A 54,692-nucleotide genomic window follows, 5' to 3' on the forward strand; every position below is an offset into this window, starting at 1 on the left:
GTGACGACGCCCGCGAGCGGGTGAGCATCGCCGCCATCACGCGCGGCCCGATCGACCTCGGCGAGCACCTCATGAAGGAACGGTCCGATGACCTCAGCGTGCCGCCGGGTGTCGGCCGTTGAACGCTCAGCGAGGACACTGCCGTTGGCCGCCACGGCGGCGACGGCCGTGCCGGCAGAGGTGTCAATCGCGAGCAGCACGGACTCAGCCTAGGCAATGGCGCCGAGCAGCTCGGCGCCGCGGGAGCCGACCGCCCGGAACCGCACCGTGCGAGGTTCCGAAACGTCCGCATCCGGGTCCGCCGCCCCCGCTCCGCCCACGGGTCGCTCGATCACCAGCTCAAGCCAGTCATCACAGATCGCCTCGACGAGTCCGGCGCCCCACTCGATCACGGTGATCGACGCAGCCAGGTCGAGGTCGAGGTCGTCGAGTTCTGCCGCGTCAGCCAGTCGGTAGGCGTCGACATGCACGAGAGGCGGACCCGCCTCGCGGGGGTGGGTGCGAGCGAGCACAAACGTCGGGCTCGTGACGGCGCCGCGCACGCCCAGCGCCTCGCCCAAGCCGCGGGTGAACGTCGTCTTACCCGCACCGAGTTCGCCCGTGAGTACGAGCACATCACCCGCGCGTAACTGCGCGGCGACGCGCGCGCCGAAGGCGTGCATCGCCTCCGGATCGGCGATGGTGACGGTGCCCGCTGCGTTGGTCATGCTCGGGTTCTCGTAACGCGTCGGCCGAGGCGGGTGACGATTTCGTAGCCGATCGTGCCGGCGGCATCGGCCCAGTCGAGCGCCGACGGGGCCCCCGTCGCGCGCGGGTCACCGAAGAGGATCGCGCGGTCGCCGACCGCGACCGGGTGATCGCCGGCGTCGACCACGAACTGGTCCATGGCGACGCGGCCGACCACGGGCATCCGCTGATCACCGATAAGAACGGATGCGCCCTCCGTGTGCCGGGGAATGCCGTCGGCGTAGCCAAGCGGCACGAGCGCCAGCGTCGTGGGGCTGGTCGTGCGATAGCGGTAGCCGTACGAGACGCCGCTGGCCGCCGGCACGCGCTTGACGTTGACGACCTCGGCGCTTAACTCCATTGCGGGCACGAGCGGCAGATCGCGGTGGTGATCTTCGGGAGGCAGCCCGTAGATCGACATCCCCAGACGCACCATGTCGTAGCGGGCCGAGGGGTGGTCGAGGGCACCAGCCGAGGCGGCGAGGTGGCGCAGGCCCGGCTCGAGGTTCGCCGCGCGCACGGCATCAACGAACTCGTCGAAGGCGGCGATTTGCGCGCGGTCTTCGTCGGGCGAGGTGTTCGAGAGGTGACTGAAGACGCCGCTCAAGCGCACCGCACCACTGCCGACCGCCGCGGCGAGTTCATCAACGAACGGGGCCCACTCATCACGGGCTACACCGTTGCGCGACAGCCCCGTGTCGACCTTGACGTGAATCGCGCCGCGGTGCGCCGCGGCGACGGCGCGTCGCAACTGATCAATCGAGTTGATCCCCACCGTCACGCCGGCCTCCGCGGCGGCGGCGAGGTCGGCCCCCGTGGGGTGAATCCACGCGAGCAAGGGGGCGTCAATGCCCGCGGCTCGAAGCTCAAACGCCTCGTCGAGGTCGGCGACGCCCAGCATGTCGGCACCGGCCTCGAGGGCGGCCCGCGCCGCGGTGATCGCGCCGTGCCCGTACCCGTCAGCCTTGACGACCGCCATGACGTGCGGGGCGGGGGCGAGGCGACGCATGAGTTCGACGTTCTGCGCGATCGCGTCGCGCGAGATACGGGCCTCGCGGAACGGCCGACTCACGACGCCGCCTCGGCCACAACGAAGGCGATGGCTGCCCCGGCGTCGTGCGACAGTGACACGTGCAACCGGGCGATGCCGCGCGCTGCCGCGATGTCGGCCGCACGCCCGCTCAGGTCAATGTCGGGGTTACCGTCGTCATCGGACACGACGCACATGTCGTGCCAGCGAATGCCGTCGGTGGCCCCCAGCGCCTTCATCACCGCTTCCTTGGCGGCGAAGCGTCCGGCGAGCGAGCGCAGCGGACGATCGCGTTCCGACTCGGCAAAAAGTCGCTCGCGCAGTCCCGGAGTGCGGCTGAGGGCGCGCTCGAAGCGAGCGAGGTCGACGATGTCGACACCGATCCCGACGATCACCTGCCCACCCCTCGCGCCCGCAGTTCTGACCGCTCGCCTACTCGACCGTGACCGACTTGGCGAGGTTGCGCGGCTGATCGACGTCGAGCCCCTTCGCGGCGGCGAGCTCCATGCCGAAGAAGTGCAGCGGCACGACGGCGAGCAGGGGCTCGAAGAACGGCCCAGCCAGGGGAATGCGAATGACCTCGTCGGCGTGCGGCAGCACGGCGACGTCGCCGGACTCGGCGATGGCGATCACGCGGGCGCCGCGTGCCCGAATTTCTTGGATGTTCGACACGACCTTGGCGTGCAGGGATCGCTCGTCGCGCGGGCTCGGCACGATGACGAACACGATCTGGCCGGGCTCGATCAGCGCGATCGGTCCGTGCTTCAGCTCGCCGGCGGCGAAGCCTTCGGCGTGGATGTACGCCAGCTCTTTCAGCTTCAGTGCGCCTTCCAGCGCGACCGGGTACCCAACGTGTCGCCCGAGGAACAGCACCGAGCGGGTGTCGGCCATCCAGTGGGCAAGTTCGGCGATGCGCTCGCCGCTCGCGATGACCTCGCGAAGCTGATCGGGCACCTTCTGAAGGTCCGCGACGAGCGCGCGAACAGCATCCGCCGACAGCGTCTCGCGCACCTGCGCGAGCTGCAGCCCGAAGAGATAGCAGGCGGTGATCTGCGCGACGAAGGCCTTCGTCGAGGCGACCGCCACCTCGGGGCCGGCGTGGGTGTAGACCACCGCGTCGGACTCCCGGGGAATCGTCGCCCCCTGGGTGTTGCAGATCGACAGGGTGCGCGCGCCCTGCTCGCGGGCATACTTCACGGCCATGAGCGTGTCCATCGTCTCGCCCGACTGGCTGATCGACACGACAAGCGTCGACGGCGAGAGCACCGGCTCGCGGTAGCGGAACTCGTGGGCCAGTTCGACGTCGACCGGTACGCGCGCCCACTGCTCGATCGCGTACTTTCCGACCATGCCGGCGTACGCTGCCGTGCCACAGGCGATGATCACCACGCGATCGATCGAGCGCAGCACGTCATCGTCGAGCCCGTCGAGTTCCGGGATGTGCACGAGCCCGTCGACCACCCGCCCGCGGATCGTGTTTGCGACGGCCTCGGGCTCTTCGCTGATCTCTTTCGCCATGAAGCTTGACCAGCCGCCCTTGTCGGCAGCGGAGGCGTCCCAGTCGACCTCGAACCGGCGCGACTCGACGGGGTTGCCCGCGAAGTCGACGACCTCGACACTGCCGGGGCGGATCGTGACGAGCTGATCCTGGCCGATCTCCATGGCCTGCTTCGTGTAGGCGACGAACGCTGCGACGTCGGAGCCAAGGAAATTCTCGCCCTCACCGAGCCCGACCACGAGCGGAGAGTTGCGGCGAGCGCCGACCACGACGTCGGGTTCGTCGGCGTGCACGGCGAGCAGGGTGAAGGCGCCCTCAAGGCGGTTGACCACGGCGAGCATGGCGGCGGTGAGGTCGTGCGTCTCACGGTAGGCATCGCCGACGAGAAGCGCCGCGACCTCCGAGTCGGTCTCGCTGGCGAAGGTGTGGCCGCGCTCCGTCAACTCGGCCTTCAACTCGCTGAAGTTCTCGATGATGCCGTTGTGGATGAGCGCCAGCTTGCCGCCGTCACCGAGGTGCGGGTGCGCGTTGCCGTCGGTCGGGCCGCCGTGCGTTGCCCAGCGGGTGTGGCCGATGCCCGTGTGCCCATCCGTGATCGGATGCGCGGACAGTTCGTCGGTGAGGCGCGCGAGTTTTCCCGCCCGCTTGGCCGTGCCGAGGGCGCCGTCGCCGGCGAGGACAGCGACGCCCGCCGAGTCGTACCCCCGGTATTCGAGGCGCTTCAGCCCGCCGAGCAGCACCTCTAGGCTGCCGCGCTGGCCGACGTATCCCACGATTCCGCACATGCGCTCAAGTCTAGGGCGCGGGGCTGCGGCGCCTGCCCGCGCTACTGTGGTGGCGATGGTCGAGGCGCACTCCGCCCCTGGGCGCGACAACGGCGCCGGCGCACCGTCGCGCGATCAGAGCCCGTTCGTCGAGCTCGACCGCGACCGGTGGTCGGCGCTCGCTCCGGCGACCCCGCAGCCCCTGACGGAGACCGAGCTCATTGGCCTGCGCGGCCTCGGAGACCAGCTCGATTTGCGCGAAGTGGCGGAGGTCTACCAGCCCCTCAGTCGACTGCTCAATCTCTATGCCGCGGGCGCCCGCGACCTGCACACGGCGACGCGCGAGTTTCTCGGTGACCGTGGCCCGCGTACGCCGTTCGTCATCGGGGTTGCCGGGTCGGTCGCCGTCGGCAAGTCGACCATTGCGCGCCTCTTGCGCGAACTGCTGTCGCGCTGGGACGACACGCCTCGGGTAGAGCGCGTCACCACCGACGGCTTCCTGCTGCCGACCGCCGAGCTATCGCGGCGGGGCATCCTGCACCGCAAGGGCTTCCCCGAGAGTTACGACCGTCGGGCGCTCTTGCGCTTTGTGTCACGCATCAAGGCGGGCGCCGAAGAGGTGCGCGCACCGGTGTACTCGCACCTGTCGTACGACATTATCCCCGGCGCCGAGATCATCGTGCGGCGGCCCGACATCCTGATCGTCGAGGGATTGAACGTCCTGCAGCCTCCCGGACCCGGCGCATCCCTCGCCGTCAGCGACCTGTTCGACTTCACCGTCTACGTAGATGCGCGCACGAGCGACATTGCCGACTGGTACGAGCAGCGCTTCCTGAAGCTCCAGCGCGGGGCCTTCAGCGACCCGCGCAGCTACTTCCACCGCTACGCGAGCCTCAGCGAAGACGAGGCGCGCATCACGGCGCGGCGCATCTGGGGCGACATCAACGAGCCGAACCTGACGCAGAACATCCTGCCGACGCGCGCCCGCGCATCCCTGGTGCTGCGAAAGGAGCGCGACCACACCGTCTCGACCGTTCTGCTGAGGAAGATCTGATGAGCGAGCCGAACGCTTACACCCTGGGTCACCACGACAGCGTGTTGACAGTGCACCGCTGGCGCACGATCGCCAACTCGGCGGCGTACCTCGAGCCCGAGTTGACCCCCGGCCGAACCCTCCTCGACGTGGGCTGCGGCCCCGGCACGGTCACCGTCGAGTTTGGCCAACGGCTCGGCGACGAGAACGTCGTGGGCGTCGACATGGCCGACGCCGCCATCGCCGCGGCGCGCGCGTTCGCCGAGACTGCGGGCTCAACCGTGCGATTCGACCGGGCCGACGCCCTCGCCCTTCCCTTCGACCCGGACAGCTTCGACATCGTGCACACCCACCAGACGCTGCAGCACGTGCCCGACCCGGTCGCGATGCTGCGCTCGATGGCGCGCGTCGCGCGACCCGACGGCATCATCGCCGCGCGCGAAATCGACTACGGCGCGACGACGTGGTACCCCCTGCTGCCCGGGCTCGCTGACTGGCTGGAGCTGTATCGCCGAGTCCACCGCGCGACAAGCGGCGAGCCTGATGCCGCTCGCCACCTCGTCGCCTGGGCCCGGGCTGCGGGTCTGCAGAACCTGCGCGTCTCCGGCTCCAGCTGGGTGTTCGCGACGCCGGAGCAGCGCGCCTGGTGGGGAGGGGCGTGGGCCGTCCGCGCCGTCGAGTCCGACTTCGCGAAGCACGCCATCGACGGCGGGCACGCGACCACAAACGAACTCCAGCGCATCAGTGCCGCGTGGCGTGAATGGGCCGCGCACGACGATGCGTGGTTCAGCATGACGCACGGCGAGTTGCTCGCCGCACCGTCGCCCACCGCGACGCGCTAGACCGCGAGCTCAGCCTTCACGACCGCGGCGAGCCGGTCAGCCATCGCCCGCGCCGTCGCGTCGTCGGCGGCCTCCACCATGACGCGCACCATCGGCTCGGTGCCGCTGGCACGAAGCAGTACCCGTCCGCTGTCGCCGAGCTCCGCCTCGACCTCGGCGATGGCCGCGGCGATGCCGCGGTGACCCTCGAGCTTGGTGCGGTCGACGCCGCGCACGTTCTCGAGCACCTGCGGGAAGACCGTCATCACGGACGCGAGCTCCTCGAGCGTCTTGCCGGTGCGCGCCATCTCCGCGGCGAGCTGCAGGCCGGTCAGGATGCCGTCGCCCGTTGTTGCGTGGTCGCTCATGATGAGGTGGCCCGACTGCTCGCCGCCGAGCGACAGGCCGTGCTCGGCCAGCGCCTCCAGCACGTAGCGGTCGCCCACCTTCGTCTCGACCAGCTCGATGCCGTTCGCTCGCATCGCGCGCTTGAGCCCGAGGTTGCTCATGACGGTCACCGCGAGCGTGTTCTTCGCGAGCAGCCCGCGGCGCTTCATCGACAGCGCGAGGATCGCCATGATCTGGTCGCCGTCGACGACCTGGCCTCGCGCATCTACGGCGAGGCAGCGGTCGGCGTCGCCGTCGTGGGCGATGCCGAGATCGGCGCCCGCCTCCACGACCGCGCGCTGAAGCGGGTCGAGGTAGGTCGAGCCCACCCCGTCGTTGATGTTGAGGCCGTTGGGGTCGGCACCGATGACCGTCACCCGCGCGCCGGCGTCGGTGAACGCCTGCGGCGAAATACCCGACGCGGCTCCGTGCGCGCAGTCGAGTACGACGTGCAGACCCTGCAGTGACACGTCGATGGTCGACAGCAGGTGCAGCAGGTAGCGATCTTCGGCGTCGGCGAAGCGCCGGATGCGTCCGACTCCCGCGCCGACGGGGGCGAGCTTCTGCTCGTCGAGCGCCCGCTCGATGCGGTCTTCGACCTCGTCGGGTAGCTTCGTGCCGCCGAACGAGAAGAACTTGATGCCGTTGTCGGGCATCGGGTTGTGGGAGGCCGAGACCATCACACCGAAGTCGACGTTCGCGTCGCTGACGAGGAACGCGGCGGCCGGCGTCGGAATCACCCCGGCGTCGAGCACGTCGATGCCGCTCGACGCGAGCCCCGACGCGACGGCCGCGGTCAAGAACTCGCCAGAAACGCGCGGGTCGCGGGCGACGACCGCTGTGGGCCGCTTGCCCTGAGCGCGTAGTTCGTCGGCGTGCCGCCCGCGGGTGAGAACCCACGCGGCCGCCTGAGACAGGCCGAGGGCCAGCCCGGCGGTGAGATCGCCGTTGGCCAGCCCTCGGACCCCGTCGGTACCGAATAAACGGCCCATGATCGGGATGCTCGTCTCGCGTTAACGCTTCGAGTACTGAGGCGCCTTGCGGGCCTTCTTGAGACCGGCCTTCTTGCGCTCAATGACGCGGGCATCCCGGGTGAGGAAGCCGGCCTTCTTGAGTGCCGGGCGGTTGTTCTCGCGGTCAATCTCGTTGAGCGCGCGAGAAATGGCGAGGCGCAGGGCGCCCGCCTGGCCCGAGGGGCCGCCGCCGGTGATGCGAGCGGTCACGTCGTACGAGCCCTTCAGCTCGAGCAGCGTGAAGGGGTCGGTGATGAGCTGCTGGTGCAGCTTGTTCGGGAAGTAGTCCTCGAGGCTGCGGCCGTTGACCGTGAACGCGCCCGAGCCGGGCACGAGGCGCACGCGGGCGATCGCCTGCTTGCGTCGGCCGACGGCCTGGCCCGAAACGGACAGGACGGGGCGGGGTGCCGACTCGGCCGCGGGGGCCGCCGACTCGGTGGTGTAGCTCTCGGGAGCCACGTCAGTAGTGGTGTCGTTCGCCATGTGTGTAGTCCTTGGAAGCGGGGCCGCGTTACTGCGCGACCTGGTCGAGGGTGTAGGCCGTGGGCTGCTGGGCGGCGTGCGGGTGCTCGGCGCCGGCGTAAACCTTCAGCTTCTTGATCTGGGCGCGGCCGAGGGAGTTCTTCGGCAGCATGCCGCGGATCGCCTTCTCGACGGCGCGGACGGGGTTCTTCTCGAGCAGCTCGGCGTACCCGACGGCGCTGAGACCGCCCGGGTAACCGGAGTGGCGGTAGGCCTTCTTCTGCTCGAGCTTCGAACCGGTCAGGGCGACCTTGCCGGCGTTGACGATGATGACGAAGTCACCCATGTCCATGTGCGGGGCGAAGGTCGGCTTGTGCTTGCCGCGCAGGAGGGCGGCGGCGTGGCTGGCGAGTCGGCCGAGCACCACATCGGTGGCGTCGATGACGACCCAGTTCCGCTGGATGTCAGCGGGGGTGGGGCTGAATGTGCGCGTCACAGTGCGTACTTTCTTGTCGAGGTGTTCGTGAATCCCGCTCCGGTGGGGGTTCTCGTGCAGAGTGCTCGGGAACGCCCGCGGTGGAGGGCTCAACCGGATGCCCGTCGGCGACGGACACCAAGGGGTTAGCTTACGGCAGTCATGCGCTCTCGGCAATTTCGCGCTTAGCGCGGGTCTGCTCGGCCCGCGCGGCAAGTTCATCGTCGGGCGGATAGCCGACCTCGACGAGCGTGAGGCCGTGGGGGGCGACGACCGGGAACAGGCTCGTACGAGCGGCAGCGTCGCGGGCGGCGACGAGCGTGTCGATGTCGAGTGCGCCGCGACCCACGGCGATGGCGGCCCCGACGAGCGAGCGCACCATCGAGTGGCAGAAGGCATCGGCGCGCACGGTGGCGACAAGCACGCCGTCATGGGCCTCGCGCCACGCGTACTCCTGCAGCGTCCGCACGGTGGTGGCGCCCTCGCGGGGCTTGCAGAAGGCGCCGAAGTCGCGGAGGCCGAGAAGAGCATCCGCAGCCTGATTCATGGCGTCGACGTCGAGCGTGTCGCGCACCGCGAGGGTGTCGTGGCGGCGCCGCGGATCGCGCGGGGCGCGCCCGTCGGCAACCCGGTATTCGTACCGCCGCCAAACGGGCGAGAAACGCGCGTCGAATCCGGCGGGGGCAAGGGATGCGCCATGCACGACGATGTCGCCGGCGCGGCCCGCAATCCCTCCGAGCCGCCGCGCGAGCACCTCGACGGGGCTCAGTGCGGAGCGCTCCGTCGCGCCCCCGCGGCCGGGGCGGGCGAGGGCTGCAAGGCGGTCGGCGTCGAGGTCGACGTGCAGCACCTGGCCGGTGGCGTGCACGCCGGCGTCGGTGCGGCCGGCCACAACAACGCGTGGCGGGTCCTCGCCATCGCGGACGAACAGCGTGGCAAGCCCTGACTCGATTTCGCCCTGCACGGTGCGCAGGCCCGGTTGGGCGGCCCACCCCGAAAACGCCGAGCCGTCGTAGGCGAGGTCGATGCGCACGCGCACGGTCGTCGCGTGCTCGGCCGCCTGGGGGTTATCCACAGCTCGCGAGTCTACGGCGCGTCGGGTTTGACGGCCCATCTGAGCCCGCGCGACCCTGGACGCACAATGTCTTCCAGCGCCCCACCCCTCGCACTGCGCGGCCGCCTGCCCGGCCTGGACGGCTTGCGAGCACTGGCGGTCGTTCTCGTGCTCGGGTACCACCTCTTTCCCGGGCTCATTCCGGGCGGGTTTGTCGGTGTCGACGTGTTCTTCGTGGTCAGTGGCTATCTGATCACGGCGCTTCTGCTTCACGAGCGGCGCACACGCGGACGCATCACTCTGCATGCCTTCTGGGCGCGGCGCGCGCGCCGGCTGCTCCCCGCCCTCGCACTCGTGGTGATGTCGACCGCGACACTCGCCGCGCTGGTCGGCGGCGATGTACTCGTCGGCATGGGCGGGCAACTGCTCGGCGCCGCCACGTTCACGAGCAACTGGGTCGCCATCGGCGCGGGTTCCAGCTACCTCGATCAGACGAGCCCTGAACTGTTCCGCCACCTGTGGTCGCTCGCCGTCGAAGAGCAGTTCTACCTGCTGTGGCCGCTCGTCGTCATCGCGTTGCTCGCGCTTCCGCTTCGACGCTGGATGCTCGTCGCCCTCCCGCTCGCCCTCGCCGTCTGGTCGGCGCTCGCGATGGCCGCTGCCGCGGGTGACCCGGCGGCCGACGGCGGTCAGGCCGCGTCGGCTGCCTACCTGTCGACTCTGACGCACGGCTTTGGATTACTGGCCGGCGCGGCGCTGGCGCTCGCGCGTGACCCGCTTGCTCAGCCACGCGCCCTGCTGGGACGGGCGGCCACGCCGGTCGGCGTCGTCGCCGTGGCAGGCGTCGTCACGGTGGCGCTGTCGACCAGCATCGACGACCCCGGCGCGTACCGCGGAGGCATGGCCCTTGCCGTCGCACTGACCGTGGTGGCCATCCTGGCTCTCGAGCGCCGCGACTCCGTCGTCGCGCGGGTGGCCGAGTCGGCACCGATCGTGTGGGTGGGCGAGCGATCGTACGGGCTGTACCTCTGGCACTGGCCACTGTGGGTGATCGGGCTCGCGCTCGTGCCGGGGCTGGACCGCGCCGGGTCAGGTGCCTGGGGCCTGGGAGCGGCGGTTCTCGCGCTCTCTGTGCTGCTCGCGGCCCTCAGCTACCGCTTCGTTGAGTTGCCCATTCGCCGCCGCGAGTTGCTCGCGTCGGCGCGCGCTGCGGGAGCGCAGCGCGAGGGCGCCGTCGTCGTGTCGGTGGCCGTGGCGATCGCGCTCCTTGTCGCGGGAACGGGTGCTGCGCTCCAGCGCTCCCCCGCAAGCTCCGAGGCCGCCAACTTGATCGCGGCGGGCCAGCAGGCGGTGGAGGCCGCCGAGCAATCCCCGCCGCCCCGCTCGGAGCCGGTGCCTCCGGCACCCGAAGCAAAGCCAGACGCAGAGCCACGGCCAGACGCAGAGGCCGACGCAGACCCAGCCGCAGAACCGGCGGCGGAGCCCGATCCCCACGCCGAGTCGGCGCCCGACGACGCACCCGCACCCCTGCCGACCGGTGACCAGATCATCGCCTTCGGCGACTCCGTCATGCTGGCCGCTGCCCCCGCCCTGATCGATGAGTTCCCGGGCATCGCGGTGGATGCGACCGTCGGACGCCAGATGTGGTCGATGCCCGACGTCATCGAGAAAGCCGCCGCGGCCGGCGCCCTGCGCGACGTGGTCGTCATCGGGGTGGGGGCGAACGGCCTGATCAGTCAGGGCGACCTCGACCGCGTTATCAGCGCCGTCGGCGAGCGCGAACTGGTGATGGTCACGGCGTCCGCCCCCCGGGGCTGGATCGACGAATCAAACGCGCGCCTGCACGATGCCGCGCGCGCCCACCGCACGGTTGAGGTCGCCGATTGGGACGCGGCCATCTCGGGGCGGCTGGAGCTGCTGGCTGGTGACCAGGTGCATCCCGGACCCACGGGCAGCGAGCTCTACTCGGGCCAAGTGCGCGAAGCGTTGCAGCGCCTCGCCGACCTGCCCCCACCTCCCCCGCCGCCCGACCCGAATCGGTACGACGAGAACCCTGAGATGTGGCGGCCGGTATAGGCGCCGACCGGGCTCAGTACAGGCGACGGTAGGCCACGTCGCGCGCGACAGCGGCGAAACCGAGTCGCTCGTACACGCCCAGCGCGCCCGTCGGGTTTGCCGTGTCGACGTCGAGCACCGCGAGGTCGAAGCCCTGGGCGCGGTAGGCCCGCATGACGTCGACCAGTAGCGCACTGGCCAACCCCTTGCCGCGCCACTCGCGCACGGTGCCCACGAGTCCGATGTATCCGCTCGAGCGACCCATGCGCGTCCAGTCGTCTTCGTTCACATCGGTCGTGATGAAGCCGACGACCTCGTCTCCCGCGAGGGCGACGCGGCTGAGTTCGGGGCGGAACGTCGGCAGGCCCTGCCACGACTCCCAGCCCTCCTGCGTTGCGGGCTGCGAACCCCAGTGATCGGCAAAGGCCGCGTTCTTGGCAGCGCGCGCACCCTCGCTGTGCCGCGGCGACCACGGCTCGATTCGGATTCCCTCCGGCAGGGTTCGCGGCTCGAGCGCCGCCGTCGACAGCTCGGCGTGCAGGGTCGTGAAGTAACGCGACGGGCTGTAACCGGCGCGGTCGAGCAGTCGACCGTGCTCGGGTGAGCGATCAGCCGCGTACGCGAGCACCCAACCGGGAATCGTCAGCTCGAGCTCGGCGAGCAACTCTTCTGCGCGCGCCGTCTGCCAGGCAAGCAGCTGGCGGCCGATGCCGCGGCCGCGGTAATTCGGGTGAACGCCCCCACTGAGCCACACGCGCGCGTAGTCGACGGGTTCGGGCGCGCGCATCGCCAGGCCGTGGGCAATCATGGTGCCGTCGGCGTCCTCCGCCACCACGGAATCGCGCGCCGCATCGACGTACGAATGGCTGAACGTTTCGGCGATCTCGTCGGCGGTCTCGCTCCAGTCAGGGTGGTCCCGTTCTGCCATGGCGGCCAACAGCGCGGCAATGGCCTCGACGTCGTCCTCACGGGTCGCTCGCCACGTGACGCCGTCGGGCCCGGCGAGTTCAGGACGGTCACGAACCGGGATGCGCGCGGCCAGCGGGCGCGACGCGTCGATCTCGCTCGCCCCACTATCAATCAGAGAATCGGTCACTCACACAACAGTAGAGCCCCACCCGGCTACCCGGGTGGGGCTCTACGGAACCGTTACGGCGCGGTGACTACTTGGTCTCCTCGGCCGACTCCTCGGCAGCAGCCTCGGTCGTCTCGTCGGCGGTGGTCTCCTCCGCGGCGGCGTCGTCGGCGACAGCCTCCTCGGCCGGAGCCTCGGTCGTCTCGTCGACGGTCTCGTCGGCCGGGGCCTCCTCGGCGACCGGGGCCGCCGCGGCCGTCTTCTTCGCCGACTTCGGCTTCGGGTTCACCGGCTCAAGCACGAGCTCGATGACGGCCATGGGGGCATTGTCGCCCTTGCGGTTACCGATCTTGGTGATGCGGGTGTAGCCACCCTCGCGCTCGGCGACGAGCGGCGCGATCTCGGTGAAGAGCTCGTGCACGGCGCTCTTGTCGCGGATCACCGTCATGACGCGACGACGGGCGTGCAGGTCGCCGCGCTTGGCGAACGTGATGAGACGCTCGGCCAGCGGACGAAGGCGCTTCGCCTTGGTCTCGGTGGTGGTGATGCGCTTGTGCGTGAACAGCGCGGTGGCGAGGTTCGCCAGCAGCAGGCGCTCGTGCGCCGGACCGCCTCCGAGGCGGGGACCCTTGGTGGGCTTAGGCATGATCGTGGTTCTCCTGTGTGGGGTTCGTCAGTGTCAGTTCAGGGGTGCGTGGTGACGAACCCGTTAGTTGGTCTCGTCGTCGTAGCTGTAGAACGCGGCTCCGTCGAAGCCGGGAACGGCATCCTTCAGCGACAGACCCATCTCAACGAGCTTGTCCTTGACCTCGTCGACCGACTTCTGCCCGAAGTTGCGGATGTTCATCAGCTGGGTCTCCGACAGGGCAACCAGCTCGCTGACGGTGTTGATGCCTTCGCGCTTCAGGCAGTTGTAGCTGCGCACCGAGAGGTCGAGATCTTCGATCGGCATCGACAGCTCGTTCGACAGCACGGCGTCGACAGGAGCCGGGCCGATCTCGATGCCCTCGGCCTGCGTGTTCAGCTCGCGGGCCAGGCCGAACAGTTCGACCAGCGTGCGCCCAGCCGACGCAACGGCGTCGCGGGGGCTGATGGCGGGCTTGGTCTCGACGTCGACAACGAGACGGTCGAAGTCGGTGCGCTCACCGGCACGGGTGGCCTCGACGCGGTAGGTGACCTTCAGCACCGGCGAGTAGATCGAGTCGACCGGAATCTGGCCGGCCTCGCTGAACTCGCTGCGGTTCTGCGTCGCGGAGACGTAGCCGCGACCACGCTCGATGGTCAGCTCCAGCTCGAACTTGGCGCTGTCGTTGAGGGTCGCGATGACCAGTTCGGGGTTGTGAATCTCGACGCCAGCGGGGGCGGAGATGTCGGCCGCCGTGACCTCACCGGCACCCGTCTTGCGCAGGTAGGCGGTGATCGGCTCGTCGTGCTCGCTCGAGACGACGAGCTGCTTGATGTTGAGGATGATCTCGGTGACATCCTCCTTCACGCCGTCGATCGTGCTGAACTCGTGCAGCACGCCGTCGATGCGGATGCTCGTCACTGCCGCGCCGGGAATCGACGACAGCAGGGTGCGGCGCATGGAGTTGCCGAGCGTATAGCCGAAGCCGGGCTCGAGCGGTTCGATGATGAACCGCGACCGGAATTCGGAGACGTTCTCCTCGGTCAGAGTGGGACGCTGTGCGATGAGCACTATGGGTTCCTTTCGGCGAAGTGTCCGCTATATGACACTTGTTGCGCGACGAGGGCGGATCTCGTCGAGTGTGTTGAGTTATCGAAGCCGGGGCGAGCGGATGCGCGGGCGCGTCAGAAACGCGCCGCGCGCATCCGATCGGTGGATGCGCGGGGCGCGGTACCTAGACGCGACGACGCTTCGGCGGGCGGCAGCCGTTGTGCGCCTGGGGCGTCACGTCGCTGATCGAGCCCACCTCGAGGCCAGCGGCCTGGAGCGAACGAATCGCGGTCTCGCGGCCCGAACCGGGGCCCTTGACGAACACGTCGACCTTCTTCATGCCGTGCTCCTGCGCCTGACGCGCGGCCGACTCGGCGGCGAGCTGGGCGGCAAACGGCGTCGACTTGCGCGAGCCCTTGAAGCCAACCTGGCCGGACGACGCCCAGCTGATGACGGCTCCGCTCGGGTCGGTGATCGACACGATCGTGTTGTTGAACGTCGACTTGATGTGCGCCTGGCCGACGGCGATGTTCTTCTTGTCCTTGCGGCGGGGCTTGCGCGCGGCCGACTTGGGTGCTGCCATGGTCTTCTCCTAAACCTGTGGGATACGCGGGTCGCGGCGGGGCCGGACTAGCGGGCCTTCTTCTTGCCGGCGACGGTGCGCTTCGGGCCCTTGCGGGTGCGCGCATTGGTCTTGGTGCGCTGACCACGCACCGGGAGGCCGCGGCGGTGACGCAGACCCTCGTACGAACCGATCTCGACCTTGCGGCGGATGTCGGCGGCAACCTCACGGCGAAGGTCACCCTCCACCTTGTAGGTGCCTTCGATGTGGTCGCGGAGAGCGACGAGCTGGTCGTCGGTCAGATCCTTGACGCGGACGTTGCGGTCGATACCGGTCGCGGCGAGCGTTTCGGTCGCGCGGGTCCGGCCGACGCCGTAGATGTAGGTGAGGGCGACTTCCACGCGCTTATCGCGGGGAATGTCGACTCCGGCAAGACGGGCCATGATGGCTCCTTACAGGGTTTCGTGGAAGGTGTGGAGCAGTTTCGGTGCCCGGGCCTTCCGCCCGAGGTGTCCCCCGCACTCGTGCGGGTTCTGAGACTGCCGTGTGTTCGTATGTAGTTGTGAGTCGTGGGGCCTGAGCCCCCGGTCGATCACGATGACCGACCGCGTCAGGGCTAGCCCTGACGCTGCTTGTGGCGCGGGTTCTCGCAGATGACCATCACGTTGCCGTGGCGGCGGATCACCTTGCACTTGTCGCAGATGGGCTTGACGCTGGGGTTGACCTTCATGGTTCTCTCGTTCTTGTCGTATCGCTGGCCTCGTGCTCCGGGTGGATTCCCGGGCCGTTCCTTACCCAGCGAGACTCCGTTTACTTGTAGCGGTAGACGATCCGGCCGCGGGTCAGGTCGTAGGGGCTCAGCTCCACGATCACGCGGTCCTCGGGGAGGATGCGGATGTAGTGCTGGCGCATCTTGCCCGAAATGTGGGCAAGAACCTTGTGGCCGTTGGTCAGCTCGACGCGGAACATCGCGTTGGGCAGCGCTTCGACCACCGAGCCTTCGATCTCGATGACACCGTCTTTTTTGGCCATAGCCTCTTCGTCGCAAATAAAGGGAGTCTGCACTGGTCGTGCGGATGCGGTGCCCAGCGGTTCAGCGTCGTCTGCACGGCGTTCGCTGATCGCGACACGCCAAGAGCGTGCCGAAAGCACCAAAGGGAAAGCTTAGGTGATAGAGCAGGTCACGGCAAGTCAGCAACCGAGAGCGCATTGAGGATGCGACCGGTGACCTCGTCGATGTCGCCGATGCCGTCGACCTTCGTCAGCATGCCGCGCTCGGCGTACACATCGATGAGTGGCGCGGTCTGCTCGGCGTAGACGGCCAGGCGGTGACGAACGACGTTCTCATCGTCGTCAACACGGCCCTGTTCGAGGGCGCGCTTCTTCAGTCGCTCCACCACGATGTCGGGGTCGGCCACAAGCTCGACGACGGCATCGAGAGCGACACCGTGCTCGGCCAGGAACTCATCGAGGGCGCGAACCTGGTCGGTCGTGCGGGGGTACCCGTCGAGCAGAAAGCCGTCTGCACAGTCCGCCTGGCTCAGGCGATCGCGCACGAGGTCGTTCGTCAACTCGTCGGGAACGTTGTTGCCAGCCTCCATGAAGGCCTTCGCCTTGAGCCCGAGTTCGGTCTCGTCGCGCAGGTTCTGCCGGAAAATGTCACCCGTCGAAATGGCGGGAATCCCGAAGTGCTCGGTCAACCGTGCGGCCTGCGTGCCCTTGCCAGCGCCGGGCGGACCGATCAGCAGAAGCCGGCGGGTCACTTCAGCAGGCCTTCGTAGTGGCGCTGCTGCAGCTGCGCGTCGATCTGCTTCACCGTCTCCAGACCCACACCCACGATGATCAGGATGCTCGCACCGCCGAAGGGGAAGTTCTGGTTCGCCCCCACGGCGGCGAACGCGATCAGCGGGATCAGCGCGACCAGGCCGAGGTAGAGCGAACCGGGAAGGGTGATGCGGGTCAGAACGTAGTCGAGGTACTCGGCGGTCGGGCGACCGGCACGAATGCCGGGGATGAAGCCGCCGTACTTCTTCATGTTGTCGGCGACGTCCTCCGGGTTGAAGGTGATCGCCACGTAGAAGTAGGTGAATCCCACGATGAGCAGGAAGTACACCACCATGTACAGCCAGTTGTCACCCGAGATGAAGTTGTTCTGAATCCAGACGACCCACTCGGGCGCGGTCTCGCCGGCGGCCGGCTGGTTGAACTGCGCGATCAGGGCGGGGAGGTACAGCAACGACGAGGCAAAGATGACGGGCACGACGCCGGCCATGTTCACCTTGATCGGGATGTACGTGTTGTTGCCCCCGTACGTGCGTCGGCCGACCATGCGCTTGGCGTACTGCACCGGCACGCGGCGCTGCGACTGCTCGACGAAGACGACCGCGCCCATCACGACGAGGCCGAGGGCCAGCACGATGATGAAGATCTCGAAGCCCTGAGCAACCTGGATACCCCACAGCGCCGAGGGGAAGGTCGCAGCGATGGAGACGAAGATCAGCAGCGACATACCGTTGCCGATACCGCGCTCGGTGATGAGCTCGCCGAGCCACATGATGAGACCCGTGCCCGCGGTCATCGTGATGACCATCAGCAGAATCGCGTACCAGCTGTCGTTCGTGATCAGCTGCGAACACTGCGGAACACCCGAGGTGGTCGGGAAGAGGGCCCCGGCGCGGGCGACGGTGATGAGCGTGGTCGACTGCAGGATCGCCAGCGCAATCGTCATGTAACGCGTGTACTGCGTCAGCTTCGCCTGGCCCGCCTGGCCCTCCTTGTAGAGGGATTCGAAGTGCGGAATGACCACGCGCAGCAGCTGCGTGATGATCGACGCGGTGATGTACGGCATGATGCCCAGCGCGAAGATCGACAGTTGCAGGAGCGCGCCACCACTGAAGAGGTTGACGAGCTGGTAGAGGCCCGTGGCGCCTTCGTTGCCCGCGAGACACAGCTGCACGTTCTGGTAGTCCACGAACGGCGCGGGGATGAACGAACCCAGACGGAAGATCGCGACGATTCCGAGAGTGAACCCGATCTTCCGGCGGAGGTCGGGCGTCTTGATGATTCGCCCGATAGCTCTGAACACGAGACCTCCCGTAAAAAAACATGGGCATCCCGCGGCCCGGCGGCTCGGGATGCTGGCCCGAATGGGCCGAAGCCGGGCGGCCCCGAAGGGCCGCCCGAGCGGCTACTGAATGGAACCGCCGGCCGCGACGATCTTCTGCTCGGCAGAGCGGGAGACCTTGTCGACGGTCACGTTCAGCTTAACCGCAATGTCCCCGTTGCCGAGAACCTTGACCTTCTCGTTCTTGCGCACGGCACCCTTGGCCACCAGGTCGGAGACGGTGACGTCGCCGCCCTTCGGGTACAGCTCGGCGAGCTTCGCCAGGTTCACAACCTGGTACTCGACGCGGAACGGGTTCGTGAATCCACGCAGCTTCGGTGCACGCATCACGAAGTTGAGCTGGCCACCCTGGAAGCCGGGGCGCACCGTGTTGCGGGCCTTCGTGCCCTTCGTGCCGCGGCCCGCGGTCTTACCTTTCGAGCCTTCACCACGGCCAACGCGCGTGCGGTCCTTCTTGGCACCGGCGGCGGGGCGCAGGTGGTGGACCTTCAGCACCTGCGGACGGGCGGCGTCGGTCGACTCCGCCTTCTTCGCAGGGGCCTTCTTCGCGGGAGCCTTCGCGGCCGGAGCCTTCTCAGCGCTGTCCGACTTGGCGGCCGACGCCTTAGCGGTGGTCGCCTTCGCCGTCGTCGACTTCGCGGGCGCCTTCTTGGCGGGAGCCTTGTCAGCGTCCGCCTTGGCAGCAGCCGGCTTCTTGGCGGCCGGAGCCTTCTTCGCGGGAGCCTTGTCCGCGTCCGCCTTGGCGGCTGCGGGCTTCTTCGCGGCGGTGGTCTTCGCCGCAGCAGGCTTCTTCTCAGCCGGCGCCTTCTTCTCGGCGGCGGGCTTCTTCTCTTCAGCCATTAGTCAATCTCCTCGACCGTCACGAGGTGAGCGACAGCCTTGACGTACCCACGGTTGGCCGGGGTGTCCTCGCGCACGACGCTGTCGCCGATGCGCTTGAGGCCCAGGCTGCGCAGGGTGTCGCGCTGGTTCTGCTTCTCGCTGATTACGGACTTGATCTGGGTCACCTTGAGGCGCTGAGCCATCATGCACCCGCCTTTCCGGCAGCGGCCTTCGCGGCCTCCGCCTCGGCGCGGACCAGACGTGCCGGAGCAACGTCTTCGAAGTCCAGGCCACGGCGAGCGGCGACGGCGCGCGGCTCTTCGAGCATCTTCAGCGCCTCGACGGTCGCGTGAACGATGTTGATCGTGTTCGACGAACCGAGCGACTTGCTCAGTACGTCGTGGATGCCAGCGCACTCGAGCACTGCACGCACCGGCCCACCGGCGATAACACCGGTACCGGCAGCGGCCGGACGCAGCAGCACGACGCCGGCAGCGGCCTCGCCCTGAACCGGGTGCGGAATCGTCTGGGCGACACGGGGAACGCGGAAGAAGTTCTTCTTCGCCTCCTCGACGCCCTTCGAGATCGCCGTCGGAACCTCGCGCGCCTTGCCGTAGCCGACGCCGACCATGCCGTTGCCGTCTCCGACGACGACGAGCGCGGTGAAGCTGAAGCGACGACCACCCTTGACGACCTTCGAGACGCGGTTGATCGTCACGACACGCTCAAGGAAGGGGCTCTTCTCGGTCTCGCGCGCACCGCGGTCGCGGCCCTGGTTGCGGTCGCGGCCACCACGACGCGGCTCGCGCGTTTCTGTGGTGTTCGACTGCGACGACGCAGCGGTCTCCACGGGGGCCTCTGCCGCCACGGTCTGCTCCTTCTCGTTCTCGCTCACAGGCTCAACCCTGCCTCTCGCGCTCCATCGGCGATCGCCGCAACGCGTCCCGCGTAACGGTTACCACCCCGGTCGAAGACAACTGCCTCCACACCGGCCTTCTTCGCACGCTCGGCGAGCAGCTCGCCCACCTTGCGCGCCTTCGCGGTCTTGTCGCCGTCGAACGTGCGGAGGTCGCCCTCCATGGTCGACGCGCTGGCGAGGGTGTGACCCTTGCTGTCGTCGACGATCTGCACGAACACGTGGCGCGCCGAGCGCGTCACGACGAGGCGGGGACGCTCGGCGGTGCCGACGACCCGCTTGCGCAGACGCGCGTGGCGACGGCTCTTCGCGGCCGTCTTGCTCTTCCCTCGAGTACCGAGACCCATGGTTACTTACCAGCCTTTCCGGCCTTGCGGCGAACGACCTCGCCCGCGTAGCGGATGCCCTTGCCCTTGTACGGCTCGGGCTTGCGGATCTTGCGAATGTTCGCGGCGACCTCGCCCACGGCCTGCTTGTCGATGCCGCTGACGGTGAGCTTGTTGTTGCCTTCGACGGTGAACGTGATGCCCGCGGGCGGGTCAACCGTTACCGGGTGCGAGAAGCCGAGCGCGAACTCGACCGACGAGCCCTTGGCCTGGACACGGTAACCGGTGCCGACGACCTCGAGGCCCTTCGAGTACCCCTGCGTGACGCCAACGATCTGGTTGGCGATGAGGGTGCGGGTCAAGCCATGCAGCGAGCGCGAGTTGCGCTCGTCGTCGGGACGGGTCACGACGACCTGGTTGTCCTCGATGGCGACCTCGATGGGGCTCGCGACAGTGAGCGACAGCTCACCCTTCGGGCCCTTAACGGTGACGGCCTGGCCGTCGATCTTCACCTCGACACCACCGGGGATGTCGATCGGCATGCGTCCAATACGTGACATGACGAATCACCACACGTAGGCGAGGACTTCCCCACCCACGCCCTTCTGCGTCGCCTCGCGGTCGGTCAGCAGACCCGAGGAGGTGGACAGGATCGCGACGCCGAGGCCACCCAGCACGTGGGGGATCTCGGTCGACTTCGCGTACACGCGGAGGCCGGGCTTCGACACGCGCTTGAGGCCGGCAATCGACCGCTCGCGGTTCGGGCCGTACTTCAGCGACAGCGTCAGGGTCTTGCCGACGCGGGCGTCTTCGACGGCCCAGTCGGTGATGTACCCCTCGCGCTTGAGGATCTCCGCGAGTCCGGTCTTCAGCTTTGAGCTGGGCATCGACACGGTCTCGTGGTGCGCCGAGTTGGCGTTGCGCAGTCTGGTCAGCATGTCTGCGACCGGATCTGTCATCGTCATGATGGATCGTTCCTGTTCTCGTCCGGTTTCGACTCCCGGTACACCGGGGCCGACCTAGGCGATCGGGGTCCGCGGGTGCGGACCGGATGGAGTGTTACTGAGCGGCGTCGGCGGCCTTGAAGGGGAACCCGAGAGCGCGCAGCAGGGCGCGTCCCTCGTCGTCCGTCTTCGCGGTCGTGACGACGGTGATGTCGAAGCCGCGGACGCGGTCGATCTTGTCCTGGTCGATCTCGTGGAAAACGCTCTGCTCCGTGAGACCGAAGGTGTAGTTGCCGTTGCCGTCGAACTGGCGGTCGCTCAGGCCGCGGAAGTCGCGGATGCGCGGCAGCGCGAGCGACACCAGGCGGTCCATGAACTCCCACGCACGGTCGCCGCGCAGCGTGACGTGCGCACCGATCGGCATGCCCTCGCGCAGCTTGAACTGGGCGATCGACTTGCGGGCCTTCGTCACCTGCGGCTTCTGGCCGGTGATGAGGGTCAGGTCGCGGATCGCGCCGTCGATAACCTTCGAGTCGCGGGCGGCCTCGCCGACACCGGTGTTCACGACGATCTTGACGACCTTCGGAACCTGGTGCGGGTTCGTGTACCCGAACTGCTCGGTCAGCTGCTGCGCGATCTCCGAACGGTACTTCAGCTTGAGGCGCGGCTGAATCTTGGCCGGCGCCGTAGCGGTGTCAGTCATTAGAGCTTCTCACCCGACTTCTTGGCGTAGCGCACGCGGACGGTCTTCGTCACACCGTTCTTCTCGACGGTCTCCTCGCGGTAACCGACGCGCGTGGGCTTCTTGGTCTTGGGGTCGACGATCGCGACGTTCGAGACGTGAATGGGCGCCTCGTGCGTCTCGATGCCGCCCGTCTTCGTGCCGCGCTGCGTCTGGCCGACGCGCACGTGCTTCGTCACGAGGTTGATGCCCTCGACGACGACGCGGTCCTTGTCTGCAAGCACCTCGATGACACGACCCTGCTTGCCGCGGTCTCCGCCGCGGGCCTCGGTCGGGCCCGAGATCACCTGGACGAGGTCGCCCTTCTTGATCTTGGCCATGAGTTACAGCACCTCCGGTGCGAGCGAGACGATCTTCATGAACTTCTTGTCGCGAAGCTCACGACCAACCGGTCCGAAGATGCGGGTACCGCGCGGGTCCCCGTCGTTCTTCAGGATCACGGCGGCGTTCTCATCGAACTTGATGTACGAGCCGTCAGCGCGACGGGTCTGCTTGACCGTGCGCACGATGACGGCCTTGACGACGTCGCCCTTCTTGACGTTGCCGCCGGGGATCGCGTCCTTGACGGTCGCGACGATCACATCGCCGAGACCGGCGTAGCGACGGCCCGAGCCGCCGAGCACGCGGATAGTGAGCAGCTCCTTGGCGCCGGTGTTGTCGGCAACCTTGACTCTGGATTCCTGCTGAAGCATTTCCTACTCCTTTGGGTCAAGCAGGCGGAGGCCTACTTGGCCTTCTCGAGGATCTCGACGAGGCGCCAGCGCTTCGTGGCGGACAGGGGACGGGTCTCGTTGATGAGCACGAGGTCGCCGATGCCGGCGCTGTTCTGCTCGTCGTGAGCCTTCACCTTGGAGGTGCGGCGGATGACCTTGCCGTACAGCGGGTGCTTCACGCGGTCTTCCACCTCGACGACGATGGTCTTGTCCATCTTGTCGCTGACCACGTAGCCGCGGCGGGCCTTGCGGTAGCCGCGAGCGTCGGCGTCGCGAACGTCGTGCTCGGCCGACTCGTGGCCGGGCTCAGCCTTCTTGGTCGTCGCCATTAGTTCTTCTCCTCGGTCTTCTCGTCGGCCGAGGCCTGTTCGGCCTTCTTGGTCGACTTCTTCGCCGGCTTCTCGGGGGCCTCGATGGGCGCAGGCGTGGCACGGATGCCGAGCTCGCGCTCACGGATGACCGTGTAGATGCGGGCGATGTCGCGCTTCACGGCACGCAGGCGGCCGTGGCTCTCGAGCTGACCGGTGGCGGCCTGGAAGCGCAGGTTGAACAGCTCTTCCTTGGCGCGCTTCAGCTCGTCGAGCAGGCGCTCGTCTTCAAAAGTGTCGAGCTCGGCGGGTGCCAGCTCCTTGGATCCGACGGCCATTACGCGTCGCCCTCCTCGCGCTTGATGATGCGTGCCTTGAGGGGCAGCTTGTGGATTGCACGGGTCATTGCTTCGCGGGCCAGCTCTTCGCTGACGCCGGCGACCTCGAACAGGACGCGACCCGGCTTGACGTTGGCGACCCACCACTCGGGCGAACCCTTACCGGAACCCATGCGGGTTTCGGCCGGCTTCTTGGTCAGCGGGCGGTCGGGGTAGATGTTGATCCACACCTTTCCACCACGCTTGATGTGACGGGTCATGGCGATACGAGCGGACTCGATCTGACGGTTGGTGACGTACGCGGGAGTAAGGGCCTGAATGCCGAACTCGCCGAACGCCACGGTGGTGCCGCCGGTTGCGTGGCCACCGCGCTTGGGGTGGTGCTGCTTGCGGTACTTGACCTTGCGGGGAATCAGCATTGTTCCTAGCCTTCCGCTCCGGCCGCGACCGGCGCCTCAGCAGCGGCCGGACGGCCGCCGCGGCGGCCGCCGCGGTCCGAGTCACGACGCTCGGGGCGGGACGACTTCTGAGCCGCCTGCTCGCGAGCGAGTTCCTTGTTGGTGATGTCGCCCTTGTAGATCCAGACCTTCACGCCGATGCGGCCGAAGGTGGTCTTCGCCTCGTAGAAGCCGTAGTCGATGTTCGCGCGCAGCGTGTGCAGCGGCACACGACCCTCGCGGTAGAACTCGGAGCGGCTCATCTCGGCACCGCCCAAACGGCCGGAGACCTGGATACGAACACCCTTGGCGCCGGCGCGCTGGGCTCCCTGCAGACCCTTGCGCATCGCGCGGCGGAACGCCACGCGGGCGCTGAGCTGCTCGGCGATGCCCTGGGCGACCAGCTGAGCCTCGGCCTCGGGGTTCTTCACCTCGAGGATGTTCAGCTGAATCTGCTTGCCGGTGAGCTTCTCGAGGTCGGCACGGATGCGCTCGGCCTCGGCGCCGCGGCGACCGATCACAATGCCCGGACGGGCGGTGTGGATGTCGACGCGGACGCGGTCGCGGGTGCGCTCGATCTCGATGCGGGCGACGCCTGCGCGGTCGAGGCTCGTGGTGAGCATCGAGCGGATCTTGACGTCTTCAGCAACGTAGTCGGCGTAGCGCTGACCGGGCTTGGTGCTGTCGGAGAACCAGCGCGACACGTGGTCGGTGGTGACTCCGAGACGGAAACCGTACGGGTTGACTTTCTGACCCATGTCTACTTGCTCGCCTTCTTCTTGCCGGTGCTCGAGCCCTCAGCCGCAGCCAGCTCATCGGGGGTCGACAGGACGACCGTGATGTGGCTGGTGCGCTTGTTGATGCGGAACGCACGGCCCTGGGCACGCGGCTGGAACCGCTTCAGGGTCGTGCCCTCGTCGACGAAGGCGCGCGACACGTACAGGTCTTGCTCGTCGAGGAAGGTGTTCTCGGCATCCGCCTTCACTCGGGCGTTGGCGATAGCCGACGCGACGAGCTTGTAGACGGGCTCGCTCGCACCCTGGGGCGCGAACTTCAGGATGGCCAGGGCCTCAAGGGCCTGCTTGCCGCGGATCAGGTTGACGACGCGACGGGCCTTCTGGGGGGTCACGCGGATGTGTCGCACGCGGGCGATCGACTCCACCATCTCTCTCCTCCTTCTTCGCCTCCGCGGTTAGCGGCGGCGACCCTTCTTGTCGTCCTTCTCGTGACCGCGGAAGGTGCGGGTGGGCGCAAACTCGCCGAGCTTGTGCCCGACCATGGTCTCGGTCACGAACACGGGGATGTGCTTGCGACCGTCGTGCACGGCGATGGTGTGCCCGAGCATGGCGGGGACGATCATCGAACGGCGCGACCAGGTCTTGATGACGTTCTTGGTGTTGGCCTCGTTCTGCGTGACCACCTTGCGAAGCAGGTGGTCGTCGACGAACGGGCCCTTCTTGAGACTGCGAGGCATTCTTCTCGACTCCTACTAGCGCTTCTTACCGACGGTGCGGCGACGGACGATGAGCTTGTCGCTGGGCTTGTTCGGGCGACGGGTACGACCCTCCGCCTGGCCCCAGGGGCTGACCGGGTGGCGACCACCACTGGTCTTGCCCTCACCACCACCGTGCGGGTGGTCGACCGGGTTCATGGCCACACCACGCACGGTCGGGCGAACGCCCTTCCAGCGCTTACGGCCGGCCTTACCCCAGTTGATGTTCGACTGCTCGGCGTTGCCCACCTCGCCGACGGTCGCGCGGCAGCGCGCGTCGACGTTGCGGATCTCGCCAGACGGCAGACGCAGCTGGGCGTACGGGCCGTCCTTCGCGACGAGGCGAACGGCGGCGCCGGCCGAGCGGGCCATCTTCGCGCCGCCACCGGGGCGCAGCTCGATGGCGTGCACGACGGTACCGACGGGGATGTTGCGCAGCGGCAGGTTGTTGCCGGGCTTGATGTCGGCGCCGGGGCCCGACTCGACGATGTCGCCCTGCTTCAGCTTGTTCGGTGCGAGGATGTAGCGCTTCGTGCCGTCCACGAAGTGCAGCAGCGCAATGCGCGCCGTGCGGTTCGGGTCGTACTCGATGTGCGCGACCTTCGCGTTCACGCCGTCCTTGTCGTTACGACGGAAGTCGATGACGCGGTACTGGCGCTTGTGGCCACCACCGATGTGACGGGTCGTGATGCGACCGGTGTTGTTGCGGCCACCGGTCTTCGGCAGCGGCTTGAGAAGCGACTTCTCGGGGGTCGAGCGCGTGATCTCGGCGAAATCAGCGACCGACGAACCGCGACGACCCGGGGTCGTGGGCTTGTACTTGCGAATAGCCATTGTCTGTCGTCCTTCGTCTAGCCGACGGCCGTGAAGATGTCGATGGAGCCCGACTTCAGGGTCACGATGGCGCGCTTGGTGTCCTTGCGCTTGCCGGTGCCGAAGCGGGTGCGGCGGGTCTTGCCCGAGCGGTTGAGCGTGTTTACCGAGGCGACCTTGACGCCGAAGATCTTCTCGATGGCGAGCTTGATCTCGGTCTTGTTCGCACGCGGGTCAACGAGGAAGGTGTACTTGCCGTCGTCGATGAGCGCGTAGCTCTTCTCGCTCACGACCGGCGCGATGATGACGTCGCGCGGGTCCTTGTTCTGGGCGGTGGTGTGGATGCTCAACGCTCGACCTCTTCCTTCTTGGTCTTGCTGGCGACGAACGCCTCATACGCCGACTTCGTGAACACGATGTCGTCGCTGACCAGAACGTCGTAGGCGTTCAGCTGGTCGGGCGTGATGACGTGCAGGTCCTTCAGGTTGCGGACGCTCTTCAGCGCCAGCTCGTCGTCGCGCTCGATGACGACGAGAACCTTGCGGCCCTTCGTCAGCGAGGCGATGACCGCTGCGGCAGCCTTCGTCGAGGGGGCGTCCGAACCGAACGACTCAACGATGTGCAGGCGGTCGCCGCGGGCGCGGTCCGACAGAGCGCCGAGCAGAGCTGCGGCGATCATCTTCTTCGGGGTGCGCTGCGAGTAGTCGCGCGGCTTCGGGCCGTGCACGGTGCCACCGCCGGTGTGCTCCGGGGCGCGGACCGAGCCCTGACGGCTGCGACCGGTGCCCTTCTGCTTGAACGGCTTGCGACCCGAGCCCGAGACTTCACCACGGGTCTTGGTCGAGTGGGTGCCCTGGCGCGCGGCGGCGAGCTGGGCGACGACCACCTGGTGCAGCAGCGGCACGTTGGTCTGAACGTCGAACACGTTCGCGGGCAGGTCGACCGAGCCGGTCTTCTTGCCGGCGGCGTCGACGATGTCGAGTGAGGTAGCCATGGCGGTTACGCCCCCTTCACGGCGTTGCGAACGAACACGAGGCGGCCGCGAGCACCGGGAACGGCGCCCTTGATGAGCAGCAGGCCCTTCTCGGCGTCAACCGAGTGGACGGTGAGGTTGAGCACCGAGACGCGCTCGCCGCCCATGCGACCGGCCATGCGCATCCCCTTGAAGACGCGGCTCGGGGTCGCCGAGGCGCCGATCGAACCGGGCTTGCGGTGGTTGCGGTGCGCACCGTGCGAGGCGGACACGCCCTTGAAGTTGTGGCGCTTCATGACACCGGCGAAGCCCTTGCCCTTGCTGGTGCCCACCACGTCGACCTTCTGGCCGGCCTCGAACACGTCGACGGTCAGCTCCTGACCGGGGGTGTACTCGGCGGCGTCCGCGGTGCGGATCTCGGTGAGGTGGCGGCGCGGCGTGGTGCCGGCCTTCTCGAAGTGGCCGCTGAGCGGCTTGGTGACCTTGCGGGGGTCGATCGCACCGTAGGCGATCTGCACGGCCTCGTAACCGTCGACCTCGGCGGTGCGAACCTGCGTCACCACGTTCGGGGCGATCGAGACAACGGTGACCGGAACGAGCTTGTTGTTCTCGTCCCACACCTGCGTCATGCCGAGCTTCGTGCCCAGCAGACCCTTGGTCGTCTTAGTAGCAGACATGTCCGGGTTCCTTAGAGCTTGATCTCGATGTTGACGTCGGCGGGCAGGTCGAGACGCATGAGCGAGTCGACAGCCTTCGGCGTCGGGTCAATGATGTCGATGAGCCGCTTGTGGGTGCGCTTCTCGAAGTGCTCGCGGCTGTCCTTGTACTTGTGGGGCGAACGAATGACGACCACCACGTTCTTCTCCGTGGGGAGGGGCACTGGGCCCACGACGGTCGCTCCGGCACGGGTAACCGTGTCGACGATCTTGCGCGCCGACGCGTCGAGACCAGCGTGGTCATACGACTTCAGCCGGATGCGGATCTTCTGTCCCGCCATGCTCAACTCTCTTCCTTGTTGGATCGGGCGCGGCCCATGGGCCGTTCCCAGCGCGGAGCGCTATCGCTGTCGCACCACTGTTCTTCTGTCAAACGTCAACCGGCTGCCTTCGCCCCGCGCGCGAGAGGAATCCCCTCGCGAGCGGCGGATACCGACGGGCGCGATCTCCGCATGTCACCGGCCCTGACGCGTTCGGCGATGGTCGCCGTGCGCGCGCACTCCTCAAGACGCAGGAATTCACCTGCGAATCTGAGGGGGTCGGTTTACGCTGTGTTCTGCTACCCGCGGCCTAGGCTTCCGGCGTTCCGCACCTGCGGTTCGCGCGTCCTATGCACTGCCTGGCAGTGAGCCGCACGACGAGGCGCGGCGTGTTGAACTAGGAAAGTCTGCCACACGGTGTGACCCCGTGCAACCCGGGCGTGTCGCGTCAAAGAAACGCCCATTTCTGGGCGTTTCCGCGACATCGCCCCGAGCGCCGTCCCGGCGCTCGGTCGGCCCAGGCTAAGGCAACCCGGCCATAAGAGTTACGTGCGACATCCCCCCCGCGGCCACCCCGGCGCAAGGTCGGCCCAGGCTAAGGCAACCCGGCCATAAGAGTTACGGGCGACATCGCCCGGCGGCCACCTCGGCGCAAGATCGGCCCAGGAGGAGACAACCCGGCCACAAGAGCGACAAGCAACATCCCCCCCACACTCAGGACGCCACCCTCACTCCACCCACAACCGTCTCGGCAACCAGCGGCACCCCCACCCGATACCCCATCCACCGGTGGTCGGGCGCGTCGAGCACCGCCAGGTCACCCCGCGCCCCCACCCCGAGGTGCCCGACATCGTCGCGGCGCAGCGCCGCCGCTCCCCCCCGCGTGGCAGCCGTCAACGCCTCGAGGGGGGTCATCCGCATGTCTCTGACCGCCAGCGCGATGGCTGTCGTCATCGAACTTGAGTAGTTCGAGCCCGGGTTGGTGTCGGTGGCGATCGCGACGGTGATGCCCGCGTCGATGAGTCGGCGAGCATCCGGATACGGCTGCCGCGTCGAGAATTCGACGAGCGGCAGCAGCGTCGCGACGGTGGATGATCGGGCGAGCGCGTCGACGTCGGCGTCGGTCAGGTGCGTGGCGTGGTCGACGCTCGCGGCGCCGAGTTCGACGGCGAGGGCGACCCCGCCGTCGGCGGCGAGCTGGCCGGCGTGGACGCGGAGGCCGAGCCCCGCGTCGCGCCCCGCGGTGAGGATGCGATGGGCTTCGTCGACGGTGAAGGCTCCGGAGTCGATGAACACGTCGATCCAGCGGGAGTGCGGCGCGCAGGCGGCGAGCATGTCGCCGCAGACGAGGTCGACGTAGCCCTGGCGGTCGTCGGCGTAGTCGGCAGGCACGACGTGGGCGCCGAGGAATGTGACCTCGTCGGTCACTTCGCGGGCGAGCCGCACGGCGCGGGCCTCGTCGGCGACGGTGAGGCCGTACCCGCTCTTCACCTCGAGCGTCGTGATGCCCTGGCGGTGGGCCTCGGCGAGGTGGCGGCCGAGGGTGGCGCGCAACTCGTCGTCGCTGGCGGCGCGTGTCGCGTCGACCGTGCGACGAATGCCGCCAGCGGTGTACGGCACGCTGGTCATGCGCGCCTCCCACTCGTCGGCGCGGTCACCGGCGAACACGAGGTGCGAATGGCTGTCGACGAAACCGGGAATCACGGCGCGGCCGTCGGCGTCGAGCCGCTCGTCGGCGGCGGGCGCGTCAGCGGCATCGCCGACCCACGCCACCTGCCCGTTGTCGATCACGAGCGCGGCGTCCGAGCGGACAGGCAGGTCAGGGTCGGCAGGATCGAGGGTCACGAGCTGCCCGATGCGGTCGACGAGGAGGCTCATCCGGCGGCCTCGGCAGTATGAGTCGCCGGTCGGGCGGCGAGGCCCGCGAGCGCTTCGAGCACACACAGCGCGGCGAGCCGCACCGTACGCCCGTCGGCAGCGTCGGCGCTCGCATCGAGTTCGGTCAGGTCGATGCCCCGCACCGCCGGATGGCGGCCGGCGACGTGCGCGGCGCGGCGCAGCTCGTGCGCGCTGATTCCGCCGGGGATGCTCGCGGGGCATCCCGGAGCAACGGCGCGGTCACACACGTCCAGGTCGAGGTCGACGTGCACCGGCCCGCCCGCCACGGCGGCCCGGTCGAGGGCGGCGGCCATCTCGGCCGCGATCGACGAGTGGGCGAGCTCGTCGCGGGTCACCACCGCGATGCGGTGCTGCGCGGCGCGCTCGGCGTAGAAGCGCGAGTTCGCGAGCGGCTCGATGCCCAACTGCCCCACGCGCGAGCCGTCGAGCCCCGCATCGAGCAGGCGGCGCACCGGGCTGCCGTTGGTGGTGCCGTCCCGAAGGTCGTGGTGGGCGTCGACGGTGACGAGCCCCGCGCATCCGACGTTCTCGCCCCACACGCCGAGGGCCGCGGGAACGGTCGCGGCGTTGTCTCCGCCGAGGACGATCACCAGGTCGCAGTGGGCGGCGAGTTCGGCGACGCGAGCTCTCGCCGCCTCTTCTCCCTCGCCGTCCGGCTCGGCGATGTCGCCGGCGTCGCGCACCACGAGCGGGATGCCCGCTGGCGTGAGCAGGGCATCCGCACTGTAGCGGCGCAGCGCGTCGCGGATCGCCGCGGGCGTCTCGTGCGCACGGGTCGGCGACAGCGAAGTGCGCCAGGTGGGGAGGCCGACGATGATCGCGTCGGCGGGCTCGCCCGGCCGCCACGCCGGCCAGTCGCCGGCGCGGGGCCAGTGCTCGTCGTGGGCGAGCGAAGGGCCGGTCACTCTGCGCCGCCCTCGCGCATCGGGATGCGCACGCCGTGCTCGGCAACGACGCCCTCCCCCTCGTCGTAGCCGGCGTCGATGTGCCGGATGACGCCCATGCCCGGGTCGTTGGTCAGCACCCGCTGCACCTTCTGGCCGGCGAGCGCCGTGCCGTCGGCGACGACGACCTGCCCGGCGTGGATGGAGCGGCCGATGCCGACTCCCCCGCCGTGGTGGATCGACACCCAGGTGGCGCCGGAGGCCGTGTTGACGAGGGCGTTCAGCAGGGGCCAGTCGGCGATCGCGTCGCTGCCGTCCTTCATGGCCTCGGTCTCGCGGTAGGGGCTCGCGACCGATCCGGAGTCGAGGTGGTCGCGCCCAATGGCGACGGGGGCGCTGAGCTCACCGGAGGCGACCATGTCGTTGAACCGCTCACCGGCGATGTCACGCTCGCCGTAGCCCAGCCAGCAGATGCGCGCCGGGAGGCCCTGATAGTGCACGCGCGCCTGCGCCATCGGAATCCAGCGCTGCAGGTTGTCGTTCTCGGGGAACAGCTCGAGCACGGCCCGGTCGGTCGCCGCGATGTCTGCCGGGTCACCGCTCAGCGCCGCCCAGCGGAACGGCCCCTTGCCCTGGGCGAAGAGCGGGCGGATGTACGCGGGCACGAACCCGGGGAACGCGAACGCGTCGGCGAAGCCCGCGGCCTTGGCCTCGGTGCGGATGTTGTTGCCGTAGTCGAACACCTCGGCGCCGGCCTTCTGAAAGCCGACCATCGCCTCGACCTGCACGGCCATCGACTGCCGCGCGGCCGCGGCGAAGCCGAGCGGGTCGCGCTCACGGGCCTCATGCCAGTCGTCCATCGTGTGCTCGAGCGGCAGGTAGGCGAGCGGGTCGTGGGCGCTCGTCTGGTCGGTCACGATGTCGATCGGGGCGCCCATGGCGAGCAGCGCCGGGAAAACGGCCGCGGCGTTTCCGAGGACTCCGATCGAGAGCGCGCGACGGGCATCCCGTGCTTCTGTCGCCAGCTCGAGCGCGTGCTCGAGCGAGCGCGCCTCGACGTCGAGGTAACGGTGCTCGATGCGGCGCGCGATGCGCGACGGGTCGACGTCGACGCAGATCGCGACGCCACCGTTCATCGTGACGGCGAGCGGCTGGGCGCCGCCCATACCGCCGAGCCCGCCCGTGAGGGTGATCGTGCCGGCGAGCGTGCCGCCGAACCTCTGCGACGCCACGGCGGCAAAGGTCTCGAACGTGCCCTGCAGGATGCCCTGCGTGCCGATGTAGATCCACGAACCGGCGGTCATCTGGCCGTACATCGTGAGGCCGAGCTGTTCGAGCCGACGGAACTCATTCCAATTCGCCCAGTCGCCCACGAGATTCGAGTTCGCGAGGAGCACCCGCGGCGCCCACTCGTGGGTCTGCATGACGCCCACGGGCCGACCCGACTGCACGAGCATCGTCTCGTCGGCCTTCAGTGTCGTGAGGGTGCGCACCAGGGCGTCGTAGCTGGCCCAGTCGCGCGCCGCCTTGCCGGTGCCGCCGTAGACGACGAGCTCGTCGGGGTGCTCGGCAACCTCGGGGTCGAGGTTGTTCTGCAGCATGCGCAGGGCACCCTCCTGCTGCCAGCCGAGCGTGTGCAACTGTGTTCCGCGGTGGGCGCGAATCGGGCGCGGGCCGGAGGCACGGGGCGCGGTAACCGGGAGGGGAATCGTCATCGATCTGCTCCTGTCGTGGGGGCTGTGGGGTCGGTGTGCGCCGGCGCTGCGCCTGCCGCAGCCGCTGAGGCCAGCAGGTCGCCGCCCATGACCAGGGCGTAGGTCGCATCGATCTCGGGGGCGAGGTAGCGGTCCGGCCCGGGGCCGGGTACCCGGTGGCGCAGACAGTCAACAACGGCGGCGGTCGCCGGGGCGGGGCGCACCCCGAGGTCGGCGGAGCGCAGGTCGAGCGCGCGGGCGGCGGTCAACACCTCGATGGCAACCACGCGCGCCAGGCCGTCGACGGCGCGACGCAGCTTGCGGCCGGCCGCCCACCCCATAGAGACGTGGTCTTCCTGCATGGCGCTCGACGGGATCGAGTCGACACTCGCCGGAGCTGCGAGCCGCTTCAGTTCGCTGACGATGCCCGCCTGCGTGTACTGGGCGATCATGTGGCCGGAGTCGACCCCCGGTTCGTGGGCGAGGAACGGCGGCAAGCCCTGATTGCGGGCCACATCCAGGAAGCGGTCGGTGCGCCGCTCACTCATGCTCGCCAGATCGGCCACGGCGATGGCGACGAAGTCGAGGGCGTAGGCGACGGGAGCCCCGTGGAAATTGCCGTTCGACTCGACCCGACCGTCCGGCGTGACGACCGGGTTGTCGATCGCGCTCCCCAGTTCGCGCTCGGCAACGGTCGCGGCGAACGCGAGCGTGTCGCGCGCGGCACCGTGCACCTGCGGCGCGCAGCGCAGCGAGTAGGCGTCCTGCACCCGCGTACAGTCGTCGGTCTGGTGACTCGCCACGATCGGCGAGTCGCGCAAGAAGCCGCGCATGGCACTCGCGCTGCGGGCTTGACCGGGGTGCGGGCGCAGCGCCTGCAGGTCAGCGGCGAGCACGGCGTCGGTGCCGAGCAGCGCCTCGATGCTCATCGCGGCGGCGAGGTCGGCGGTGTCGATCAGGGCCGCGAGATCCGTGAGGGCGAGGGCGAGCATCCCGAGCATGCCGTCAGTGCCGTTGATGAGGGCGAGTCCCTCCTTCTCGCGCAACACGACGGGGGCGAGGCCCGCCGCCGCGAGCGCTTCGGCGGCCGGGATGCGCGCTCCGGCCGCGTCGCGGACGTCACCTTCGCCCATGGCGGCGAGCGCAATGTGGGCGAGCGGCGCGAGGTCACCCGAGCAGCCGAGGCTGCCGTACTCGCCCACGATCGGAGCGATGCCGGCGTTGAGCAGGCCTGCGTACTGCTCGGCGAGCTCGGGGCGGGCACCGGTGCGCCCGGTCGCGAGGGTCTGCAGTCGGAGCAGCATGGTGGCGCGCACGACCTCTGCCTCGACCTCGGGGCCGGACGAGGCGGCGTGCGACCTCACGAGCGAGCGTTGCAGATCAACGCGCCGGTCGACCGGGATCGACGTGGTCGCGAGCGCGCCGAAGCCTGTCGAGATGCCGTAGTGCGGAACCGCGTCGTCGGCGAGGGCGTCGATGATCGCGCGGATCTCGGCCATGCGGGCGAGTGCCGCGGGGTCGAGCGTGACGGGCTCACCGTGGCGGGCGGCGGCGGTGACCTCGGCGGTCGTCAGGGGGCGCGCCCCGATCGTGATCGGCATGGGTCGAGTGAACCGCGGTGGAGCGGCGCCTGGGCGGCGCGTCGCGCATAATGTGTCTGAGATACCAGACTGCTCGATGACGAGGAGGCGCGATGCCCGAGGTGCCCGCCGCGCGTGCTGCGCTGCGCATCGTGAGCCATCTGGCGGCGCACGGCGACCCCGTGCCCGCCTCGATGATCGCTCGCACGCTCGGCCTGCCGCGGTCCAGCACGTACCAGCTACTGCGGGTGCTGATGGACGAGGGCTACGTCGTGCACTACCCCGAACTGCGCGCGTACGGCCTGGGCGGCCACGTCGCCGAAATCGGCTCCGCCGTGTTGCGTGCCAGTCGACTCGGCAGCCTCGCCACTCCCCTGCTTGATCGTGTGGTGGCTGAGGCGGGCGTTCCCGTCGCCGCACAGCTCGCCGTATTGCACGGGTCAGACGTCTCGTACGTCGGCCAGGCGAGCGCGCCGCGCGCACCGACCACGGTGGTGCGCGTCGGCGTGCGCCTGCCCGCCCACCTCACGGCGACGGGGCGCGCCATGCTCGCGGCCCTGCCCGCCGCGCAGGTGCGCGCCCTGTACCCCCACCGGGATGCCCTCATCACCCGCCAAGGAATCGGACCGGCAACGCTGGCCGAACTCGACGCGATCCTCGCCACTGCGCGCAGCCGAGGAGTCGCCTCGGAAGACGGCGAGATCACGGCCGACTACGCCTCGGTCGCGGCGGCGGCACACGACCGCGGCGGTTACCCCGCGGCGGCCATCGGCGCAACCTTCCGCTCGACGGCGGTCGACCAGGATGCGCGCGACCGGGTCGCTGCCGCCGTGACGGCCGCAGCCGGTCAGCTCACAGCGCGACTGACGGGACGGACGTAGACCGGTCGCGCAGGATCAGGAACTCGACGAGCACCGTTGCCACAGACGCGGCGGCGATGAACACGACGGCAGCTCCCACGGCGATCGCCGCGATCACTCCACCCCAGCCGTCCGCACCGACGGATAGCGCCGACACCACGATCGCATTGACCGAGGCGGCGACCACGGCGCTCGCGATGAACCACAGCACGCGCTTCGACCGCGGCTTATCGCGCAGGCGGATGCTGCCGATGATCACAAAGACCGTCCATATGACGGTGGCGATGCCGGCGAAGCCAACGAGCATCCCGAAACCGGAATAGATGATCAGCATGCCGATGTCGGTCGCCTCCGGCGCCTGAATCAGGATGAACGTGATCACCGCGACAAGCAGGGTGATTCCCAGCAGCAACAGGCTGCGAACGGCGGGGCGTGTGCTCATGGCGCGAGCGTACTCCGGCGCGAGCGAATACGACACGCATTCGCGGAAAAAAGAAACGGGGCCGAACCCGAAGGTTCGACCCCGTCTCCTGCGAAGCAGGTACTACTTGATGATCTTCGTCACCGTACCGGCGCCCACGGTGCGGCCACCCTCACGGATGGCGAAGCCGAGGCCCTCCTCCATGGCGATGGGCTGGATCAGCTCAACCGTCATGTCGGTGGTGTCACCGGGCATGACCATCTCGGTGCCCTCGGGCAGCGAGATGACGCCGGTGACGTCGGTGGTGCGGAAGTAGAACTGCGGGCGGTAGTTCGTGTAGAAGGGGTTGTGACGGCCACCTTCGTCCTTCGAGAGGATGTACGCGGTGCCCTCGAAGTTGGTGTGAGGGGTAACCGAACCCGGCTTCACGACGACCTGGCCGCGCTCAACGTCTTCGCGCTTGGTACCGCGAAGGAGCAGACCACAGTTCTCGCCGGCCCAGGCCTCGTCGAGCTGCTTGTGGAACATCTCGATACCCGTGACCGTGGTCTTCTGCGTCGGGCGGATGCCGACGATCTCGACCTCGGAGTTGATCTGCAGCGTGCCACGCTCGGCGCGGCCGGTGACGACGGTTCCACGACCGGTGATCGTGAAGACGTCCTCGATCGGCATGAGGAACGGCTTGTCCTTGTCGCGCACCGGGTCGGGGATCGACTCGTCGACAGCGTTCATCAGCTCGACGATCTTCTCGGCCCACTCGGCGTCGCCCTCGAGAGCCTTGAGGCCCGAGACGCGAACGACCGGAGCGTTGTCGCCATCGAAGCCCTGGCTCGAGAGGAGCTCGCGGACCTCGATCTCGACGAGCTCGAGGATCTCCTCGTCGTCGACCATGTCGGCCTTGTTCAGCGCGACGAGCAGGTAGGGAACGCCAACCTGCTTGGCGAGCAGAACGTGCTCGCGGGTCTGAGCCATCGGGCCGTCGGTCGCCGCGACCACGAGGATCGCGCCGTCCATCTGAGCGGCACCGGTGATCATGTTCTTGATGTAGTCAGCGTGACCGGGGGCGTCAACGTGCGCGTAGTGGCGCTTCGGGGTCTCGTACTCAACGTGCGAGATGTTGATCGTGATACCGCGCTGACGCTCCTCGGGAGCCGAGTCGATCGACGCGAAGTCACGCTGCACGTTCGTCGCCGAGGGGTACTTGTCAGCAAGCACCTTCGAAATGGCGGCGGTGAGGGTGGTCTTGCCGTGGTCGACGTGACCGATCGTTCCGATGTTGACGTGCGGCTTGGTCCGCTCGAACTTGGCCTTAGCCACTGTGGGTCCTCCTCAGGACTCGTTCGCGCGTCTCCGACCGGTTGTCGGATTCAGCGCTGGTTGGTGTGTTCTTACTGTAGTCAGGCTCGGGAGCCCTCGCAGGTCGAGTGGTTACTCGCCCTTGGTCTTCTGGACGATCTCGTCGGCAACTGCCTTCGGGACCTCCGCGTAGCTGTCGAACGTCATGGAGTAGACGGCGCGGCCCGAGGTCTTCGAGCGCAGGTCACCGACGTACCCGAACATCTCCGACAGCGGAACGAGAGCACGAACGACCTTGACGCCGGTCGCGTCCTCCATCGCCTGGATCTGCCCACGACGCGAGTTCAGGTCGCCGATAACGTCGCCCATGTACTCCTCCGGGGTGCGAACCTCGACGGCCATGAGCGGCTCGAGCAGCGCAGGGCTGGCCTTGCGCGCGGCCTCCTTGAAGGCCATCGAGCCGGCGATCTTGAACGCCATTTCCGACGAGTCGACGTCGTGCGACTGGCCGTCGACGAGGGTCGCCTTGACGCCCACGGTCGGGAAGCCGGCGAGCACGCCAACCTGCATGGCGTCCTGGATACCGGCGTCAACCGAGGGGATGTATTCGCGCGGCACGCGACCACCGGTCACGGCGTTCACGAACTCGTAGCTGGTCTCGGGGGTGACCTCGAGAGGCTCGATCGTGATCTGCACCTTGGCGAACTGGCCGGAGCCACCCGTCTGCTTCTTGTGCGTGTAGTCGTACTTCTCGACGGTCTTGCGGATCGTCTCGCGGTACGCCACCTGCGGCTTGCCGACGTTGGCCTCGACGTTGAACTCGCGCTTCATGCGGTCGACGAGGATGTCGAGGTGCAGCTCGCCCATGCCCTTGATGACGGTCTGGCCGGTCTCCTGGTTGAGCTCGGTGCGGAACGTCGGGTCTTCTTCGGCGAGCTTCTGGATCGCGGTGCCCAGCTTCTCCTGGTCGGCCTTGGTTTTCGGCTCGATCGCGACCTCGATGACCGGCTCGGGGAACGTCATCGACTCGAGGACGACCTGCTCGGTGAGGTCGCAGAGCGTGTCACCGGTGGTCGTGTCCTTGAGGCCGATCACGGCGTAGATGTGACCAGCGGTGACCGACTCGACCGGGTTCTCCTTGTTGGCGTGCATCTGGAAGATCTTCCCGATGCGCTCCTTCTTGCCCTTGGTGGAGTTGGCAACCGCCGAACCCGACTCGATGGTGCCCGAGTACACGCGGATGTAGGTGAGGCGACCGAAGAAGGGGTGCACGGCAACCTTGAACGCGAGGGCCGCGAACGGGTCCTTCGCGTCGGCGTTGCGGATGATCTCCTTCTCTTCGTCACGCGGGTCGTGGGCGACCGTCGCGGGAACGTCGAGCGGGCTCGGGAGGTAGTCGACGACCGCGTCGAGCATCGGCTGCACGCCGCGGTTCTTGAAGGCCGAGCCGCAGAGCACCGGGTAGGCCTCGCTGTTGATCGTCAGCTGGCGAATCGCCGCCTTGATCTCGGCCACGGTCAGTTCTTCGCCACCGAGGTACTTCTCGAGCAGCTCTTCCGAGGTCTCGGCGACCGTCTCGAGCAGCTGAGCACGGTACTCCTCAGCCTTCTCCTTGAGGTCGGCGGGGATCTCTTCGATGGCGTACTCGGCGCCCATCTTCACGTCACCCTTGGCGTCACCGCGCCACGTGAGGGCACGCATCTCGACCAGGTCAACGACACCCTCGAAGGTGTTCTCGAAGCCGATGGGCAGCTGAATCACGAGCGGCTTGGCGCCGAGGCGCTTCACGATCGTGTCGACGGTGAAGTAGAAGTCGGCACCCAGCTTGTCCATCTTGTTGACGAAGCAGATGCGGGGCACGTCGTACTTGTCGGCCTGACGCCAGACGGTCTCCGACTGGGGCTCCACGCCCTCCTTGCCGTCGAAGACGGCGACGGCGCCGTCGAGCACGCGCAGCGACCGCTCGACCTCCACCGTGAAGTCAACGTGACCGGGGGTGTCGATGATGTTGATCTGGGTGCCGTTCCAGAAGCACGTGGTCGCGGCCGACGTGATCGTGATGCCGCGCTCCTGCTCCTGCGCCATCCAGTCCATCGTCGAGGCACCGTCGTGGGTCTCACCGATCTTGTGGTTCACACCCGTGTAGAACAGGATGCGCTCGGTCGTGGTGGTCTTGCCGGCATCAATGTGCGCCATGATGCCGATGTTGCGGACCTTCTTCAGGTCGGTGAGCACGTCAAGTGCCACGGGATTCCTCCGGAGGGTTGTGAGGCGGGTGGTCGAGCGGGCGCGCGGATAGCGGCCCGCTCGACCGAAAAGGTGTTACCAGCGGTAGTGCGCGAAGGCCTTGTTGCTCTCGGCCATCTTGTGGGTGTCTTCACGGCGCTTGACCGCGGCACCGAGACCGTTCGACGCGTCGAGGATCTCGTTCATCAGACGCTCGGTCATCGTCTTCTCGCGACGAGCCTTGGCGTACGAGGTCAGCCAGCGCAGCGCGAGCGTGTTCGCGCGGTGCGGCTTGACCTCGACGGGCACCTGGTAGGTCGAACCACCGACGCGACGCGACCGCACCTCGAGGGTGGGGCGCACGTTGTCGAGGGCCTTCTTCAAGACCACGACGGCGTCCTGGCCGCTCTTCGCGGCGACGCCCTCGAGGGCACCGTAAACGATGCGCTCGGCGAGGCCCTTCTTGCCGTCGAGGAGGATCTTGTTGACGAGCTGGCTGACGATCGGGGCGCCGTAGACCGGGTCTGCGACGACGGGGCGCTTAGGCGCGGGACCCTTGCGAGGCATTACTTCTCCTTCTTCGCGCCGTAGCGGCTACGCGCCTGCTTGCGGTTCTTGACAGCCTGGGTGTCGAGCGCGCCGCGCACGATCTTGTAGCGCACGCCGGGGAGGTCTTTCACACGACCACCGCGAACGAGCACCATCGAGTGCTCCTGCAGGTTGTGGCCCTCGCCCGGGATGTAGGCGGTGACCTCGGTGCCGTTCGAAAGCTTCACACGGGCGACCTTGCGAAGGGCCGAGTTCGGCTTCTTCGGGGTGGTCGTGTACACGCGGGTGCACACGCCGCGCTGCTGAGGGTTGGCCTTCAGCGCCGGCGCCTTGGTCTTGACGACCTTCGGCGACCGACCCTTGCGGACCAGCTGCTGAATAGTGGGCACAATGCTCCTTGGTTCTGCTGCACGGTGACAGCGGTTGCGGTTTGGTTTCGCCGTGTTGTGGTGTCACAACCCGGCCTCACGCGAAACCCGCCAGAACCGAGGCGGCTCTGAGCGGCGGGTATGCCGTGGGGGTTTCTGGGATCACCGCGTCATGACGCGGAGCCGAGGGACCCGGTGTGGGAGCGACTGCCCTCGCCCAGCCGTACCGAGTTCACGGCACGACGCAGGCGCGCGCAAAAGCACACACGCGGTCAAGGATACGCGGGGTGCCTCTCGCGGTCAAACGACGGGATGCTCGGCTCAGCTCGCCGGCGCCGCCGGCTGCACGGACGCCCGGTGCGCCGCCAGGTCACGCTCGTACGCGGCCTGCGCTTCGGCGTTACGCGCGGTCTGCGTGCGGCCGCGTCGGGCAACAATGCCGCCCACCCAGATCGGGATCTCGCGCGCCAGCACGGCCGCGATGATTCCGAGCGGATTCACCAGCTGCTGCAGCACAACCGCCTGCTGTTGGGCCGCGGTGGCGCCCAGGGCACCAGCGGCGATCAGGGCGGCGCCGAGGAAGGCGACCCAGACGAGGACGGCGACGAGGAAGCCGCCGAGTACGTGCATCCACCAGCCGGCCCGGTTGGCGACGATGACGAGCAGCAAGTGCGCGCCCGCGAAGACCAGCACGGGCACGAAAAAAGGGGCAGAGGCGAGATAGCTGCCGAACCCGTTGAGCCCTTCGGGGCGCAACGCGAGCGCGAGCGCGACGGTCGCCAGCGCGTAGAGGAGCGTGAAGACGCCGGTCGACAGCAGGACGACGGCAACGCCGACGCCGCGGGTGCCGCGCTTCTTGGGGCGCTGCGGGGCGTCGACGTAGACGACCTGCGGGGCGGCCACGGTGTCGGCGGCGGGCTCCGGAGCCTGCTCGGTCGCGGCCGTGCGCTCGGGCGCGGTCGTCTGCTCGGTCGTCGGCGCTGGTTCGGGCGCAGCGTCGACCGGCGGCTCGGGCGCGACCGCGGGCACCGGCGAAGGCTCAACGAGTTCAGGTTCGGCGGGCACCTCCGGCGTCGTCTGGTGACGGTCAGCGCCCCTCTCCTCAGCGGGCGTCGCGTCAGCGGGCGTCACGTCGCCCTCGGATCGAGGGGTCGAGTTGTCGGTCGTCATGCGTCGCACCTCCGGTTGCTCGGGCGACTCACCCTAGCAACCGGAGGATCACGGCCGGCCCTACTCTTCGGGCTCCTCTGTTGAGGCGTCCTCTTCAGTCGGTGCAGCTGGGAGTTCATTCGCTGGCGGTTCGTCGGTGGGCAGCGCGGTTCCGGCCGGAGGAATAACGAACACGAATCCCTGGAGGCTCACGGCTCCCGAGTCTCCGCTCTCGGAAAGCGTGAACTGTTCGACCAGAAACAACCGGGTGCCGAATTGGACGGATCGCAGGAAGTCGCTGAGCCCGATGGGGTCGCCTGTCGCGCTCACCCGAACAGGAACGGCGACGAGCCCCGTCACCCCGAACTCTTCAACAATCTCAGCCGGGAACAGGAGCGGCGGATCGGCGGTGATTTGACTGATCTCCACGCCAGCGGACTCCGCGAGGGCATTGAGCTGGCCAAGCAGTGCTGACAGCTCGGGCCCCTCCGGAATCTCCCGGCGAATGGCGTCGAGCTCTGACTCGAGAGCGGGCAAATTTTCCGATAGCTGCCGCAGTTCTTGCAGCGTTGCCTCGTACCCCACGTTGACGAGCTCGACATTCTGCCGTTCGCTATCGGCGCGCGCCGCATCATCGAGGCGGGGAGACACACCGAGCGTCCAACCGAGGCCAGCGATCACAAGGGAGACCACGACGGCTCCGATGACCCACATGCGCAGTGTTGACATCGCTTACTCCTCCCCCTCGTTGTCGCTATCAGCAGAGCTGCTGAACCGCCCGAGATACGCGCTGGTATCGAGAAGGACTTCGATCGTGACCGAGTACGACGCTCCTTCGCTGCCCGAGACGGTGATTGGTGGCGCAATGCCGGCGTAGCCGGTCACTCCCTCAAGGTCAATCAGCCACGACTCAACATCAGGCACGGTCGGGCTGTTGGCGTTGATGCGGAAGCTGCCTATCGAGTCTTGACGTAGCGGCTCGTCTTCCGCGGGAGCCACGCGCGTTGCGCCATCGACGGAGACCAGTACGAGCCCTGCCGGCAGGGAGGCCCGGATCTCGTCAAGGAGCGCCTCCCAGTCAACCTCCGCGGACGTGGCTGCCTCGCGCGCTGTCACGGCGTTGTTGAGTGCATTGTTGACGGCTCGCGCATCGGCAAATTGCAGCTGCTGAGCGAGCAAGTCTTCCGATCGACGCTGCTCGTCGGCGAGCGCCTGCTGGGCGTTGAGCGCCAGGTAGGTGGCACCAGCGACACCCACAGCGGTCACCAAGGCGACCAGGGCCACCAAGGCAACGAGACGCCGAACGATAGGGCGACGTCGAATGGCTTCTCGCACCGACGGCGGGAGCAGATCTGCGCGCGGGGAACCCCCGACGATCACCGTTGCGGCTTCCTTGCGGCTCACGATTGCACCCCCATCGCCAGGCCGAACGCGGTTCCGCATTTCAGCGCCTCCGAGACATCAAAGCCCGCCAGCGACTTCGGCATACGTACCCGGGCGAAGGGGGCTGGCGCCACCACCGTCACACCGGTCGAGTGCGCGAGGGTCGCGGGGAGCCCGCGCATGCGCGCCCCATTGCCGGTCAAAACGACGCTTTCAACTTTCACGCCGTCGTGGGTGCTGGAGTAGTACCGCAACGTATTGATGATGCTCGTCAGAAGTTCGCGAGTCATCTCGACGATGATGCCGGCACTTCGCGCGTCGTTCGGAGCGATGATCTCGGGGTGTAGGCCCTGCACGACCTTCAAATTCTCGGCCTCGTCGCGAGGAATCTCGAGTTGGTTCGCGAGCGCGCGGGTTACGTCGTCTCCACCGGCAGGGATGATGCGAACGAAGTCAGGCACGCCGTTACTGCTGACAATGACGTTTGTTGTTGATGCGCCGATGTCAACCACCGCGTGAACGCCATCCGTTCCGGTGCTCACCGCTCTGTGTAGCGCAAACGGAACGAAATCGACGGCGACCGTGTTGAGGCCCGCCCGCTTCACCGCATTGACGTTGTTCGTCACGGCGTCCGCGTACGCGGCAATCAAGAGACCCCGCACCATCGGCCCCTCATCGGTGCGCGGGGCCTCGGCAATCGGGTAAAAGTCGAGCACTGCCTCGGCGACAGGCATCGGGATGAGTTCCTGAACGCGCAGGGGCAGCAGATTCTGAACCTCCACGGCGCTCACATGGGGCATCACGAGGTCGCGCGCGACAACTTTTTGATCACCCATCCCGAGGATGACCTTTTTGGACGTGAACTTTGACTCGGCCCACAGCTTCTTCAGTGTCGACGCGACCGTTGTCGGTTCGATCACCTCGCCACCGCGTACGGCGCCGTCCGGAAGCGCGGCCTCGCCGTAGCCCTTGATCTCGACAACGCCACCCCTACCCAGGCGGGCCTCCGCGGCCCTCACAGTGGTTTGTCCGATATCGAGCCCAACAATGCTGGTGCTCACGTGAGTGCCCCCCTCATTAGATTGCTATGCCAAACAGTGCCAGGTACGCGGACGCGAGAGGCGCGCCGGCGACGATGCCTACCCACGTACCCACGATCATCCAAGGGCCGAAGGGAATCCCGGACTTCCGCGTCGCGCGTCGCGCAAGAAGAAGAACCACACTCACCGCTCCGCCGAGGAGAAACGGGGCAAAAGCGCCAACCGCGAAAGCCAGCCAGCCCGAAAACCCCAGATAGGCCCCGAGCACTCCGGCGAGTTTGACATCGCCCATACCCATGCCGCCGGGCCACGCGAACCAGAGCACAAGATAGACGGCGAACAGGATTCCCGCGCCCGCTGCCGCGACGGCAAGCCGGACTCCGTCCGCGGCGATGAGGGCGGGAACGCCTAGCCCGATGATCGCTACGGCGTATCCCGGAAGGACGATGGCATTCGGCAGCCGATGCGTCTCGAGGTCAATGGCAGTGAGAGCGATGCTGGCTCCGACCAGCCACAGGTACGCAACAACGAGCAACACGGCGCTCACCACACCAAACCCACCAGCCGCGCTCGTGACGGCGATGACCGGGCTGGCTGAGCTGAGCATCCAATACGCTGCGGCGGCGAAGGCGGCGGCGGTTCCAAACTCGACAAGGGGATAGCGCGCAGAAATGGGGGCGGAGCACGACCGACAGCGGCCCCGCAAAACCAACCACGACACGATCGGCACGTTGTCGATCGCCCGGATGCGGGTCTCGCATACGGGGCATGCGCTCGGCGGTTGCACCACCGACTTGCCCGCCGGAACGCGATAAATCACGACGTTCAGGAATGAACCGATGAGCGCGCCGACGATCGCGGCGGCGGCGATCAGGACGACGCCGAGATCACCCGCCACTCGACAACTCGCGGATGCTCAGACGGTCACCCAGGTACGCACCAGCCAATACCTGAACGTTGGTCGCACCCCCCGACAGATCGACGCCGGGAGGGGACGTGGGGATGAAGGTCAGCTTCGCCTGCTGGTTGAACTCCACCTGGCCGCCGTAGAACTGGCCCCGGAATCCGTCACGGTCGCTCTGAATCTTGCACGGCGTGTAGAGGAATCCCGAGATGCCCGGACGGAAGTCGGACTCACTGGTCATCGTGATGTTGCCCTGCCCCGCCGCGCAGGTGGGCTGCTGGTTGATCGTGTTGTCGGGAACGACCAGATAAATCTTGCGCTGCGCCGTCGACGGATTGGGCTCGGCCCGGAAGCGGTCAAGCCGGAACTGGTTCGCGATGATCGCGATGTCGGCCTGTAGCGAGAGAGGCGAACCAATGTTGTTCCGCAGTTCGACGCCAGCTGAACCGCAACTCAGCGCGTTCACGACGGTCTTCGTCGTGCGAGTCGACAAGGTCGGCCAGAACGGGTGGCTACCGTCGACGACACACGGGCCCGACCACATCACCTCGGTGAATCCCTCCTGCGCCCAGCTGCTGCCAGCGAACGTGCCGGTCGTATAGGGCAGGTCCACCCAGTCAGGGACGACGGGCGGTGGGGGCAACTGCAGCGATGTAACGGCCGTGGAGCGAGTACCCACGATCGAGTTCGTGCCAGCGGAAATCGTTCCCGACGACAACACGTTGCCCTGAACACGCGATTGGTTGGCAACCTCAACAACAGTGCTGGTGTTCCGAACCGCGGTCACGTTGCCGTCAACGCGCGCAGCGCTCGACGCCAGAATGCGCGTGTTGCCGCCCGCGAACACGCTACCGTTCACGATTGCTCCGGCTTGGACGATCGCCGTGTTCGCATTGCGCGTGCCGGTCGTCGGATTGCCGCCGGCCGCGATCACGTCTCCCTGAACGCGCGTGCCGTTGCCGCTGATGTGCACATGCTGCGATGCGTACACGGTGCCCGAAACGTTGCAGTCGGTGAGGTTCGCGAATCCATTGGCGAGAATGACGTCGCCGGCGATCTTCGCGGCGTTCTGACAGAGAAGGTTGCCAACCTTGATTTGAATGTCTGCAGCGACGTTCTCGGCCGAGTCCAAGACGAAGTTCTTGATCTCGCCCTCGATCGTGTACGCGTAAATCGCGGGATCGACGGCCGGAATGCTGACGTACTCGGGAATGTACTGATAGACCGCTTCTACGGTGACGTCAGCGGTGCTGCTCCCGGCACCAAAGATCGGCCTCTGCGCAAACCCCTCCGACACAAACCGGACCTGTGTCGCCTCTGCGGGCGGACACCCTTCGACCCAACCCTCGCCCGCGTCATAGCTCGTCGTCACACGGTATGCCGGGTTTCCTGATGACTCGAACACGCCGTTCTGCGCAGCGCACCCTTCGGAACGTAGCGCTAGCTCAGCGACCACGACGCCGGCATCCGCCGCAGCACGGGCCTCGACCCCGCCAGCTGTGCTGTTGGTGAACTGGAGGCTCGTGACGGTGGCCGCGCCCACGGTAATGGCGATGACGGCCGTTACGGCCGCCAGAGAAATGACGGCGATCAGCGCGCTACCGGAATCGTCGTCTTTCGACGTGGTTAAGAACCGAAGCATGGCAGTGACACCCTTCCAGTGGCGGGTATAGGTTGGCGCGATATCGCCGTTGTGTCGATAAGTATGGGGGCACCGTCGCCGTTAGCGATAGTGAACGCAAAGTCCACCGCACGGTCAGCGGCATTAGCCGTGAAATAGGGCTTTCCGGGTGCGGGGCGCACATTATCAACGATCAGTGTCCAGCCGGCGACCGCCTGTGCGGTGATCGGGATAGCTGCGTCGCTACTCGTCCAACGCAGCGTGCCGTCCTGGATAGCCCAGGCTTGGCACAACCACACGGGCGCGTCGCCGCCGCCGATGGACCGAGTGCGCAGTACCTGCAGTCCGGGCTCGACCTCGACGACCTCCACAGCGCTCGCGTTGCGAACACCACGCCCAATTGACGCTGCAGCTACCTGGGCGTTGCTTGCAGCCTCTGCACCGTCGCGGACTTGGGCGTCAACGCGGAGAGAGTTGATCAGAAACTGGCCGACGAGGGTCAAAACGACGATGGCCAGGAAGCTGTAAATCAAGAGCTCAGCAAGGGTGATGCCCGCATCGCGGCCATCCCTCGCGAGTCGCGCTCGGATCGCCAGCATCAGTTCGCCCGCTCCACGATGGCGAGCGTTGTGGCCTGCACGCGAACGTCAGTATCCGGCGTCACGTCGACGGACACAGTGACCGTTACGGTCGCCGGAAAGGTCATGCTGGGCGCGCAACCCGTGACTGATCTCGTAGCTCGGTAGTTCGACTGGCGTTCATCGGTGATCGGAGCAACCGATTGCGCCGCCCACGCGGCGTATGCAGCACACGTGCGGTCGACGACTTGCACGGTGTCGAGTTGCTCGCTCAGTACCTGCGTCGCCGTGGCAATCGTCGCGTTGCGAACGGTAATACGGAGCGACTCGATCAACAGAGGCAAGAAGGCGACAGCCAGGAGGGTAAGCAAGAACATTGAAACCACAACCTCTACAAGCCCAAAGCCACGGTCATCAGATTTCATCATTCCCCCTCCCACAACTCGGATCTCACGAAACTCTTCATGAAGCTAGGCCGGGATGCTCCACACCTGTGGAGCATCCCGGCCCGCCACTAGAGCAACTGATTACGCGGGGCAGCCGCCGGAACGGACACCGCCCGTGTCGAGGACGTGACGCGAGTTGGCGTCACCGCTAACCGCCGTGTGGGTCCCCAGGATGCAGAATCCGGCGGTAGTAACGGGCGAGGGCGTGATGGTGACGTTTACGCCGTCCTGGGTGTAATTGGCGGCAATTCGGCTGACTTCAGCAGCTGGCACAGTTCCGTCATTGGAAGTCACGAGCGCCGCAACAAGTTCCGTCTTGGCGTTAGTAATTGCCGACTCGACAGCCGAGATTCGTGCCTGCTCTTGCTGGCCGAGGAACACTGGGATGGCGATCGCGGCGAGGATGCCGATGATGATGACGACCACGAGGAGCTCGATAAGGGTGAAGCCCTTCTCGCCCTCTTCCTCGCGGCGGGCCCGGGCCGCAGCCAGGGTGTCGTGAAGCTTAAGCATGATGGTTTTTCCGTTCCTGTTCGTGATTCTGATTGGACAGGCGGCCCCCCAAAGATGAAACCAGGCCCCCTACAGGAACTCTGCCAACACCTAGTCGAAGCGTCACGCCCCAGAAAGGGGGGTCACCTAAATCAGCGTGAAGATGTTGAAGACAGGCAGGTACAGCGCGAGAATCATGCCCCCCAAAAGCACGCCCATAAACGCGATCATGAGCGGTTCGATCAAGGCCGTCAATTGTTCTGTCGTTGACTCGACTTCGGCGTCATAGAAGTCACTGACTTTCTCGAGCATTGTTTCGAGAGAACCGGAATCCTCCCCGACCGCGATCATTTGGGTGACCATCTGCGGGAAGATCGGCTCATCGGCGAGAGGGGCCGCAATGGATCGGCCCTGCCGCACCGACTCTTGCACGTTGATGAGTGCCTTCTCAATGACGTAATTACCCGACGTCGCACCGACAATCGACAGCGCCTGAAGAATGGGCACGCCCGAGCGCATCATCGTGCCGAAGTTTCGGGTGAAGCGGGCGATCGCGATTTTGGTCATCAGCTGCCCAAACACGGGCATCTTCAACTTCAGCGGGTCGACGACCTCGCGCACGCGGGGCTGGTGCTTGTTTCTACCCCACCACACGCTAAAGACGACGAGAGAGATCACGAGAATGGGCAACCAATAGATCGCGCTCTCCGAGAGGAGGACCAAGAATTGTGTCGGCGCCGGCAATGTTCCGCCAAGACCCTCGAACATGTTCTTGAAGACCGGCACGATGAACACAATCATGCCGATGACCCCGAGGATCGCCATGATGAGAACCACGACCGGGTAGGTCAGCGCCGACTTAATGGTGCCGCGTAGCTTGACCTCCTTCTCGTAGTTCTCGGCCACCGACTGCAGCGAACTTTCCAAGAAGCCGCCCGTCTCACCAGCGCGCACGAGGTTGATGAACAGCGGTGGAAACACGGTGTCATGCTTGCCGATGGCCTCCGACAGCGACAGACCCTGTTCGACGTCTTTGCGCACCTGGTCGAGCGTCTCGCGCAGCGTGTCGTTCTCGCTCTGCTCGGACAGAATCGTGAGCGCCTTCAGCAACGCGAGACCCGACGAGATCATGGTCGCGAGCTGGCGGCTCATCACCGCGAGATCTTTCAGGTCGACTTTTTTCTTGAACAGGCCGCCGAGATTGATCTCAGCGTTCAGACCCGTGCCGGCCTGACGAACCGACTCGGGCGTCACTCCCTGCGCGCGCAACTTCGCGCTGACGACCGCCTCGGACGGCCCGTCCATGACGCCCGACACCTTCTTGCCGGTCGCGTCTTTGCCTCGATAGGAAAAAGTCAGTGCTGTTGCCACGACGATCAGCCTGCCACCGAGTGCACGTCACCGAAGTCCATCGCGGCCGCGAACGTTGCACCGTCTTCGCGGGTGATGAGTCGGCTGAGCGTCTCGTGATCGTGGGCCTTTTCGTGCGCTGCCGTCGACGTGATGGTGCCGGCGTTGACGAGCTCGGCCAGGTGCTGGTCCATCGTGTGCATACCCATTCCCCGACCGGCCTGCATCGCTGAGCCGATCTGGTAGGTCTTGCCTTCGCGAATCAGGTTGTTGATGGCCGGTGTCGCAACCAGTACCTCGGTCGCCACGACACGGCCCCGACCGTTCGCTTTCTTCACCAGGGTCTGACAGACGACACCCTGCAGGGTGGCGGCCAGCTGCTGGCGCACCTGGCCCTGCTGGTGCGGCGGGAAGACGTCGATCACACGGTCGATCGTCTGGCCGGCGTCCTGCGTGTGCAGGGTCGCGAACACGAGGTGACCCGTCTCGGCTGCGGTGAGGGCCGTCGAGATCGTTTCAAGGTCACGAAGCTCACCGATCAGAATGACGTCGGGGTCTTGGCGCAGCACGTGCTTCAGCGCGTTTTGGAACGAGTGGGTGTCGCCGCCGACCTCGCGCTGGTTGACGAGCGCCTTCTTGTTCTTGTGAATGAACTCGATCGGGTCTTCAACCGTCATGATGTGGTCGGCGCGGTTCTCGTTCACCATGTCGATGAGTGCGGCGAGCGTCGTGGACTTACCCGAACCTGTCGGCCCCGTCACGAGCACCAGACCGCGCGGCAGGGTCGAGAAGCGGCCCACCGTATCGGGAACGCCGAGCGCTTTCAGCGTCTTGATCTCGGTGGGAATGATGCGGAAGGCGGCGCCGACAGAGCCGCGCTGGCGATAGAAGTTCACGCGGAAGCGCGCATCCTCGCTCAGCGTGTAGGCGAAGTCGAGTTCGTGCTTCTCTTCGAACTGCGCGAGCTGCGCCGGAGTGATGATCGAATACAGCGCCTTCGTCACCCGCGTGCTGTCCCACGGCCCCCCGCCGTGAGATTGCGCAGTGCGCAAGCTACCGTCGACGCGAATCATGGGCGGCGCATTCTTCGAAATGTGCACGTCGGACCCGCCGAGTTCAAGCAGCTCCTGCAAGACCCGAATGAGCTCAGCGTCACCCTTCGCCGTCACCGGGGCAGCAGCCGACGGAATGTGTTCGACGGCGACCTCGGGCATGATCGGCGCGCGGTCGCGGGAGCGCGTCATGGGCGCGGGCGTCACCGGGGGCGGCGCCTGCATGGGCGCATCAGCAGCCGGTGGCGGAGCGGTCACAGGAGCCGCAGCGGGCAGCGGTGCCGCAGTTGCCGGCGGCGGGGCCTGTAGCGGGGCGCCGGTCACCGGAGGTGGTGCCTGTAGGGGCGCGCCCGTCACCGGAGGCGGGGCCGACAGCGGCCCGCCCGCGGCGGGAGGCGGCGCCGACAGCGGCGCGGCGCTGGGCGGCGGCGCGGAGTCATTGGACAGCGACCAGCCGCCCGCGTTTCCGAGATCGTGTACGGGTCGGTCGGTCATCGTGTCCCCTTTTCGCCGCAGCGTGTGGCCAGCATAAGCGCGCTCATGCCACCACTCGCAGGATTTCCTCGACCGACGTCAGGCCCATCAGTGCCTTTTGCCAGCCGTCTTCGCGCAGCGTTCGCATGCCTTGCGAACGGGCCACGCGAGCAATTTCGGTGCTGGATGCGCGAGCAACGGCGAGCCGCTCAATCTCCTCCGTCACCACCATGACCTCGTGCAGCGCAATGCGTCCGCGATAGCCGGTACCCGAGCAGGCCGAGCAGCCAACCGGACGCCACAGTGTCGGCCCGCCGAGGCTCACCTCGGTCGACGTCGATACCCCCGGGGGTGGCGCCGCCGCGAGGGTCGTCGGGAATGCCGACGGAGCATCTGCCCCGGGGGTGATGGGTGTGGGCGCCGCCGCGGGGGGCTGGGCTCCGCCGTCGCCCGCGGCGGCAAGGCCCTGCGTGATGTCGAGCCCGGGGTCTCCCTGGTACTGCTCTTTGCAGCGATCGCACAGACGCCGCGCGAGGCGCTGAGCGACGACACAGTCGAGGGCCGAGCCCACGAGGAACGGCTCAATATCCATCTCGGTCAACCGCGTGATCGCGCTGGGCGCGTCGTTCGTGTGCAGCGTCGACAGCACGAGGTGACCGGTGAGCGAGGCTTCGACCGCGATCTGGGCCGTCTCTTTATCGCGAATCTCACCGAGCAACACGACGTCGGGGTCGGAGCGCAGAATCGAGCGCAGGGCACTGGCAAAGGTGAGACCTGCCTTCACGTTCACCTGAACCTGGTTGATGCCCTCCATGCGGTACTCGACCGGGTCTTCCACCGTAATCACGTTGATCTCGGGCCGGGCGACAGCGTGCAGAGTCGTGTACAGCGTCGTCGACTTACCGGAACCGGTCGGCCCGGTCACGAGGATCATGCCGTAGGGCTTCGTGTACGAAGCACGGAACATCTCGAGGTTGTGGTCGAGCAGCGCCAACTGGTCAATGCCCATGCGGGTGGCGTTGTTGTCGAGAATACGCATGACAACCTTTTCGCCGTACACCGTGGGCAGGGTGGCGACGCGCAAGTCGATCTGCCGTCCGCCGTGGCTGACAGACATGCGGCCATCCTGCGGCTTGCGGCGCTCCGCAATGTCGATGTCTGACATGATCTTCAGTCGCGAGATGACCCCGTTGGTGACGTTGCGGGGCGCCGACTGCATTTCGTGAAGCACGCCGTCAATGCGATAGCGCACCCGCATCTCGCGCTCACCGGGCTCGATGTGAATGTCGGAGGCGTGGTCTTGGATGGCCTGACCGATGATGAGGTTCACAAAACGGACGATCGGCGCGTCGTCGGGGTCTGCCTCTCGGGCAGCGACCAGGGCGAGATCCTCGGTCTTGTTCTCTTCTTCGAGAACGTTGGTCAGCTCGCCGATCTCGCTGTCGGCGCGGTGGAATTTCTCGATCGCCTGCGTGAGGTCATCGAGTTCGGCCACGACGGGGACGATGCGCATGTGGGTGGAGGCGCGAACGTCGTCGAGCGCAAAAACGTCGTCGGGATTCACCATCGCGAGCGTCAGCATCTCGCCCTGCTGGTGAATGGGGAGCACGCGGTGGCGCCGACACATCGCCGCCGGAACGAGCGCCACGGCAGAACGATCGATGGGGTACTCGGAGAGGTCGATGAAGGATAGCCCCATGACCTCGGCGCGCGCGGAGGCGATCTGGCTCTTGGTGAGGCGCCCTGATTCGAGGAACGACTGGATGACCTGCTCTTCGGCCGCCGGATCGCTTTCCATCACGTCGATGGTTTCGATGGGCATGATGCCGCGGATGATCAGCACCTCGGTTAGTGACGGCACTGGTACCCCCCTATGGTCATGCGCGAACGACGAGACGACGTGCCACATGACGCCCCCCGCTTGAGGCTACGACACGCCGAAAGCGGCGCATACCCCCGCAAAGGGGGGTAACCCCACCAGTCACATCAGTCACACGGGTGTCACGGGCGTCACCGCGGCCGGGTCAGTCACGCACGACGCGGCCCGCAGCCGAACACGTTGCCTCAACAACGACGCCCTCGCGGTCGTCGGCCGCCCAGGAGCGGCTCAGCTGGGCATGGTCGCCCTGAATACAGAAGCCGTCTCGGTTACCGGTCAACACCAGCGTGATCTCGGGATCCCCGTGGGCGTCAAGCAGCGCGTCGCGGGTCGCCTGGTCCGGCCAGGTTCCGTCGGTCATCTCAGCAACCAGGCTGATGCGCGCGTTCGCGACGGCTGACGCGACGCTCGCGCCCAGTGCCTGGTCGCGTTGGCCGAGAAACACGGGGATCGCGATCGCGGCGAGGATGCCGATGATGACCACCACCACGAGCAGCTCAATGAGCGTGAAGCCCGCGTCGCGGCGCGCCGAAGGCACGGCGGAGCGATCGTCAGAGGCGGGCATGGCACAGCCTTTCGAGATGGGTAGCCCCACGCTACGCGCGCCCACGCAACGCCCAACAGCCCCCCTTTCGTGCGCCCCCATTCTGTGGGGCAGAACGGTGACGGCCCCGGCCTGCCAGAAGCAGGGCCGGGGCCGTCGGGGTGAAGCGTTGACGGGTTAGCTGTAGGTGCCACCCGAGTTGTTGTTCGATCCGCCCGTGAACTCGTCGCTCGAGAACGAGTCGAAGTCGACGAACGACAGGTCGGCCTCGCTGAAGGCCGAGTCGTCGGCGAAGATGCGGTTCGGGTAGCGCTCCGCCTTCGCCTCCTCCGTCGCGTCGACCGTGACGTTGCGGTAGGCCGCCAGGCCGGTACCGGCCGGGATCAGCTTTCCGATGATCACGTTCTCCTTCAGGCCGAGCAGCGGGTCGCGCTTGCCCTCCATGGCGGCCTGCGTGAGCACGCGGGTCGTCTCCTGGAAGGACGCGGCCGACAGCCACGACTCGGTCGCGAGCGACGCCTTGGTGATACCCATGACCTCCTGGCGTGCCGAGGCGGTCTTCTTGCCCTCGGACAGCGCCTCGCGGTTCAGCTGGTTGTAGCGCGACCGGTCAACGAGCTCACCGGGCAGCAGCTCGGTCTCGCCGTGGTCGACCACGGTGACCTTGCGCAGCATCTGACGCACGATGACCTCGATGTGCTTGTCGTGGATCGGCACACCCTGCGAGCGGTAGACGCCCTGCACACCCTCGACGAGGTGCTGCTGCACGGCGCGAACGCCCTTGACACGCAGCACCTCCTTCGGGTCGACCGGGCCTTCCAGCAGCTGCTGGCCGAGCTCGACGTGCTGACCGTCTTCGACGAGCAGGGCGGCACGCTTCGTGACCGGGTACACCACTTCCTCGTCCCCGTTGTCGGGGGTGAGGATGATGCGCCGCTGCGCCTGCGAGTCGTCGATCGTGATGCGGCCGGCGCTCTCGGCGATCGGGCTCGCGCCCTTCGGGGTGCGGGCCTCGAACAGCTCGGTCACGCGCGGCAGACCCTGCGTGATGTCGTCAGCCGACGCTGAACCACCCGTGTGGAAGGTACGCATCGTCAGCTGGGTTCCGGGCTCACCGATCGACTGCGCCGCGATGATGCCGACGGCCTCACCGAGGTCGACGCGCTGACCGGTCGCGAGCGAGCGACCGTAGCAGGCAGCACACACGCCGACGGCGCTCTCACAGGTCAGCACCGAGCGAACCTTGATCGAGCCGACACCCGCGGTGACGAGCTCGGTGATGAGCACGTCGCCGACGTCAACGCCAGCCTCCGCGACCACGGTGCCCTTCGCATCCACCGCGTCAGCGGCGAGGGTGCGAGCGAACACGAGGTTCTCGACGTTGTCGTCGCGCACCCACTGACCGTCAACCTCGTGCGCGATCTCGAAGTCGAGACCCTTCGAGGTGCCACAGTCGTCTTCTCGGATGATGACGTCCTGGGCGACGTCAACGAGTCGACGCGTCAGGTATCCCGAGTCGGCCGTACGCAGAGCGGTGTCGGCGAGACCCTTACGCGCACCGTGGGTGGCGATGAAGTATTCAGCGACCGACAGTCCCTCGCGGTACGAGTTGATGATCGGGCGGGCGATGATCTCACCACGCGGGTTCGACACGAGACCACGCATACCGGCGATGTTTCCGACCTGCAGCCAGTTACCGCGCGCACCGGAGGTGACCATGCGGTTGATGGTGTTGTCGGTCGGGATGTTCTCGCGCATAGCGTCGTTGACGGCCTTGGTGCCCTCGCTCCAGAGCGCAACCAGCTCGCGGCGACGCTCGTCGTCGGTGGTCAGACCCTTGTCGAACTGCGCCTGGATCTTCGCCGCCTTCTTTTCGTACTCGGCGACGATCTCCTTCTTCTTCGGCGGCGTCACGACATCGCTGAGGGCGACGGTCACACCCGAGCGCGTGGCCCAGTAGAAACCGGCGTCCTTCATCTTGTCGAGCGTCGCGGCGACGATCGTCTTCGGGTAGCGCTCGGCGAGGTCGTTCACGATCTGCGAGATCGTGCCCTTGTCGGCGACGCGGTCGACGAACGGGAAGTCCTCCGGCAGCAGGTCGTTGAAGAGGGCGCGACCGAGGGTCGTCTCCTTCAGCTCACGGCCGTTGTACTTCTCACCGGTCAGGCGGATGCGCACGGTCGCGTTCAGGTGCAGCTCACCAGCATCCATGGCCATGATCGCCTCGGAGGTGTTGGTGAACGCGCGACCCTCACCGGCGGCACCCTCACGAACGGTCGTGAGGTGGTGCAGACCGATGATCATGTCCTGCGTCGGAACCGTCACCGGGCGGCCGTCGGACGGCTTCAGGATGTTGTTCGACGCGAGCATGAGGATGCGCGCCTCGGCCTGAGCCTCAACCGACAGCGGCAGGTGCACGGCCATCTGGTCACCGTCGAAGTCGGCGTTG

General features: G+C 67.3%; 65 protein-coding genes (2 of these 65 only partly in view). 4 read left to right on the forward strand and 61 right to left on the reverse strand.

All coding sequences use genetic code 11. The features are described from left to right. The 5 genes in view from tsaB to glmS are tightly spaced (at most 37 nt apart) and all read right to left on the reverse strand, a layout consistent with a single transcriptional unit that may run on beyond the window. Positions 1-200, reverse strand: the beginning of a protein-coding gene (tsaB, locus tag ACK4SC_RS05290) for a tRNA (adenosine(37)-N6)-threonylcarbamoyltransferase complex dimerization subunit type 1 TsaB (protein WP_409615634.1). 439 nt of this gene lie to the left of the window's left edge; only the first 200 of its 639 coding nucleotides appear in the window; the start codon lies at positions 198-200; its stop codon lies off the left edge, out of view. 9 nt (positions 201-209) lie between these two features. After that, positions 210-707 (reverse strand): tRNA (adenosine(37)-N6)-threonylcarbamoyltransferase complex ATPase subunit type 1 TsaE, encoded by a 498-nt coding sequence (tsaE, locus tag ACK4SC_RS05295; protein WP_409615637.1) that lies wholly within the window; start codon positions 705-707, stop codon positions 210-212. After that, the gene (alr, locus tag ACK4SC_RS05300; protein ID WP_409615639.1) at positions 704-1,798 is read right to left on the reverse strand and encodes an alanine racemase; all 1,095 of its coding nucleotides are present in this window, start codon (positions 1,796-1,798) and stop codon (positions 704-706) included. The genes tsaE and alr overlap by 4 nt, the downstream gene beginning before the upstream one ends. Then, a complete protein-coding gene (locus tag ACK4SC_RS05305; protein WP_409615642.1) occupies positions 1,795-2,151 on the reverse strand; it encodes a holo-ACP synthase in 357 nt (118 codons plus the stop codon). The genes alr and ACK4SC_RS05305 overlap by 4 nt, the downstream gene beginning before the upstream one ends. 37 nt (positions 2,152-2,188) lie before the next feature. Further along, on the reverse strand, positions 2,189-4,039 hold the full coding sequence (gene glmS / locus ACK4SC_RS05310; RefSeq protein ID WP_409615644.1) for a glutamine--fructose-6-phosphate transaminase (isomerizing): 1,851 nt from the start codon (positions 4,037-4,039) through the stop codon (positions 2,189-2,191). A gap of 55 nt (positions 4,040-4,094) precedes the next feature. Between glmS and coaA the strand changes: the two genes are divergently transcribed. After that, the gene (gene coaA, locus ACK4SC_RS05315) at positions 4,095-5,072 is read left to right on the forward strand and encodes a type I pantothenate kinase (protein ID WP_409615646.1); all 978 of its coding nucleotides are present in this window, start codon (positions 4,095-4,097) and stop codon (positions 5,070-5,072) included. Next, positions 5,072-5,893, forward strand: coding sequence for a class I SAM-dependent methyltransferase (locus ACK4SC_RS05320; RefSeq protein ID WP_409615649.1), 822 nt, complete (start codon positions 5,072-5,074; stop codon positions 5,891-5,893). The genes coaA and ACK4SC_RS05320 overlap by 1 nt, the downstream gene beginning before the upstream one ends. Here the strand turns inward: ACK4SC_RS05320 and glmM are convergent. The 4 genes from glmM to ACK4SC_RS05340 form a co-directional block, all read right to left on the reverse strand. After that, a complete protein-coding gene (glmM, locus tag ACK4SC_RS05325) occupies positions 5,890-7,251 on the reverse strand; it encodes a phosphoglucosamine mutase (RefSeq protein ID WP_409615653.1) in 1,362 nt (453 codons plus the stop codon). The genes ACK4SC_RS05320 and glmM overlap by 4 nt on opposite strands. Positions 7,252-7,272: 21 nt before the next feature. Further along, positions 7,273-7,755, reverse strand: a complete 483-nt coding sequence (gene rpsI, locus ACK4SC_RS05330; RefSeq protein WP_409615655.1) for a 30S ribosomal protein S9 — start codon at positions 7,753-7,755, stop codon at positions 7,273-7,275. Positions 7,756-7,783: 28 nt separating this feature from the next. Beyond that, the gene (gene rplM, locus ACK4SC_RS05335; RefSeq protein WP_409615657.1) at positions 7,784-8,230 is read right to left on the reverse strand and encodes a 50S ribosomal protein L13; all 447 of its coding nucleotides are present in this window, start codon (positions 8,228-8,230) and stop codon (positions 7,784-7,786) included. A gap of 139 nt (positions 8,231-8,369) precedes the next feature. Beyond that, on the reverse strand, positions 8,370-9,284 hold the full coding sequence (locus tag ACK4SC_RS05340; RefSeq protein WP_409615659.1) for a tRNA pseudouridine synthase A: 915 nt from the start codon (positions 9,282-9,284) through the stop codon (positions 8,370-8,372). A 66-nt stretch (positions 9,285-9,350) separates the two neighbouring features. Between ACK4SC_RS05340 and ACK4SC_RS05345 the strand changes: the two genes are divergently transcribed. Next, positions 9,351-11,339, forward strand: a complete 1,989-nt coding sequence (locus ACK4SC_RS05345; RefSeq protein WP_409615662.1) for an acyltransferase family protein — start codon at positions 9,351-9,353, stop codon at positions 11,337-11,339. 13 nt (positions 11,340-11,352) lie between these two features. On the opposite strand, the gene ACK4SC_RS05350 is transcribed toward ACK4SC_RS05345, so the two are convergent. The 33 genes from ACK4SC_RS05350 to hutH all read right to left on the reverse strand — a co-directional run bounded on the left by ACK4SC_RS05350 (position 11,353) and on the right by hutH (position 33,632). After that, positions 11,353-12,414, reverse strand: coding sequence for a GNAT family N-acetyltransferase (locus ACK4SC_RS05350; protein WP_409615665.1), 1,062 nt, complete (start codon positions 12,412-12,414; stop codon positions 11,353-11,355). A 67-nt stretch (positions 12,415-12,481) separates the two neighbouring features. Beyond that, complete coding sequence (gene rplQ / locus ACK4SC_RS05355) at positions 12,482-13,039, reverse strand: 50S ribosomal protein L17 (RefSeq protein ID WP_409615668.1); 558 nt, start codon at positions 13,037-13,039, stop codon at positions 12,482-12,484. Between the two features lie 63 nt (positions 13,040-13,102). Continuing rightward, positions 13,103-14,089: a DNA-directed RNA polymerase subunit alpha gene (locus ACK4SC_RS05360; protein ID WP_096420571.1), complete on the reverse strand. Its 987-nt coding sequence runs from the start codon at positions 14,087-14,089 to the stop codon at positions 13,103-13,105. A gap of 163 nt (positions 14,090-14,252) precedes the next feature. Further along, entirely contained in the window at positions 14,253-14,651 is a 399-nt protein-coding gene (rpsK, locus tag ACK4SC_RS05365; RefSeq protein ID WP_096420569.1) for a 30S ribosomal protein S11, read from the reverse strand. A 47-nt stretch (positions 14,652-14,698) separates the two neighbouring features. Then, positions 14,699-15,073, reverse strand: a complete 375-nt coding sequence (gene rpsM, locus ACK4SC_RS05370; protein ID WP_096420567.1) for a 30S ribosomal protein S13 — start codon at positions 15,071-15,073, stop codon at positions 14,699-14,701. Between the two features lie 173 nt (positions 15,074-15,246). Continuing rightward, positions 15,247-15,360, reverse strand: a complete 114-nt coding sequence (gene rpmJ, locus ACK4SC_RS05375) for a 50S ribosomal protein L36 (protein ID WP_047561540.1) — start codon at positions 15,358-15,360, stop codon at positions 15,247-15,249. Between the two features lie 80 nt (positions 15,361-15,440). Beyond that, on the reverse strand, positions 15,441-15,662 hold the full coding sequence (gene infA, locus ACK4SC_RS05380) for a translation initiation factor IF-1 (RefSeq protein ID WP_021759551.1): 222 nt from the start codon (positions 15,660-15,662) through the stop codon (positions 15,441-15,443). A 149-nt stretch (positions 15,663-15,811) separates the two neighbouring features. Next, positions 15,812-16,393, reverse strand: a complete 582-nt coding sequence (locus ACK4SC_RS05385) for an adenylate kinase (RefSeq protein ID WP_409615670.1) — start codon at positions 16,391-16,393, stop codon at positions 15,812-15,814. Further along, positions 16,390-17,715, reverse strand: coding sequence for a preprotein translocase subunit SecY (gene secY, locus ACK4SC_RS05390; RefSeq protein ID WP_409615673.1), 1,326 nt, complete (start codon positions 17,713-17,715; stop codon positions 16,390-16,392). Before secY ends, ACK4SC_RS05385 begins: the two co-directional genes overlap by 4 nt. 102 nt (positions 17,716-17,817) lie before the next feature. Beyond that, on the reverse strand, positions 17,818-18,594 hold the full coding sequence (gene rplO / locus ACK4SC_RS05395) for a 50S ribosomal protein L15 (protein ID WP_409615676.1): 777 nt from the start codon (positions 18,592-18,594) through the stop codon (positions 17,818-17,820). Then, entirely contained in the window at positions 18,594-18,779 is a 186-nt protein-coding gene (gene rpmD / locus ACK4SC_RS05400; RefSeq protein ID WP_409615679.1) for a 50S ribosomal protein L30, read from the reverse strand. The genes rplO and rpmD overlap by 1 nt, the downstream gene beginning before the upstream one ends. Further along, positions 18,779-19,471, reverse strand: coding sequence for a 30S ribosomal protein S5 (rpsE, locus tag ACK4SC_RS05405; RefSeq protein WP_130283777.1), 693 nt, complete (start codon positions 19,469-19,471; stop codon positions 18,779-18,781). The genes rpmD and rpsE overlap by 1 nt, the downstream gene beginning before the upstream one ends. Further along, positions 19,468-19,839, reverse strand: a complete 372-nt coding sequence (gene rplR, locus ACK4SC_RS05410; RefSeq protein ID WP_409615681.1) for a 50S ribosomal protein L18 — start codon at positions 19,837-19,839, stop codon at positions 19,468-19,470. Before rplR ends, rpsE begins: the two co-directional genes overlap by 4 nt. Positions 19,840-19,841: 2 nt before the next feature. Next, complete coding sequence (gene rplF / locus ACK4SC_RS05415; RefSeq protein ID WP_409615683.1) at positions 19,842-20,378, reverse strand: 50S ribosomal protein L6; 537 nt, start codon at positions 20,376-20,378, stop codon at positions 19,842-19,844. Between the two features lie 6 nt (positions 20,379-20,384). After that, positions 20,385-20,783, reverse strand: a complete 399-nt coding sequence (gene rpsH, locus ACK4SC_RS05420) for a 30S ribosomal protein S8 (protein ID WP_409615685.1) — start codon at positions 20,781-20,783, stop codon at positions 20,385-20,387. 94 nt (positions 20,784-20,877) lie between these two features. Further along, positions 20,878-21,465 (reverse strand): 50S ribosomal protein L5, encoded by a 588-nt coding sequence (gene rplE, locus ACK4SC_RS05425; protein ID WP_409615688.1) that lies wholly within the window; start codon positions 21,463-21,465, stop codon positions 20,878-20,880. Then, complete coding sequence (gene rplX, locus ACK4SC_RS05430; protein ID WP_409615690.1) at positions 21,465-21,824, reverse strand: 50S ribosomal protein L24; 360 nt, start codon at positions 21,822-21,824, stop codon at positions 21,465-21,467. Before rplX ends, rplE begins: the two co-directional genes overlap by 1 nt. Positions 21,825-21,827: 3 nt before the next feature. Beyond that, positions 21,828-22,196 carry a 50S ribosomal protein L14 gene (gene rplN, locus ACK4SC_RS05435; protein ID WP_096420549.1) on the reverse strand — a complete coding sequence of 123 codons (369 nt, stop codon included), beginning with the start codon at positions 22,194-22,196 and terminating at the stop codon, positions 21,828-21,830. Positions 22,197-22,228: 32 nt separating this feature from the next. Continuing rightward, on the reverse strand, positions 22,229-22,546 hold the full coding sequence (gene rpsQ, locus ACK4SC_RS05440; RefSeq protein WP_096420547.1) for a 30S ribosomal protein S17: 318 nt from the start codon (positions 22,544-22,546) through the stop codon (positions 22,229-22,231). Continuing rightward, positions 22,546-22,863: a 50S ribosomal protein L29 gene (rpmC, locus tag ACK4SC_RS05445; protein ID WP_409615693.1), complete on the reverse strand. Its 318-nt coding sequence runs from the start codon at positions 22,861-22,863 to the stop codon at positions 22,546-22,548. The genes rpsQ and rpmC overlap by 1 nt, the downstream gene beginning before the upstream one ends. After that, positions 22,863-23,282 carry a 50S ribosomal protein L16 gene (rplP, locus tag ACK4SC_RS05450; protein WP_096420543.1) on the reverse strand — a complete coding sequence of 140 codons (420 nt, stop codon included), beginning with the start codon at positions 23,280-23,282 and terminating at the stop codon, positions 22,863-22,865. The genes rpmC and rplP overlap by 1 nt, the downstream gene beginning before the upstream one ends. 5 nt (positions 23,283-23,287) lie before the next feature. After that, positions 23,288-24,058 (reverse strand): 30S ribosomal protein S3, encoded by a 771-nt coding sequence (rpsC, locus tag ACK4SC_RS05455; protein WP_409615696.1) that lies wholly within the window; start codon positions 24,056-24,058, stop codon positions 23,288-23,290. A gap of 2 nt (positions 24,059-24,060) precedes the next feature. Beyond that, entirely contained in the window at positions 24,061-24,465 is a 405-nt protein-coding gene (gene rplV / locus ACK4SC_RS05460; protein ID WP_409615699.1) for a 50S ribosomal protein L22, read from the reverse strand. A gap of 27 nt (positions 24,466-24,492) precedes the next feature. Beyond that, positions 24,493-24,774, reverse strand: a complete 282-nt coding sequence (gene rpsS / locus ACK4SC_RS05465; RefSeq protein ID WP_409615702.1) for a 30S ribosomal protein S19 — start codon at positions 24,772-24,774, stop codon at positions 24,493-24,495. Positions 24,775-24,789: 15 nt separating this feature from the next. Continuing rightward, positions 24,790-25,626 (reverse strand): 50S ribosomal protein L2, encoded by an 837-nt coding sequence (gene rplB, locus ACK4SC_RS05470; protein WP_409615704.1) that lies wholly within the window; start codon positions 25,624-25,626, stop codon positions 24,790-24,792. 17 nt (positions 25,627-25,643) lie between these two features. Next, on the reverse strand, positions 25,644-25,949 hold the full coding sequence (gene rplW, locus ACK4SC_RS05475) for a 50S ribosomal protein L23 (protein WP_409615917.1): 306 nt from the start codon (positions 25,947-25,949) through the stop codon (positions 25,644-25,646). Between the two features lie 2 nt (positions 25,950-25,951). Next, complete coding sequence (rplD, locus tag ACK4SC_RS05480; RefSeq protein WP_409615706.1) at positions 25,952-26,599, reverse strand: 50S ribosomal protein L4; 648 nt, start codon at positions 26,597-26,599, stop codon at positions 25,952-25,954. A 5-nt stretch (positions 26,600-26,604) separates the two neighbouring features. After that, on the reverse strand, positions 26,605-27,255 hold the full coding sequence (gene rplC / locus ACK4SC_RS05485) for a 50S ribosomal protein L3 (RefSeq protein ID WP_409615708.1): 651 nt from the start codon (positions 27,253-27,255) through the stop codon (positions 26,605-26,607). An 11-nt stretch (positions 27,256-27,266) separates the two neighbouring features. After that, a complete protein-coding gene (gene rpsJ, locus ACK4SC_RS05490) occupies positions 27,267-27,575 on the reverse strand; it encodes a 30S ribosomal protein S10 (RefSeq protein ID WP_120761912.1) in 309 nt (102 codons plus the stop codon). Positions 27,576-28,268: 693 nt separating this feature from the next. Then, a complete protein-coding gene (gene hutI, locus ACK4SC_RS05495) occupies positions 28,269-29,432 on the reverse strand; it encodes an imidazolonepropionase (RefSeq protein WP_409615710.1) in 1,164 nt (387 codons plus the stop codon). After that, complete coding sequence (locus tag ACK4SC_RS05500) at positions 29,429-30,358, reverse strand: arginase family protein (RefSeq protein ID WP_409615711.1); 930 nt, start codon at positions 30,356-30,358, stop codon at positions 29,429-29,431. The genes hutI and ACK4SC_RS05500 overlap by 4 nt, the downstream gene beginning before the upstream one ends. After that, positions 30,355-32,052, reverse strand: coding sequence for a urocanate hydratase (gene hutU / locus ACK4SC_RS05505; protein WP_409615713.1), 1,698 nt, complete (start codon positions 32,050-32,052; stop codon positions 30,355-30,357). The genes ACK4SC_RS05500 and hutU overlap by 4 nt, the downstream gene beginning before the upstream one ends. Further along, complete coding sequence (gene hutH / locus ACK4SC_RS05510; protein ID WP_409615716.1) at positions 32,049-33,632, reverse strand: histidine ammonia-lyase; 1,584 nt, start codon at positions 33,630-33,632, stop codon at positions 32,049-32,051. Before hutH ends, hutU begins: the two co-directional genes overlap by 4 nt. Positions 33,633-33,724: 92 nt before the next feature. Here hutH and ACK4SC_RS05515 point away from each other — a divergent pair, with 92 nt between their 5' ends. Then, entirely contained in the window at positions 33,725-34,492 is a 768-nt protein-coding gene (locus ACK4SC_RS05515) for an IclR family transcriptional regulator (protein WP_409615719.1), read from the forward strand. On the opposite strand, the gene ACK4SC_RS05520 is transcribed toward ACK4SC_RS05515, so the two are convergent. The 19 genes from ACK4SC_RS05520 to rpoC all read right to left on the reverse strand — a co-directional run. Then, positions 34,464-34,913 carry a hypothetical protein gene (locus ACK4SC_RS05520; protein WP_409615721.1) on the reverse strand — a complete coding sequence of 150 codons (450 nt, stop codon included), beginning with the start codon at positions 34,911-34,913 and terminating at the stop codon, positions 34,464-34,466. The two genes, ACK4SC_RS05515 and ACK4SC_RS05520, sit on opposite strands and share 29 nt — an antisense overlap. A gap of 102 nt (positions 34,914-35,015) precedes the next feature. After that, positions 35,016-36,209, reverse strand: coding sequence for an elongation factor Tu (gene tuf / locus ACK4SC_RS05525; RefSeq protein WP_409615724.1), 1,194 nt, complete (start codon positions 36,207-36,209; stop codon positions 35,016-35,018). Positions 36,210-36,320: 111 nt separating this feature from the next. Next, the gene (fusA, locus tag ACK4SC_RS05530) at positions 36,321-38,435 is read right to left on the reverse strand and encodes an elongation factor G (RefSeq protein WP_409615727.1); all 2,115 of its coding nucleotides are present in this window, start codon (positions 38,433-38,435) and stop codon (positions 36,321-36,323) included. A gap of 75 nt (positions 38,436-38,510) precedes the next feature. Continuing rightward, positions 38,511-38,981, reverse strand: coding sequence for a 30S ribosomal protein S7 (rpsG, locus tag ACK4SC_RS05535; RefSeq protein ID WP_096420512.1), 471 nt, complete (start codon positions 38,979-38,981; stop codon positions 38,511-38,513). After that, positions 38,981-39,352, reverse strand: coding sequence for a 30S ribosomal protein S12 (gene rpsL / locus ACK4SC_RS05540; protein ID WP_096420510.1), 372 nt, complete (start codon positions 39,350-39,352; stop codon positions 38,981-38,983). The genes rpsG and rpsL overlap by 1 nt, the downstream gene beginning before the upstream one ends. A 300-nt stretch (positions 39,353-39,652) precedes the next feature. After that, complete coding sequence (locus tag ACK4SC_RS05545) at positions 39,653-40,501, reverse strand: hypothetical protein (RefSeq protein ID WP_409615728.1); 849 nt, start codon at positions 40,499-40,501, stop codon at positions 39,653-39,655. A 60-nt stretch (positions 40,502-40,561) separates the two neighbouring features. Next, on the reverse strand, positions 40,562-41,209 hold the full coding sequence (gene pilO / locus ACK4SC_RS05550) for a type 4a pilus biogenesis protein PilO (protein WP_409615731.1): 648 nt from the start codon (positions 41,207-41,209) through the stop codon (positions 40,562-40,564). A 3-nt stretch (positions 41,210-41,212) separates the two neighbouring features. After that, complete coding sequence (locus tag ACK4SC_RS05555) at positions 41,213-41,764, reverse strand: hypothetical protein (RefSeq protein ID WP_409615734.1); 552 nt, start codon at positions 41,762-41,764, stop codon at positions 41,213-41,215. Between the two features lie 116 nt (positions 41,765-41,880). Next, positions 41,881-42,924, reverse strand: coding sequence for a type IV pilus assembly protein PilM (gene pilM, locus ACK4SC_RS05560; protein ID WP_409615737.1), 1,044 nt, complete (start codon positions 42,922-42,924; stop codon positions 41,881-41,883). A 16-nt stretch (positions 42,925-42,940) separates the two neighbouring features. Beyond that, complete coding sequence (locus ACK4SC_RS05565) at positions 42,941-43,801, reverse strand: prepilin peptidase (protein ID WP_409615740.1); 861 nt, start codon at positions 43,799-43,801, stop codon at positions 42,941-42,943. Beyond that, complete coding sequence (locus tag ACK4SC_RS05570) at positions 43,791-45,449, reverse strand: hypothetical protein (RefSeq protein ID WP_409615742.1); 1,659 nt, start codon at positions 45,447-45,449, stop codon at positions 43,791-43,793. Before ACK4SC_RS05570 ends, ACK4SC_RS05565 begins: the two co-directional genes overlap by 11 nt. Then, positions 45,434-46,027 carry a hypothetical protein gene (locus ACK4SC_RS05575; protein ID WP_409615743.1) on the reverse strand — a complete coding sequence of 198 codons (594 nt, stop codon included), beginning with the start codon at positions 46,025-46,027 and terminating at the stop codon, positions 45,434-45,436. Before ACK4SC_RS05575 ends, ACK4SC_RS05570 begins: the two co-directional genes overlap by 16 nt. Beyond that, positions 46,027-46,434: a prepilin-type N-terminal cleavage/methylation domain-containing protein gene (locus ACK4SC_RS05580; RefSeq protein ID WP_409615745.1), complete on the reverse strand. Its 408-nt coding sequence runs from the start codon at positions 46,432-46,434 to the stop codon at positions 46,027-46,029. Before ACK4SC_RS05580 ends, ACK4SC_RS05575 begins: the two co-directional genes overlap by 1 nt. A gap of 99 nt (positions 46,435-46,533) precedes the next feature. Then, positions 46,534-46,965 (reverse strand): type II secretion system protein, encoded by a 432-nt coding sequence (locus tag ACK4SC_RS05585; protein WP_409615747.1) that lies wholly within the window; start codon positions 46,963-46,965, stop codon positions 46,534-46,536. 126 nt (positions 46,966-47,091) lie between these two features. Further along, a complete protein-coding gene (locus ACK4SC_RS05590; protein WP_409615750.1) occupies positions 47,092-48,315 on the reverse strand; it encodes a type II secretion system F family protein in 1,224 nt (407 codons plus the stop codon). A 5-nt stretch (positions 48,316-48,320) separates the two neighbouring features. Then, on the reverse strand, positions 48,321-49,538 hold the full coding sequence (locus ACK4SC_RS05595; protein ID WP_409615752.1) for a type IV pilus twitching motility protein PilT: 1,218 nt from the start codon (positions 49,536-49,538) through the stop codon (positions 48,321-48,323). A gap of 346 nt (positions 49,539-49,884) precedes the next feature. Next, positions 49,885-51,681 carry a GspE/PulE family protein gene (locus ACK4SC_RS05600; RefSeq protein ID WP_409615755.1) on the reverse strand — a complete coding sequence of 599 codons (1,797 nt, stop codon included), beginning with the start codon at positions 51,679-51,681 and terminating at the stop codon, positions 49,885-49,887. A 163-nt stretch (positions 51,682-51,844) separates the two neighbouring features. After that, positions 51,845-52,264, reverse strand: coding sequence for a type II secretion system protein (locus ACK4SC_RS05605; RefSeq protein WP_409615758.1), 420 nt, complete (start codon positions 52,262-52,264; stop codon positions 51,845-51,847). 156 nt (positions 52,265-52,420) lie between these two features. Further along, positions 52,421-54,692 carry the 3' portion of a DNA-directed RNA polymerase subunit beta' gene (gene rpoC, locus ACK4SC_RS05610; protein WP_409615761.1) on the reverse strand. Its footprint extends 1,595 nt past the window's final position, so only the last 2,272 of its 3,867 coding nucleotides appear in the window; the start codon falls outside the window, past its right edge; the stop codon is at positions 52,421-52,423.

The organism is Microcella sp. (assembly GCF_046293215.1).
In the GTDB taxonomy this organism is placed as follows: Bacteria; Actinomycetota; Actinomycetes; order Actinomycetales; family Microbacteriaceae; genus Microcella.

Excerpts from the sequence above, each read along its gene's own strand:
- tsaE (WP_409615637.1), bottom strand. The coding sequence starts at position 707 with ATGACCAACGCAGCGGGCACCGTCACCATCGCCGATCCGGAGGCGATG.
- glmS (WP_409615644.1), bottom strand. The coding sequence starts at position 4,039 with ATGTGCGGAATCGTGGGATACGTCGGCCAGCGCGGCAGCCTAGAGGTG.
- coaA (WP_409615646.1), top strand. The coding sequence starts at position 4,095 with ATGGTCGAGGCGCACTCCGCCCCTGGGCGCGACAACGGCGCCGGCGCA.
- ACK4SC_RS05320 (WP_409615649.1), top strand. The coding sequence starts at position 5,072 with ATGAGCGAGCCGAACGCTTACACCCTGGGTCACCACGACAGCGTGTTG.
- glmM (WP_409615653.1), bottom strand. The coding sequence starts at position 7,251 with ATGGGCCGTTTATTCGGTACCGACGGGGTCCGAGGGCTGGCCAACGGC.
- rpsI (WP_409615655.1), bottom strand. The coding sequence starts at position 7,755 with ATGGCGAACGACACCACTACTGACGTGGCTCCCGAGAGCTACACCACC.
- ACK4SC_RS05345 (WP_409615662.1), top strand. The coding sequence starts at position 9,351 with ATGTCTTCCAGCGCCCCACCCCTCGCACTGCGCGGCCGCCTGCCCGGC.
- rplQ (WP_409615668.1), bottom strand. The coding sequence starts at position 13,039 with ATGCCTAAGCCCACCAAGGGTCCCCGCCTCGGAGGCGGTCCGGCGCAC.
- rpsK (WP_096420569.1), bottom strand. The coding sequence starts at position 14,651 with ATGGCAGCACCCAAGTCGGCCGCGCGCAAGCCCCGCCGCAAGGACAAG.
- rpsM (WP_096420567.1), bottom strand. The coding sequence starts at position 15,073 with ATGGCCCGTCTTGCCGGAGTCGACATTCCCCGCGATAAGCGCGTGGAA.
- rpmJ (WP_047561540.1), bottom strand. The coding sequence starts at position 15,360 with ATGAAGGTCAACCCCAGCGTCAAGCCCATCTGCGACAAGTGCAAGGTG.
- infA (WP_021759551.1), bottom strand. The coding sequence starts at position 15,662 with ATGGCCAAAAAAGACGGTGTCATCGAGATCGAAGGCTCGGTGGTCGAA.
- rplO (WP_409615676.1), bottom strand. The coding sequence starts at position 18,594 with ATGGCTGAAGAGAAGAAGCCCGCCGCCGAGAAGAAGGCGCCGGCTGAG.
- rpmD (WP_409615679.1), bottom strand. The coding sequence starts at position 18,779 with ATGGCTCAGCGCCTCAAGGTGACCCAGATCAAGTCCGTAATCAGCGAG.
- rplR (WP_409615681.1), bottom strand. The coding sequence starts at position 19,839 with ATGGGTCTCGGTACTCGAGGGAAGAGCAAGACGGCCGCGAAGAGCCGT.
- rplF (WP_409615683.1), bottom strand. The coding sequence starts at position 20,378 with ATGTCACGTATTGGACGCATGCCGATCGACATCCCCGGTGGTGTCGAG.
- rpsH (WP_409615685.1), bottom strand. The coding sequence starts at position 20,783 with ATGACGATGACAGATCCGGTCGCAGACATGCTGACCAGACTGCGCAAC.
- rplE (WP_409615688.1), bottom strand. The coding sequence starts at position 21,465 with ATGACTGACACCGCTACGGCGCCGGCCAAGATTCAGCCGCGCCTCAAG.
- rplX (WP_409615690.1), bottom strand. The coding sequence starts at position 21,824 with ATGGCCAAGATCAAGAAGGGCGACCTCGTCCAGGTGATCTCGGGCCCG.
- rplN (WP_096420549.1), bottom strand. The coding sequence starts at position 22,196 with ATGCTTCAGCAGGAATCCAGAGTCAAGGTTGCCGACAACACCGGCGCC.
- rpsQ (WP_096420547.1), bottom strand. The coding sequence starts at position 22,546 with ATGGCGACGACCAAGAAGGCTGAGCCCGGCCACGAGTCGGCCGAGCAC.
- rpmC (WP_409615693.1), bottom strand. The coding sequence starts at position 22,863 with ATGGCCGTCGGATCCAAGGAGCTGGCACCCGCCGAGCTCGACACTTTT.
- rplP (WP_096420543.1), bottom strand. The coding sequence starts at position 23,282 with ATGCTGATTCCCCGCAAGGTCAAGTACCGCAAGCAGCACCACCCCAAG.
- rpsC (WP_409615696.1), bottom strand. The coding sequence starts at position 24,058 with ATGGGTCAGAAAGTCAACCCGTACGGTTTCCGTCTCGGAGTCACCACC.
- rplV (WP_409615699.1), bottom strand. The coding sequence starts at position 24,465 with ATGGTGGAGTCGATCGCCCGCGTGCGACACATCCGCGTGACCCCCCAG.
- rpsS (WP_409615702.1), bottom strand. The coding sequence starts at position 24,774 with ATGCCTCGCAGTCTCAAGAAGGGCCCGTTCGTCGACGACCACCTGCTT.
- rplB (WP_409615704.1), bottom strand. The coding sequence starts at position 25,626 with ATGGCTATTCGCAAGTACAAGCCCACGACCCCGGGTCGTCGCGGTTCG.
- rplD (WP_409615706.1), bottom strand. The coding sequence starts at position 26,599 with ATGGCTACCTCACTCGACATCGTCGACGCCGCCGGCAAGAAGACCGGC.
- rplC (WP_409615708.1), bottom strand. The coding sequence starts at position 27,255 with ATGTCTGCTACTAAGACGACCAAGGGTCTGCTGGGCACGAAGCTCGGC.
- rpsJ (WP_120761912.1), bottom strand. The coding sequence starts at position 27,575 with ATGGCGGGACAGAAGATCCGCATCCGGCTGAAGTCGTATGACCACGCT.
- hutI (WP_409615710.1), bottom strand. The coding sequence starts at position 29,432 with ATGAGCCTCCTCGTCGACCGCATCGGGCAGCTCGTGACCCTCGATCCT.
- hutU (WP_409615713.1), bottom strand. The coding sequence starts at position 32,052 with ATGACGATTCCCCTCCCGGTTACCGCGCCCCGTGCCTCCGGCCCGCGC.
- hutH (WP_409615716.1), bottom strand. The coding sequence starts at position 33,632 with ATGCCGATCACGATCGGGGCGCGCCCCCTGACGACCGCCGAGGTCACC.
- ACK4SC_RS05515 (WP_409615719.1), top strand. The coding sequence starts at position 33,725 with ATGCCCGAGGTGCCCGCCGCGCGTGCTGCGCTGCGCATCGTGAGCCAT.
- ACK4SC_RS05520 (WP_409615721.1), bottom strand. The coding sequence starts at position 34,913 with ATGAGCACACGCCCCGCCGTTCGCAGCCTGTTGCTGCTGGGAATCACC.
- rpsG (WP_096420512.1), bottom strand. The coding sequence starts at position 38,981 with ATGCCTCGCAAGGGTCCCGCGCCTAAGCGCCCCGTCGTCGCAGACCCG.
- ACK4SC_RS05545 (WP_409615728.1), bottom strand. The coding sequence starts at position 40,501 with ATGACGACCGACAACTCGACCCCTCGATCCGAGGGCGACGTGACGCCC.
- pilO (WP_409615731.1), bottom strand. The coding sequence starts at position 41,209 with ATGTCAACACTGCGCATGTGGGTCATCGGAGCCGTCGTGGTCTCCCTT.
- ACK4SC_RS05570 (WP_409615742.1), bottom strand. The coding sequence starts at position 45,449 with ATGCTTCGGTTCTTAACCACGTCGAAAGACGACGATTCCGGTAGCGCG.
- ACK4SC_RS05575 (WP_409615743.1), bottom strand. The coding sequence starts at position 46,027 with ATGCTGGCGATCCGAGCGCGACTCGCGAGGGATGGCCGCGATGCGGGC.
- ACK4SC_RS05580 (WP_409615745.1), bottom strand. The coding sequence starts at position 46,434 with ATGATGAAATCTGATGACCGTGGCTTTGGGCTTGTAGAGGTTGTGGTT.
- ACK4SC_RS05585 (WP_409615747.1), bottom strand. The coding sequence starts at position 46,965 with ATGCTTAAGCTTCACGACACCCTGGCTGCGGCCCGGGCCCGCCGCGAG.
- ACK4SC_RS05595 (WP_409615752.1), bottom strand. The coding sequence starts at position 49,538 with ATGACGCGCTCCCGCGACCGCGCGCCGATCATGCCCGAGGTCGCCGTC.
- ACK4SC_RS05605 (WP_409615758.1), bottom strand. The coding sequence starts at position 52,264 with ATGCCCGCCTCTGACGATCGCTCCGCCGTGCCTTCGGCGCGCCGCGAC.